Source organism: Microbispora sp. NPDC004025, assembly GCF_053604425.1.
The window spans coordinates 170305-226388 of the sequence record NZ_JBSGHN010000015.1 but is presented as its reverse complement, the minus strand read 5'-3'; the positions used below and the strand labels follow the sequence as shown (position 1 = coordinate 226388).

General features: G+C 72.6%; 52 protein-coding genes (2 of these 52 only partly in view). 30 read left to right on the top strand and 22 right to left on the bottom strand.

The features are described 5' to 3' along the window. The 4 genes from fabF to ACWEQG_RS31465 all read left to right on the top strand — a co-directional run. Window positions 1–253, top strand: partial view of a beta-ketoacyl-ACP synthase II gene (gene fabF, locus ACWEQG_RS31480; RefSeq protein ID WP_452290279.1) — the final stretch only. Its footprint begins 980 nt before the window's first position; only the last 253 of its 1233 coding nucleotides appear in the window; its start codon lies off the left edge, out of view; it ends in the stop codon at window positions 251–253. A gap of 14 nt (window positions 254–267) precedes the next feature. Continuing rightward, window positions 268–1686 (top strand): acyl-CoA carboxylase subunit beta, encoded by a 1419-nt coding sequence (locus ACWEQG_RS31475; protein WP_363469958.1) that lies wholly within the window; start codon window positions 268–270, stop codon window positions 1684–1686. Window positions 1687–1813: 127 nt separating this feature from the next. Continuing rightward, entirely contained in the window at window positions 1814–2311 is a 498-nt protein-coding gene (locus tag ACWEQG_RS31470; RefSeq protein WP_452290277.1) for a hypothetical protein, read from the top strand. Beyond that, window positions 2308–3252 carry an aldo/keto reductase gene (locus ACWEQG_RS31465; RefSeq protein ID WP_452290275.1) on the top strand — a complete coding sequence of 315 codons (945 nt, stop codon included), beginning with the start codon at window positions 2308–2310 and terminating at the stop codon, window positions 3250–3252. Before ACWEQG_RS31470 ends, ACWEQG_RS31465 begins: the two co-directional genes overlap by 4 nt. 75 nt (window positions 3253–3327) lie before the next feature. Here the strand turns inward: ACWEQG_RS31465 and ACWEQG_RS31460 are convergent, their stop codons facing one another. Together ACWEQG_RS31460 and ACWEQG_RS31455 are read right to left on the bottom strand one after the other, a co-directional pair. Beyond that, the gene (locus ACWEQG_RS31460; protein ID WP_452290273.1) at window positions 3328–4083 is read right to left on the bottom strand and encodes a hypothetical protein; all 756 of its coding nucleotides are present in this window, start codon (window positions 4081–4083) and stop codon (window positions 3328–3330) included. A 148-nt stretch (window positions 4084–4231) separates the two neighbouring features. Beyond that, window positions 4232–4729 carry a DUF3145 domain-containing protein gene (locus ACWEQG_RS31455; RefSeq protein ID WP_179155579.1) on the bottom strand — a complete coding sequence of 166 codons (498 nt, stop codon included), beginning with the start codon at window positions 4727–4729 and terminating at the stop codon, window positions 4232–4234. Between the two features lie 192 nt (window positions 4730–4921). Here ACWEQG_RS31455 and ACWEQG_RS31450 point away from each other — a divergent pair, with 192 nt between their 5' ends. The 5 genes from ACWEQG_RS31450 to ACWEQG_RS31430 all read left to right on the top strand — a co-directional run bounded on the left by ACWEQG_RS31450 (window position 4922) and on the right by ACWEQG_RS31430 (window position 10643). Further along, entirely contained in the window at window positions 4922–5941 is a 1020-nt protein-coding gene (locus ACWEQG_RS31450) for a S8 family peptidase (RefSeq protein ID WP_452290271.1), read from the top strand. A 44-nt stretch (window positions 5942–5985) separates the two neighbouring features. Continuing rightward, entirely contained in the window at window positions 5986–6510 is a 525-nt protein-coding gene (locus tag ACWEQG_RS31445; RefSeq protein WP_452290269.1) for an RNA polymerase sigma factor, read from the top strand. Next, window positions 6507–6959 carry a hypothetical protein gene (locus ACWEQG_RS31440; protein WP_452290268.1) on the top strand — a complete coding sequence of 151 codons (453 nt, stop codon included), beginning with the start codon at window positions 6507–6509 and terminating at the stop codon, window positions 6957–6959. Before ACWEQG_RS31445 ends, ACWEQG_RS31440 begins: the two co-directional genes overlap by 4 nt. After that, window positions 6956–9544, top strand: coding sequence for a CHAT domain-containing protein (locus ACWEQG_RS31435; protein ID WP_452290266.1), 2589 nt, complete (start codon window positions 6956–6958; stop codon window positions 9542–9544). Before ACWEQG_RS31440 ends, ACWEQG_RS31435 begins: the two co-directional genes overlap by 4 nt. A gap of 118 nt (window positions 9545–9662) precedes the next feature. Next, window positions 9663–10643: a threonine ammonia-lyase gene (locus ACWEQG_RS31430; RefSeq protein ID WP_452290264.1), complete on the top strand. Its 981-nt coding sequence runs from the start codon at window positions 9663–9665 to the stop codon at window positions 10641–10643. Between the two features lie 33 nt (window positions 10644–10676). On the opposite strand, the gene ACWEQG_RS31425 is transcribed toward ACWEQG_RS31430, so the two are convergent. The 4 genes from ACWEQG_RS31425 to ACWEQG_RS31410 form a co-directional block, all read right to left on the bottom strand. Next, window positions 10677–11489, bottom strand: coding sequence for a sulfurtransferase (locus ACWEQG_RS31425; protein WP_452290262.1), 813 nt, complete (start codon window positions 11487–11489; stop codon window positions 10677–10679). Window positions 11490–11630: 141 nt separating this feature from the next. Continuing rightward, on the bottom strand, window positions 11631–12827 hold the full coding sequence (locus ACWEQG_RS31420; protein WP_452290260.1) for an alkaline phosphatase family protein: 1197 nt from the start codon (window positions 12825–12827) through the stop codon (window positions 11631–11633). A 29-nt stretch (window positions 12828–12856) separates the two neighbouring features. Next, complete coding sequence (locus ACWEQG_RS31415) at window positions 12857–13450, bottom strand: DUF5998 family protein (protein WP_452290258.1); 594 nt, start codon at window positions 13448–13450, stop codon at window positions 12857–12859. An 82-nt stretch (window positions 13451–13532) separates the two neighbouring features. Then, the gene (locus ACWEQG_RS31410; RefSeq protein WP_452290256.1) at window positions 13533–16169 is read right to left on the bottom strand and encodes a bifunctional acetate--CoA ligase family protein/GNAT family N-acetyltransferase; all 2637 of its coding nucleotides are present in this window, start codon (window positions 16167–16169) and stop codon (window positions 13533–13535) included. Window positions 16170–16446: 277 nt separating this feature from the next. Between ACWEQG_RS31410 and ACWEQG_RS31405 the strand changes: the two genes are divergently transcribed. Continuing rightward, window positions 16447–17340, top strand: a complete 894-nt coding sequence (locus ACWEQG_RS31405) for a carbohydrate kinase family protein (RefSeq protein WP_452290254.1) — start codon at window positions 16447–16449, stop codon at window positions 17338–17340. 24 nt (window positions 17341–17364) lie between these two features. Here ACWEQG_RS31405 and ACWEQG_RS31400 read toward each other — a convergent pair whose 3' ends face one another. Next, on the bottom strand, window positions 17365–17943 hold the full coding sequence (locus ACWEQG_RS31400; RefSeq protein WP_452290252.1) for a hypothetical protein: 579 nt from the start codon (window positions 17941–17943) through the stop codon (window positions 17365–17367). Window positions 17944–18111: 168 nt separating this feature from the next. Next, window positions 18112–20223: a RecQ family ATP-dependent DNA helicase gene (locus ACWEQG_RS31395; RefSeq protein ID WP_363465347.1), complete on the bottom strand. Its 2112-nt coding sequence runs from the start codon at window positions 20221–20223 to the stop codon at window positions 18112–18114. 96 nt (window positions 20224–20319) lie between these two features. Here ACWEQG_RS31395 and ACWEQG_RS31390 point away from each other — a divergent pair, with 96 nt between their 5' ends. Beyond that, complete coding sequence (locus tag ACWEQG_RS31390) at window positions 20320–20895, top strand: GNAT family N-acetyltransferase (RefSeq protein WP_363465350.1); 576 nt, start codon at window positions 20320–20322, stop codon at window positions 20893–20895. A gap of 187 nt (window positions 20896–21082) precedes the next feature. After that, window positions 21083–23611 carry a DNA gyrase/topoisomerase IV subunit A gene (locus ACWEQG_RS31385; protein WP_452290250.1) on the top strand — a complete coding sequence of 843 codons (2529 nt, stop codon included), beginning with the start codon at window positions 21083–21085 and terminating at the stop codon, window positions 23609–23611. Between the two features lie 44 nt (window positions 23612–23655). Here the strand turns inward: ACWEQG_RS31385 and ACWEQG_RS31380 are convergent, their stop codons facing one another. Then, window positions 23656–24612 (bottom strand): GlxA family transcriptional regulator, encoded by a 957-nt coding sequence (locus tag ACWEQG_RS31380; protein ID WP_452290248.1) that lies wholly within the window; start codon window positions 24610–24612, stop codon window positions 23656–23658. A gap of 170 nt (window positions 24613–24782) precedes the next feature. On the opposite strand from ACWEQG_RS31380, the gene ACWEQG_RS31375 reads away from it, so the two are divergent. The 3 genes from ACWEQG_RS31375 to ACWEQG_RS31365 are packed head-to-tail and all read left to right on the top strand — an operon-like array spanning window position 24783 to window position 25803. Then, a complete protein-coding gene (locus ACWEQG_RS31375; protein WP_452290246.1) occupies window positions 24783–24968 on the top strand; it encodes a hypothetical protein in 186 nt (61 codons plus the stop codon). Continuing rightward, window positions 24965–25513 carry a hypothetical protein gene (locus tag ACWEQG_RS31370; RefSeq protein WP_452290244.1) on the top strand — a complete coding sequence of 183 codons (549 nt, stop codon included), beginning with the start codon at window positions 24965–24967 and terminating at the stop codon, window positions 25511–25513. Before ACWEQG_RS31375 ends, ACWEQG_RS31370 begins: the two co-directional genes overlap by 4 nt. Window positions 25514–25515: 2 nt before the next feature. Continuing rightward, a complete protein-coding gene (locus ACWEQG_RS31365; RefSeq protein WP_363465364.1) occupies window positions 25516–25803 on the top strand; it encodes a hypothetical protein in 288 nt (95 codons plus the stop codon). Between the two features lie 4 nt (window positions 25804–25807). Here ACWEQG_RS31365 and ACWEQG_RS31360 read toward each other — a convergent pair whose 3' ends face one another. After that, window positions 25808–26182: a VOC family protein gene (locus ACWEQG_RS31360; RefSeq protein ID WP_452290242.1), complete on the bottom strand. Its 375-nt coding sequence runs from the start codon at window positions 26180–26182 to the stop codon at window positions 25808–25810. A gap of 137 nt (window positions 26183–26319) precedes the next feature. Between ACWEQG_RS31360 and ACWEQG_RS31355 the strand changes: the two genes are divergently transcribed. The 7 genes from ACWEQG_RS31355 to ACWEQG_RS31325 all read left to right on the top strand — a co-directional run bounded on the left by ACWEQG_RS31355 (window position 26320) and on the right by ACWEQG_RS31325 (window position 30585). Then, on the top strand, window positions 26320–26820 hold the full coding sequence (locus ACWEQG_RS31355; protein WP_363465369.1) for a beta-class carbonic anhydrase: 501 nt from the start codon (window positions 26320–26322) through the stop codon (window positions 26818–26820). Between the two features lie 195 nt (window positions 26821–27015). Further along, entirely contained in the window at window positions 27016–28023 is a 1008-nt protein-coding gene (locus ACWEQG_RS31350; protein WP_452290240.1) for an SPFH domain-containing protein, read from the top strand. Between the two features lie 15 nt (window positions 28024–28038). Next, window positions 28039–28359 (top strand): hypothetical protein, encoded by a 321-nt coding sequence (locus tag ACWEQG_RS31345; protein ID WP_452290238.1) that lies wholly within the window; start codon window positions 28039–28041, stop codon window positions 28357–28359. A gap of 221 nt (window positions 28360–28580) precedes the next feature. Beyond that, a complete protein-coding gene (locus ACWEQG_RS31340; RefSeq protein ID WP_452290236.1) occupies window positions 28581–28871 on the top strand; it encodes a hypothetical protein in 291 nt (96 codons plus the stop codon). 227 nt (window positions 28872–29098) lie between these two features. Continuing rightward, on the top strand, window positions 29099–29593 hold the full coding sequence (locus ACWEQG_RS31335) for a beta-class carbonic anhydrase (RefSeq protein WP_452290234.1): 495 nt from the start codon (window positions 29099–29101) through the stop codon (window positions 29591–29593). A 62-nt stretch (window positions 29594–29655) separates the two neighbouring features. Further along, window positions 29656–30084, top strand: a complete 429-nt coding sequence (locus ACWEQG_RS31330; RefSeq protein ID WP_452290232.1) for a DUF6210 family protein — start codon at window positions 29656–29658, stop codon at window positions 30082–30084. A gap of 204 nt (window positions 30085–30288) precedes the next feature. Further along, a complete protein-coding gene (locus ACWEQG_RS31325) occupies window positions 30289–30585 on the top strand; it encodes a hypothetical protein (protein WP_452290230.1) in 297 nt (98 codons plus the stop codon). A gap of 37 nt (window positions 30586–30622) precedes the next feature. Here ACWEQG_RS31325 and ACWEQG_RS31320 read toward each other — a convergent pair whose 3' ends face one another. Then, the gene (locus tag ACWEQG_RS31320) at window positions 30623–32695 is read right to left on the bottom strand and encodes a DNA gyrase/topoisomerase IV subunit B (protein ID WP_363465386.1); all 2073 of its coding nucleotides are present in this window, start codon (window positions 32693–32695) and stop codon (window positions 30623–30625) included. 247 nt (window positions 32696–32942) lie between these two features. Here ACWEQG_RS31320 and ACWEQG_RS31315 point away from each other — a divergent pair, with 247 nt between their 5' ends. Then, on the top strand, window positions 32943–33173 hold the full coding sequence (locus ACWEQG_RS31315; protein ID WP_142561501.1) for a DUF7455 domain-containing protein: 231 nt from the start codon (window positions 32943–32945) through the stop codon (window positions 33171–33173). Between the two features lie 221 nt (window positions 33174–33394). Here the strand turns inward: ACWEQG_RS31315 and ACWEQG_RS31310 are convergent, their stop codons facing one another. Continuing rightward, entirely contained in the window at window positions 33395–34126 is a 732-nt protein-coding gene (locus tag ACWEQG_RS31310) for a GNAT family N-acetyltransferase (RefSeq protein ID WP_452290228.1), read from the bottom strand. 127 nt (window positions 34127–34253) lie between these two features. On the opposite strand from ACWEQG_RS31310, the gene ACWEQG_RS31305 reads away from it, so the two are divergent. Beyond that, the gene (locus ACWEQG_RS31305; protein WP_452290226.1) at window positions 34254–35003 is read left to right on the top strand and encodes a YaaA family protein; all 750 of its coding nucleotides are present in this window, start codon (window positions 34254–34256) and stop codon (window positions 35001–35003) included. A 1-nt stretch (window position 35004) separates the two neighbouring features. Here the strand turns inward: ACWEQG_RS31305 and ACWEQG_RS31300 are convergent, their stop codons facing one another. The 4 genes from ACWEQG_RS31300 to ACWEQG_RS31285 all read right to left on the bottom strand — a co-directional run bounded on the left by ACWEQG_RS31300 (window position 35005) and on the right by ACWEQG_RS31285 (window position 40817). Then, on the bottom strand, window positions 35005–35895 hold the full coding sequence (locus tag ACWEQG_RS31300; RefSeq protein ID WP_452290224.1) for a hypothetical protein: 891 nt from the start codon (window positions 35893–35895) through the stop codon (window positions 35005–35007). Between the two features lie 188 nt (window positions 35896–36083). After that, the gene (locus ACWEQG_RS31295; RefSeq protein WP_363465397.1) at window positions 36084–37772 is read right to left on the bottom strand and encodes an RNA polymerase sigma factor; all 1689 of its coding nucleotides are present in this window, start codon (window positions 37770–37772) and stop codon (window positions 36084–36086) included. A 219-nt stretch (window positions 37773–37991) separates the two neighbouring features. Beyond that, on the bottom strand, window positions 37992–40073 hold the full coding sequence (locus ACWEQG_RS31290) for a SpoIIE family protein phosphatase (RefSeq protein ID WP_452290222.1): 2082 nt from the start codon (window positions 40071–40073) through the stop codon (window positions 37992–37994). Between the two features lie 177 nt (window positions 40074–40250). Next, window positions 40251–40817 (bottom strand): HhH-GPD-type base excision DNA repair protein, encoded by a 567-nt coding sequence (locus tag ACWEQG_RS31285; RefSeq protein WP_363465401.1) that lies wholly within the window; start codon window positions 40815–40817, stop codon window positions 40251–40253. A 173-nt stretch (window positions 40818–40990) separates the two neighbouring features. On the opposite strand from ACWEQG_RS31285, the gene ACWEQG_RS31280 reads away from it, so the two are divergent. Both ACWEQG_RS31280 and ACWEQG_RS31275 read left to right on the top strand, forming a co-directional pair. After that, window positions 40991–41173 (top strand): hypothetical protein, encoded by a 183-nt coding sequence (locus ACWEQG_RS31280; RefSeq protein ID WP_452290220.1) that lies wholly within the window; start codon window positions 40991–40993, stop codon window positions 41171–41173. Between the two features lie 225 nt (window positions 41174–41398). Continuing rightward, on the top strand, window positions 41399–42901 hold the full coding sequence (locus ACWEQG_RS31275; protein WP_452290301.1) for a hypothetical protein: 1503 nt from the start codon (window positions 41399–41401) through the stop codon (window positions 42899–42901). A 27-nt stretch (window positions 42902–42928) separates the two neighbouring features. On the opposite strand, the gene ACWEQG_RS31270 is transcribed toward ACWEQG_RS31275, so the two are convergent. Continuing rightward, a complete protein-coding gene (locus ACWEQG_RS31270) occupies window positions 42929–44632 on the bottom strand; it encodes an ABC transporter family substrate-binding protein (RefSeq protein ID WP_452290218.1) in 1704 nt (567 codons plus the stop codon). 102 nt (window positions 44633–44734) lie between these two features. Further along, window positions 44735–47098, bottom strand: coding sequence for an AAA family ATPase (locus ACWEQG_RS31265; RefSeq protein ID WP_452290216.1), 2364 nt, complete (start codon window positions 47096–47098; stop codon window positions 44735–44737). A gap of 236 nt (window positions 47099–47334) precedes the next feature. On the opposite strand from ACWEQG_RS31265, the gene ACWEQG_RS31260 reads away from it, so the two are divergent. Together ACWEQG_RS31260 and ACWEQG_RS31255 are read left to right on the top strand one after the other, a co-directional pair. Next, window positions 47335–48924 carry an MFS transporter gene (locus ACWEQG_RS31260; protein ID WP_452290214.1) on the top strand — a complete coding sequence of 530 codons (1590 nt, stop codon included), beginning with the start codon at window positions 47335–47337 and terminating at the stop codon, window positions 48922–48924. A gap of 78 nt (window positions 48925–49002) precedes the next feature. Beyond that, window positions 49003–49830, top strand: coding sequence for a DoxX family membrane protein (locus tag ACWEQG_RS31255; RefSeq protein ID WP_452290212.1), 828 nt, complete (start codon window positions 49003–49005; stop codon window positions 49828–49830). 31 nt (window positions 49831–49861) lie between these two features. On the opposite strand, the gene ACWEQG_RS31250 is transcribed toward ACWEQG_RS31255, so the two are convergent. Continuing rightward, window positions 49862–50797, bottom strand: coding sequence for a DMT family transporter (locus ACWEQG_RS31250; RefSeq protein WP_363472576.1), 936 nt, complete (start codon window positions 50795–50797; stop codon window positions 49862–49864). An 85-nt stretch (window positions 50798–50882) separates the two neighbouring features. Continuing rightward, window positions 50883–52271 carry a sensor histidine kinase gene (locus tag ACWEQG_RS31245; protein WP_452290210.1) on the bottom strand — a complete coding sequence of 463 codons (1389 nt, stop codon included), beginning with the start codon at window positions 52269–52271 and terminating at the stop codon, window positions 50883–50885. Window positions 52272–52464: 193 nt separating this feature from the next. On the opposite strand from ACWEQG_RS31245, the gene ACWEQG_RS31240 reads away from it, so the two are divergent. Next, the gene (locus ACWEQG_RS31240) at window positions 52465–53466 is read left to right on the top strand and encodes an isopenicillin N synthase family dioxygenase (protein ID WP_452290208.1); all 1002 of its coding nucleotides are present in this window, start codon (window positions 52465–52467) and stop codon (window positions 53464–53466) included. A gap of 44 nt (window positions 53467–53510) precedes the next feature. Then, window positions 53511–54641: a low temperature requirement protein A gene (locus tag ACWEQG_RS31235; RefSeq protein WP_452290207.1), complete on the top strand. Its 1131-nt coding sequence runs from the start codon at window positions 53511–53513 to the stop codon at window positions 54639–54641. A 75-nt stretch (window positions 54642–54716) separates the two neighbouring features. On the opposite strand, the gene ACWEQG_RS31230 is transcribed toward ACWEQG_RS31235, so the two are convergent. Together ACWEQG_RS31230 and ACWEQG_RS31225 are read right to left on the bottom strand one after the other, a co-directional pair. Then, a complete protein-coding gene (locus tag ACWEQG_RS31230; protein WP_452290205.1) occupies window positions 54717–56000 on the bottom strand; it encodes a GH1 family beta-glucosidase in 1284 nt (427 codons plus the stop codon). Continuing rightward, on the bottom strand, window positions 55997–56084 hold the 3' portion of the coding sequence (locus ACWEQG_RS31225) for a LacI family DNA-binding transcriptional regulator (protein WP_363472578.1). 920 nt of this gene lie beyond the right edge of the window; only the last 88 of its 1008 coding nucleotides appear in the window; the start codon falls outside the window, past its right edge; its stop codon occupies window positions 55997–55999. Before ACWEQG_RS31225 ends, ACWEQG_RS31230 begins: the two co-directional genes overlap by 4 nt.

Sequence of the window (56084 nt, the reverse complement as noted above, 5' to 3'; positions counted from 1 at the left end):
CGTCACCGCCACCAAGTCGATGACCGGCCACCTCCTCGGCGGCGCCGGCGGCATCGAGTCGATCTTCACCATTCTCGCCCTGCACGAGCGGATCGTGCCGGCCATCGCGAACCTGGACGACCCGGCCGACGGCATCGAGGTCGACCTCGTACGCGGCGAACCCCGCAAGCTCGAGGGCGACCAGCTCGCCGCGATCAACAACTCCTTCGGGTTCGGCGGACACAACGTCGCCGTGGCCTTCACGACGGTTTGACAAGGGAGTCTCGAATGACTGTGCTCGACAGCAGGACGGTGGCCGACGCCGCCGACGCGGCCGCCGTCGATCCTCGTGACCCCCTGGTGCGCCTCGGCCACCTGCTGGACGAGGGGTCGATCCGGACGATCACCCCCGAGGACAGGAGCGGCGTGCTGGCGGTGACCGGCCGCGTCGAGGGCGTGCCGGTCGTGGCGTTCTGCAGCGACGCCCGGGTCCAGGGCGGCGCGATGGGCGCGGTGGGCTGCGAGCACATCGTCCACGCCTACGACGTCGCGGTGCGCGAGCGTGTGCCGATCATCGGCCTGTGGCACTGCGGCGGCGCCCGGCTCGCCGAGGGCGTGGAGTCCTTGCACGCCGTGGGCCGCGTGTTCGCCGCCATGACCAAGGCGTCCGGCCTGGTTCCCCAGATCTCCGTCGTCGTCGGCCCGGCGGCCGGAGGCGCCGCCTACGGCCCGGCCCTGACCGACATCGTGATCCTGGCCGACCAGGGCCGCATCTTCGTCACCGGTCCCGACGTCGTCCGCAGCGTCACCGGCGAGCAGATCGACATGGCGGCCCTCGGCGGCCCCGAGCCGCACAGCAAGCGCAGCGGCGTCGTCCACGTCGTCACCAAGGACGAGCCCGAGGCGATGCTGCGCGCGCGCCAGCTCGCCAGCCTGCTCGGTCACCAGGGCCGGGTGCGCGAGGTGGACGAGGTCGACTTCAGCGACCTGCTCCCCGACAACCCCCGCCGCGCCTACGACGTGCATCCGCTGGTGAAGGGGCTGCTCGACGAGCCCGGCGTGGAGCTGCACCCCAAGTGGGCGCCCAACATCGTCACCACCCTGGGCCGGCTCGGCGGCCGCACGGTCGGTGTCATCGCCAACAACCCCATGCGGCTCGGTGGCTGCCTCGACTCCGCCTCCGCCGAGAAGGCCGCCCGCTTCGTCCGGATGTGCGATGCCTTCGGAGTGCCGCTGGTGGTGCTCGTGGACGTGCCCGGTTACCTTCCCGGTGTCGGTCAGGAGCACGACGGCGTCGTCCGGCGCGGCGCGAAGCTGCTGCACGCGTTCGCCGAGGCGTCCGTGCCCCGCGTCACATTGATCACCCGTAAGGCGTACGGCGGGGCCTACATCGCGATGAACTCCCGCTCGCTCGGCGCGACCCGGGTGTTCGCCTGGCCCAACATCGAGGTGGCGGTCATGGGCGCGGTCGCGGCGGTGCGCATCCTGAAGCGGCGTGAGCTCGCGGCCGCCCCCGAGGAGGAGCGTTCCGCCCTCGAGGCCCGGCTGGCCGAGGAGCACGAGAAGACCGCGGGCGGCCTCCAGCGCGCCCTCGACCTCGGCGTCATCGACGAGGTGATCGAGCCGGCCAAGACACGCGGCGCGATCGCCCGGGTGCTCGCCCAGGCCACCCCGGCCCGGGGCGCCCACGGCAACATCCCGCTCTGACGACGTACCGGAAGCGCCGGTCCCCGCACCCGGGGGCCGGCGCTTTCGCGTTCTCACGGCGCCGTCGACTACTTGACGTTCAACGACAAGTACTTGATGCTAGTCGTCAAGTATGAGAGGGGCAGGCATGGACGAACGCCGCGAACTGGCCGAGGACCTGCGCCGGATCGTCGGCGGCAGGGTGCTCGGCGCGCTGGAGATCCTGTTCGAGCCGGACGAGCTGTCCGGCGAGGACACGCGGCTGCGCGAGCTTCTGGCGGTGAAGAGCCGGGCCTGGGCCGACGTGCTGTGCGGCGAGGACGACCGCGCGGCCGCCTTCCTCGCCATCCGGCTGGTGAGCGCGCTGTATCCCGGCGACACGCCGTTCGATCCGCCCGCCGCGTGGTGGGGCACCCCACTGGGCCGGGCGGTCGCCCGGCGCGCGGGGCACCCGGCCGCGACCGCGGTGCCGGTCTCGGTCGCCGCGGCGATGCTCGGCATCACCCGCCAGGGCGTGCACGACCTCGTGCGCCGCCACAAGCTCGACCGCGATTCCGAGGGCGCGATCACCACGGCGTCGATCCAGGCCCGCCTCTCCCGTGGCCGCGGCGACCGCGCCGCGGCCGGCACGAGGAGGCTCGAATGATCGTTTCCACCGGATCCACCGGTTCCACCGGTTCCACCGGCGATGTCCTGCGGCTCGCGGACGGCCTGGCCGTCCGGCGGCTGGGGTACGGCGCGATGCAACTGCCGGGCCCGGGTGTGTGGGGCCCGCCGCGCGACCACGCCACCGCGCTCGCCGTGCTGCGCCGGGCCGTGGAGCTGGGCGTCACCCACATCGACACCAGCGACTTCTACGGCCCGCACGTCGCCAACGACCTGATCAGACAGGCCCTGCACCCCTATCCCGACGACCTGGTCATCGCCACCAAGGTCGGCGTGGTCCGCGACGAGTGGCACGGCTTCGAGGCCGCCGCGGAGCCGGAGCGGCTGCGCGAGCAGGTCGAGGAGAACCTGGCCCGGCTCGGCCGGGCTCGGCTCGACCTCGTCTACCTGCGGGTGGGCGGCGACGGACTGCTGTTCCCCGGCGAGGTGCCCTTCGCCGAGTCCTTCCGGGCACTGGCCGAGCTCCGCGAACGCGGGCTGATCCGCGCGCTCGGGCTCAGCGGCGTGACGACGGGACAACTGGCCGAGGCGCGCGCGATCGCGCCCGTGGCGGCGGTGCAGAACCGGTTCCACCTGTTCGACCGGTCGGCCGCGGACGTCCTGGCCGCGTGCGAGGCCGCCGGCATCGCGTTCGCCGCCTACTTCCCGCTCGCCGCCGGCATGCTCCGGCCCGGCCTGGATCTGTCGCAGGCCCCGCCCGGCATGGCCCCCTCGGCCGAGCGGCTGGCCGTGCTCGACGAGGTCGCCGGCCGGTACGGCGCGACCCGCGCCCAGGTGGCGCTCGCCTGGCTGCTCGGCCGTTCCCCGGTGACCCTGGCCATTCCCGGCACCTCGTCGCTCGCCCACCTGGAGGAGAACATGGCCGCGGCCCTGCTGCGCCTGTCCCCCGGGGACATCGCCCTGCTGGACCGGCTCGCCTGATCCGGTCCGCCCGGTCCGTACGACAACACGGTCCGCCCGGTCCGTACGCCACGGGCCGGGCGGACGCGGGCGAGGTCAGGACGTGAGCTCGGGGAGCTCCAGGTAGGACTTGCCGCGGACGAACCACTGGAAGTCGGCGGCGTTCCTGCCGCCGGGCGAGGGCAGCCCGGCCCGCAGGTTCACCGCCGTGTTGACCAGGCCCCAGTCGAGGCCGCAGCCCGACGCCTTCGGCACGGCGAACGTCGTGTCCGTGGCCGTGGCCTTGAAGACCGGCGTGTCGTCGATGGACGTCAGGTCCAGCGAGGTGATCTCGGGGTTCAGCGTGATCGGGGCGGCGTCGCTCCCGATGTAGCACTTCTTGCCGAGCAGTGAATGGATCATGCGGATCTTGATGCCGACGTCGGTCGGGAAGACGGGGCCGGCCTCGACCTTCCCGGTGCCCTGGGTCTCCACGTACACGTCGGTGAGCTTGGGCACCTCGAACGGCTTGCCGATGAGGCCGCCGGGCACCTTCATCCGGCCGCCCACGACACTGCCGAACGCCGCCGCCGTGCTGCCGTCGGCGAGCTTGCCCTGCGCCACGGTGATCCGCAGCGGCCGGCTGATGTCCTGGGTGATCGAGCCCAGCTTGATCGAACCACCCACCGTGATGATGAAGATGCAGCTCCAGGTGTCGGGAGCGGCGCCGGCCGGAAGCCGCGGGCAGTCGGCCCAGTCGGCGTCGCTCGGATGGTAGTCGTAGGCGGCCGTCGCCTGGGCGGGCGCCGCCGTGCCGGCCAGCAGCGCCACCGCCGCCACGCCGATCGCCAGGCGCCGGGCAAGAACGCTCATGGACTCCTCCTCGGGTCCGCGTCGGGGGGTGCGGACGTGGATGAGTCCCGGTATATCTGCGAAAAAGACGGCTTTCTATGTGGTTTTCACAAGGCGCAAGGGTGACTTGTTATCACGATCCGCGAAAAACAGCCGCCGCGAAACAGGATCAGACGGCGGCGTGCAGCCAGCGGACCGGGGCCCCCTCGCCCGCGTAGCGGAACGACTCCAGCTCCTCGTCCCACTGCTTGCCGAGCAGGCGGTCGAGTTCCTCCTCCAGGACCACCCGTCCCTGGGCCGCCATGAGCATGACGTTGCGCAGGCGGTCCTCGGGGATCAGGATGTCGCCGTTCGCGCCGACGACCGCCGTGAAGGCGCCCAGCGTCGGCGTGTAGGCGTGCCGGGAGCCGTCGACGCCCGGCGAGGCGTCCTCGGTTATCTCGAAGCGAATGCGCTGCCAGCCCATGAGTGAGGACGTGATCGCCGCGGCCGTGCCGGGACGCCCCTCCCACTCGGCCTGGGCCCGCAGGGTCCCGGGCGCGGCGGGCTGGGCGGTCCACGTCAGGTCGACGGGCACGCCAAGAACGCCTGCGACGGCCCACTCAATGTGCGGGCACAGCGCAGGCTGAGCCGAGTGGACGTACAGGACGCCACGAGCAGCAGCCACCGGACCTCCCAATTCGCATGAGGTGCGCCTTCCCCAACGGCCTCACACTTGGAATGATCACGGTTGGATGACTGTAGGAGAGACTACCGTCCGTCGCAGTCCGGCACCAGAGGGGGGTCATACCGATTGGCGCTTGGTGACCAACCGAATCGGGAAGGACGCGTTCCGTAACCGTCACGGAAGGTCTCCCCCATGCGCAGCAGCCTCGTCGAACCCCTCCCAGGACGGCCCGTCCTCATCCGGCCGGACGAGCTCCTGACCTCTTCCCCCGCGGCCGTCGCCCGGTGGGCCCTGGCCGCCGAGCCCCTCCCCGGAGCCGGCCGCGTCCACCGCGTACGGCTGCCGCCGGGCACCGACGTGATCGACCTGACGGCCGTGCTCCGCGACCGCGGGCATCCGGCCTCCCCCAACCACCTGCTGACGGGCCAGCCGCTGTTCTTCGGCGGGCCCGGCGGGCTCCCCGCGCCCGCGGCGGCGCCGCCGTACGCGCCGGGCGAGCAGTGCGACGTCACCGTGGCCGTGCTCGACACCGGACTGGCGCCGCATCCGTGGCTCGCGCGGTGGTACAGCGACGACATCGCCGAGACACCCGACGCGGACGGCGACGGGGCGCGCGACCGGCAGGCCGGGCACGGGACGTTCGTGGCCGGGCTGATCCTGCGGCAGGCGCCCGGCGTCCGGCTGCGCGTCCTGCGCCTCCTCGACAGCGACGGCGTGAGCGACGAGGCGGCGCTGCTGCGCGCGCTCGCCACACTGCGCGGCGCGCGCGCCGACGTCGTCAACCTCTCTTTCGGCGGCCACACCTTCGACGACGCGCCGCCTCTCGGGCTGGCCGAGGCGCTCGCGGGTTTTCCCGCCGTGGTCGCGTGCGCGGGCAACACGGCGTCGCCGCGTCCCTTCTGGCCCGCGGCCCTGCCGGGCGTCATCGCGGTCGGCGCGCTCGACGGGGACGCCAGGGCCGAATTCTCCGCGTACGGCCCATGGGTGGACGTCTGGGCGCCGGGTGTCGATCTGACCAGCAGCTTCCTCGAATACGGGGACTTCCGCGGCTACGCGACCTGGAGCGGCACGTCGTTCGCGGCCGCCCTCGTCACCGGCGCGCTCGCCCGCCTGTGCCGGGAGGCGCCGGCGGACCGGGCCGTACGACGCCTGCTCGGCGGCGGGCGGCGCATCGCCGATCTCGGGGTGGTCGTGGCGGACGGGGATCGATAGGGTTCCGTCACGAAAAGCATCTCCCCGAGCGCACAGAGTGACGAATGCCGAAAGACAACTCGTTCGCCATCATCGACCAGGCCGCCTGGGAGGACCTGGTCGCCCGCTTCGACGGCAGGATGTGGGCGGTCGCCCGGGCGTTCGGGCTGAGCGCCGCCGACGCCGCCGACGCCGTGCAGGGCGCCTGGCTCCGGCTCGTGGAGAACGCGGACGCCATCCGCGACCCCGGGCGGATCGGCGCGTGGCTCGTCACCACGACACGGCACGAGGCGGCCCGGCTCAGCCGCAGGGCCCGCGGAGAGGTGGCCTCCGACCTGGACGTGCCGGACACGGCGCTCCCCGATCCGACGGCGGCGGTGGTGGACGCCGACTTCGGCAGGCAGGTGTGGCGCAGACTCGACCTGCTCGGCGAGCCGTGCCGGTCGCTCATCCGCCTCTACGTGCTCCACCCCGAGGCGAGGTACGCCCAGATAGCGGTCCGGCTCGACCTGCCGGTCGGCAGCATCGGCCCCACCCGGGCCCGCTGCATGGCGCGCCTGCGCGCCCTCGTCGAGGAGGAGGCCCGGTGAGGGAGGAATACCTGCTGGCGGCCCTGCGGATGGGAGCGGGCGCCGATCCGGTGCCCGAAGGCGTGTCGGCCGCCGCCCGGGCGGTCTTCGCCCTGCGGGTCCCCGGGGGCGTGCCGGCCGGGGCGGTCGACGTCGCCGCGCCTTCGGGGGCCCGCTCCGCGGACGGGACGGCGCAGGCCGGCGTCCGCAGGTTCAGCGCGGACGGCCTGGTCATCGACGTCGAGACGGCCGTCAGCGGCGGGCGGATGGAGGTGGCAGGTCAGGTGTCCCCCGTCCCCGGCCCGGACGCCAGGATCGAGGTGCGCACCCCGCACATCGCCAAGGTCCGCGTGCCCTCCGCCGGCGGTCACTTCGCGGTGGCCGGCCTGCCGCCGGGATGGGTCAGCGTGGTCTGCCACCGGCCCGGCCACGCGCCCGTCTTCACCCGCTGGATCCACGTACGCCCATGACCCCGTTGGCCAGGGCCGAGGCCGCCGTGCGCCTGTCCGGGACCGACCCCCGGCTGGCACTCGCGGAGGCGAGAGCCGTACTGGACCTGACCGGGCGGCCGGGACCCGCGGGCGCGTACGGCGAGGCGGCCTCGGTGGCGCTGCGCGCGGCGGCGCTCGCGGCCCGCGAACTGGGCGACCTCGAACTCGCCGGGGAGCGGCTGGAGGAGGCGATCGCGGCGGGGCACGGGTTCCCGCGCCGCGTGGCGCAGGCCCGGATGTCGCTCGTCACGGTCCGGGCCCAGCTGGGCGACCCCGAGGGCGGGCTGCGCCTCGCCGACCTCGCCGAGCGGGACCTCGCTGGGACGGATTTGGCCAGGCTCGGCGTGCAGCGGTCGGTCGCCCTGATCCTGCTGGGACGGCACGCGGAGGCCGTGCGGCACTGCGACCGGGCGATCGGCCTGCTGGACGACGATCCCCGCTTCCGGGCGGGCGGGCTGCTGAACCGCGGCCTCGCCCACACCTACCTCGAACGGTACGGCGAGGCCGAGGCCGACCTGGCCGAATGCGCCCGGGTCGCGAGGTCGGCGGGCCTGGACCACGTCGCGATGCTGGCGGAGGGCAACCTGCCGTTCGTGGCCGCGCGGCGCGGCGACGTCGCCGCCGCCTTCGCGCGGTACCGCGCGGCCGAGGCCACGCTGTTCGGCTACCCGGAACGGCTCGCCGCGATGCGCACGGACTTCGCCGAGGCGCTGGTGGCGGCGCGGCTGCCGGGCGAGGCGCGCACGCTGCTCGAACAGGCCGTCCCGGAGCTGGTGGCGGCCGGGGCGCAGGCGGCGGTCCCCGGTGCGCGGCTGCTGCTCGCCCAGGCCGCGCTCCTCGCCCGGGACGCCACGCTGGCCGAGACCACGGCGCGCGAGGCGCTGGCCGAGCTGGACGCGCAGGGCAGGACGGCCTGGCTGCCCCTCGCCAGGGAGGTCGTCCTGCGCGCCCGGCTCGCGTGGACCACGGCGACCGCCCCGCCGGCCGGCCCCGGCGCGCGCGACGGCCTCTCCGGCCTGGTCACCGAACTGGTCGACTGCGCCGACGACCTCGCGGCGTGCGGCTGGCCGGGAGCCTCGGCGGCCCTGCGGCTCACCGCCGCCGCTGCCGCCGTACGGCTGGGTGCGATCACGCGTGCCCGCGCCCAGCTCGACCTCGTCGCGGCCGGCGCCACGCGCCCCCTCGTGCGCTGGCACGCGGCGGCGATGCGGCACCGCCTGGACGGTGACCTCGACCGGGCCCTGGCCGCCGCGGCGCGGGGCATCGAGGCCGTGCACGACGCCGGGACGCGGGAGCACGGCACGGCGCGGGACACAGCACGGGACACAGCACGGGACACAGCACGGGACACGGCGGGAGACACGGCGGGAGACACGGCGGGGGACGCGGCGGGGGACGCGGAACTGCGGGTGCACGCGGCGCGGCCGGCCGAGGACCTCGCCGCGTTCGGCCGGGAGATCGCCCTCGACCGGGCCGGGCGGACGGGAGACGCCCGGCCGGTGCTCGAATGGGCCGAGCGGTGCCGGGCGGTCGTGCGCGGCGCGGCGGCTCCCGCGTTCCGGGCTCCCGGCGCCCCGCCCGCCGGGGCGGGGATCCTGGTGGAGCTGGTGCGGCGCGGCGACGACCTGTTCGCCGTCACGGCCGGCCCGGAAGGGTGTGCGCTGCGCGCGCTCGGCTCCTACCAGGCCGCGGTGGAGGCGACCGTCCGCATCCGGTACGGCCTGCGCCGCCGCAACCTCCGCGATACCCCCGGCGACGCGGACGCCCGCCACGGAGCGGCCGGCGAGGCGGTCGCCCGCGAGCTGTCCGCGCTCGACCGCGTTCTCCTGTCCGGTCCCGGCACGCTCACCTGCGCGGGGAGCCCGCCCGGCGGGCCGGTGACGGTCGTGCCCACCGGAGCGCTGTGCACGCTGCCCTGGCCACTGCTTCCCTCGCTGCGCGGGCGGCCGGTGTCGGTGGCGGCCGACGCCACCGGGTGGCTCGCCCCGCGCCCCGGCCCGGCCGGCGCCCCTGTGGTGCTGTCGGTGGCGGGACCTGGGCTCGACCACGCCGCCGCCGAGGCCGACATGGTCGTCGCCGCGCACGCGCGGGCGCGGCGCGCCGGCGCCACCAGGGCGGAGGTGCTCCGCGCGCTGGAGGTGGCCGACGTGCTCCACGTCGCCGCCCACGGGATGTTCACCCCACGCGGGCCCATGCTGTCGCGGATCACGCTGGACGACGGGCCGCTCATGGCCTACGACCTGCTGACCGCGCGGCGGATCCCCCGCCTCGTCGTGCTGTCGGCCTGCGACGCCGGGATGGCGCACGCCCCGGTGGACGGCGCGGCGCTGGGCCTCGCCGGGGCCTTCCTCGACCGCGCCGCGCACATCGGAGTGGCGGGGTGCGTGGTGGCCGGGGTCGTGCCGGTGCGCGACGACGAGGCTCTGGCGCTCATGACGCTCTTCCACACGCTGCTGGCCGAGGGCCGATCCCCCGCCGAGGCGCTCGCCCGGGCGGCCGAGAAGACGGCCGTGCCGGGCTTCGTGTGCTTCGGCACCGGCGACGCGCCCTTCGGCACCGCCTGACCCGCACGCGTCCCATCCGGTCACCGCACGGCATGCCCCCTCCGCCGGTGGCACGCCTCCCAGTACGGGACCAGTTCGCCCGGACCGGACGGCGCCGACGGGGCTACGCTGCTGTGCCGTGCAGGAGACGCGCCTCGACACCGCTCGGATCCGGGCGGCCCGCCATGTGATCGACCCGCTCTTCCTCGACACTCCGCTCTACCGCTGCGAGGCGCTGGAGCCCGTCCTCGGGTGCGCGGTGAGCGTCAAGCTCGAAACGGCGAACCCGGTGCGCAGCTTCAAGGCCCGGGGCACCGAGGTGATCGCGAGCCTGCTCGCGGGGAACGGCTCGCGGGCCGTGGTGTGCGCCAGCGCGGGCAACCTCGGCCAGGCCCTCGCCTGGTCCGGTCGCGGCCGGGGGCTCGACGTCACCGTCGTGGCATCCCGCTTCGCGCCGGCGGCCAAGCTCGATCGCATCCGTGCCTTGGACGCCAGGCTGGAGCTGGTGGACGGCGACTTCGACACGGCTCGCGAGCGGGCGGCGGCCATCGCGCGCCACGACGGCATCCGCCTGGTCGAGGACAGCCTGGACATCGAGACCTGCGAAGGCGCGGCGACGATCGGCCTGGAGCTGACGGACACCGCGCCCTCGTTCGACACCATCCTGATCGCTCTCGGCGGCGGGGCGCTGGCCACCGGTGTGGGTCACGTGGTGAAGTCCTCGGCGCCCGGAGTCGAGGTGATCTGCGTCCAGCCGCTGGGCGCACCGGCGATGACACACTCGTGGCGCCGACGGCGCGTCGTCACCACCGACTCGGCCGACACCATCGCCGACGGCGTCGCCAGCCGACGTCCCATCCGGGCCGTCCTGGACGACCTCCTCGTGGTCGCCGACGACTGCGTGCTGGTCCGGGAGGCGTCGATCATCGCCGGCATGCGGATGCTCCTCGACCACGCCGGCCTCGTCGTCGAACCGTCGGCCGCGCTCGGCATCGCGGCGATCCTCGAGAATCGCGACCGCTTCGCCGGCCGGCACGTGGTCACCGTGGTGTGCGGCAGTAACGTCGACATGGACGCCTATCGCCGTTGGGTCGGCGCGGCTCCCGCCCACGGGTCCTGACCCCTGCCCGCCGGGACCACCGCGTGAGGCCCGTCAGCCGGTGGCGACGGGCCTGCCGGGATCGGCGACCCAGTTGGACCACGAGCCGACGTACAGGGCCGCCGGCAGCCCGGCGATCTCCAGCGCGAGCACCTGGTGGGCGGCCGTGACCCCGGACCCGCAGTACGCGCCGACGGGCACGCCCTCGACCGCGCCGAGGCTGTTGAAGCGCTCACGCAGGAACTCCCTGGCGTGGAACCGCCCGCCGGGCTCGACGTTCTCACCGGTCGGAGCGCTGACCGCGCCGGGGATGTGCCCGGCGACCGGGTCCATCGGCTCCACCTCGCCCCGGTAGCGCTCGGCCGCCCTGGCGTCGAGCAGCACGCCGTCGGCCGCCAGCGCGGCGGCCCCGCCCGCGTCGAGCACCGGCATCCCTCCCGGCCGCGCCGTGAAGTCACCGGGCCGCACGGGCCCCTCCTCCTTGGTCACCGGCAGCCCGGCCCGCGTCCAGGCCCGCAGCCCGCCGTCGAGGACGCGCACGTCGCCGTGGCCGAAGTAACGCAGCGTCCACCAGGCCCTGGCCGCCGCCGTCGAGTCGGCCTCGTCGTAGACGACCACCGGCCGGTCCTGCGACACCCCGAGGCGGCGCATCGCCTCCTGGAACGCCTCCGGCGCGGGCAGCGGATGCCGTCCGGCCGGTCCGGGCGGGGCGGCGAGATCGGCGTCGAGGGCGCAGAAGACCGCGCCGGGAACGTGGCCCTCGCGGTACGCCTCGATGCCGGGCGGTCCGCCCAGCCGCCACCGGACGTCGAGGATCACGGCGTCGCCGATCGCGGCGAGCTCCTCAGGAGTGATCAGCGGGCTCATGCCATCCCCTCGCCTTCGGCTCGATGTCGGACGGTGCCGCAGCCATTGTGCCGTGCGGCGGGCCGGCGACGGCGCATCCCCGCCGCCGGCGCCCCCGGCGATCTCGCGAACGGGCGTCAGCGGCGGATCTCGCGGAAGGCGTCAGCGGCGGATCTCCACCAGCGGGACGTTCTGCTCGGCGGAGGTCAGCGAGCCGTGGTAGCCGATCATCGACGACTCGACCGGCTCGTCGGCCGAGGCCACGATCACGCACTCGCCGTACGGCACGGCCACCACGTCGCCGACCCGGCCGAGCCACTCGCGGCGGACGCGGCGGCCGAACCAGCCCGCGGCGACGGCCTCCTCGCGGGTGACCACCCAGGCGCGCCCGCGCAGGGCCTCCCGCCAGGTCTCCAGCACCGCACCCGCCGCGCCGGGGGAGGTGTAGACGTGCCGCACGCGGGCCTCACCGCCCAGCATGAGCACGCCCTCCCGCAGGTCGGGGCGGAGATCCACGTCGACCTTGTCAGTGGCGTTGACCATGCCGTGGTCGGCCGTGACGTACAGGACCGCCCCCGGCGGCAGGCCTTCCGCGATACGCTCGGCCATGCGGTCGGCCACGGCGAGCTTCTCGAGCCACTCCCCGCTGCCCCACCCGTGGAAATGCCCCACGCGGTCGACGTCGCCGTAGTAGACGGTGACGAACCCGCTCTCGCGCATCGCCTCCCGCACCGCCTCGACGCGCTCGCCGGGGGTCTCGGCCGCCCGGTGGCGCATCCCCCGGTAGACGGCGCGGGTCAGTCCGGTGCCGTCGAACGAGGCGGGCGCCACATAGACGGGATCGACCCCGGCCGCCGCCATGCGTTCGTAGACGGTCGGCGCGGGCTGCCACACGTCCGGGTCGATCGGCGGGCCGGGTGCCGTCCAGCGCAGGCAGTTGAACAGCCGCCCCTCCCCCGGGACGGCCATCTGGATGCCGATCATGCCGTGCTCCCCGGGATCGGCGCCGGTGCCCAGGGTGGCCAGACTGGTCGGGGTCGAGGAGGGGAAGCCGGCCGTCAGCGTCCCGCGCAGGTGGGCCGACAGGAACGGCGCGGCGCCCGGATGCGCGGCCAGGAGCTCGGCCCCGAGGCCGTCCACGAGGAACAGGCACACCCGGGCGGCCGGCTCCAGCGCCAGCCTCGCGGCGCCCGGCAGCCCGAGGGAGGCGAGCAGCGAGCCCGGTAGATCGGCCAGCGAGGCCGTGCCGTACGCGGGCACGTACGGCACGGGCGTGGCCGGCGGCACCACGGGAGACGCGGTGGACGACGTTCCCGAGGGCGTCACGGCAGACGTCGCGGGGGGCTGGGGGTCGCTCACGTCGCCTCCCGGCGGCTCGAGGAGGGCGGTCAGGAAGTCGCCGTCGTGGCGGTGGCCTCCGACAGGGCCTTCGCGAAGGCCAGCACGTGGGTGACGGCCTCGGGGCCGTCGGCCGCCTCGCTGACCCGGAGGGACAGGTCGTCGGCCGTGATCGCGCCGGTGTAGCCGTGGTCGGCCTCGCAGTTCTCGTCGCCGCAGGTCGCCGGTTCGAGATCGACGTGGGAGATCGCGCCCCAGCCGATCGTCAGCGTGACCTCCGTCGGGGGGACGCCCGGCACGTACGACGCGGGGTCGGGCACGACCCTGGTCACGGCGACCGACTGGATGCGGCTGAGCCGCACCGCCTCGGTGGTGGTGGAGGCGTGCGAGGCGGGCATGCCCTCGGCGGGCGGGTGCTCGTCCGTGTGGCAGACCAGCAGCCGGGTGGGCGAAAGGACCAGGACCGTGACGTGCCTGCGCACCTCCATCGCCGGGTCGAACGTGGCCTCGTGATGCACGACGTACGCCGTGACCTGCTCGCTGCCGAGCGCGGAGTCGACGGCGTCGGCCACCAGATCCGGGTAGTAGCCGCTGCGATCAATGGCCTCGCGCAAGCCCGCGGCGGAGACTCGGGTTTCCCTCATGGGTCCATCCTGCCCTGTAAGGGACACCTGTTTCACACCCCGGCGGTACGGGTTTTCCGCCCGGCTCCCGGCGCCCGGCCGATCAGCTCAGCCGCCGGGGGCCGACGTCGGGGCGCAGCGCCGTGACCGGCCGCAGGACGGCCCGCGCCCCGAGCACGGCCACGCCCGTCGCGCTCACCAGGACCTGGTCGAGGTCCATCCGGGCGACCTCGGGCAGGGCGTCGGCCAGCAGCCCCACGCGCACCAGCAGCTCCTCCAGCGCCTCCACGGCCACCGCCTGGTAGCCGTACTCGCCGAACAGCAGCGGCGCGGCGCGGACCGACCGCACCAGCCCCGCCGCGTCCTCGGCGGTGAGCGGCGCGAGGCGGTAGGCCTGGTCGCCGAGCAGCCGGGCGGTGACCTCGCCGAGGCCGAACGTGACGACCGCGCCGAAGTAACGGTCCTGGGTCACGCCGACGACGGTCGGCACCGAGGGCTGCGGCGCCATGCGCTGCACCGCGAGCGGGGTGTCCGGCCCGAGCAGGGCCGCGAGGTCCGCGTACGCCTGCCGGACTCCGGCGGGCTCGGTGAGGCCGATGCGCACAGTACCGGCGCGACGGGCGTCCTCGGGGTCCGCCGACTTGACCACGACGGGCCAGCCGATCCGCTCGGCGGTGACGACGGCCTCATCGGCGTCGGCCGCGACGTACGCCGGCCACACCTCGATGCCGTGGCAGGCCAGCAGCGCCGTCGCGTCGATCTCCCGCTCCTCGCCGTCCGCCCCCTCGCCGGCGAGCTCGGCGTCGACGATCCGCCGCGCCGCCGCCGTGTCGATCCCCTCGACGTACGGGACCGTGCCCGGGGGCTGCCGGCGCCAGTGGGCGTAACGCACCACGTGGGCCAGCGCGCGGACGGCCTCCTCCGGGGCGGGGTACGACGGGATCGACCCCCGCTGGGGGGACTCGTCGCCCGGGCCGCCCGGCACCCGCAGCTCCGGCGGCATGCCCAGTTGTCCCTGGAAGGTGGCCAGCACCGGCTTTCCCGACTCCCGAGCGGCCTCCAGCAGCGCCTCGGCCACCTCGCGGCAGTCGCCCGGAATCGGCGGCATGTAGATCGCGACGGCGGCGTCCACCTCGGGCAGCACGCTCCGCAGCGCCTCGGCGAACTCGCCCGCCCCCGCCTGGGCGCCGAGGTTGACCGGCGGGCGCGGCTCCAGGCCCGCGCCGGCGCAGGCCTCCTCGGCGAGCAGCGTGAGCGCGTCGGAGTTGCCGACCACGCCCACCCGGGGTCCGGCCGGCAGCGGCTGGTGCGCCAGGAGCTCGGCGACGTCGAACAGCTGCACCAGGTCGTCCACCCGGATGACCCCGGCCTGCGCGAACAGCGAGCTGAGCGCGGTGTCGGGCAGGGCGAGCACCGGCGCGCGGTGCCCGCCGGGGACGCCCCGCGACTTGACCACCACGATCGGCTTGGACCGGGAGATCCGCCGGGCCAGCCGGGTGAACTTGCGCGGGTTCCCGATGGACTCCAGATACAGCAGGATCACGTCGGTCGCGGGGTCCTCCTCCCAGTACTGGAGGAGATCGTTTCCGGAGACGTCGGCCCGGTTGCCGGCCGAGACGAACGTCGAGATGCCCATGCCGCGCTGCGCCACCCGCTGCAGCAGGGCGGTGCCGAGCGCGCCCGACTGGCTGAAGAACCCGACCCTCCCCCGCCCCGGCAGGGTCGCCGCGAGCGTCGCGTTGAGCCGGACGGCGGGATCGGTGTTGGCGATGCCCAGGCAGTTGGGCCCCACCACCCGCATGCCGTATCCCCGGGCGATGTGGACCAGTTCCTCCTGGCGTGCCCGGCCCTCCGGCCCGGTCTCGCCGAACCCGGAGGAGACCACGACCAGGCCCTTCACGCCCTTCCGCGCGCACTCCTCGACCAGTTCGAGCACGCCCTCGGCGGGGACCGCGAGCACGGCGAGATCCACCTCGCCGTCGATCGCGGACACGTTGCGGTAGGCCCGCACGCCGGCCACGGCCCGTACGTGCCGGTGGACGGGGTAGACGGGCCCCGTGAAGTCGGCCGCGAGCAGGTTGCGCAGGACCGTCTGGCCGATTCCGCCCGGTTCGCGGCTCGCGCCGATGACCGCGACCGACTCCGGCGTCAGCAGGCGGGCGATCGAGCGCGCCTCGGCGCGATGCTCGCGGGCGAGCCGGACCTCCAGCGCGGTCTCGGTGCTGGACAGGTCGAGCGTCATACGTACGACGCCGTCCTCGAACTGGCTCTGCGCCGTGTAGCCCGCCTGGCGGAACAGGCCCATCATGCGGTGGTTGCCCGGCAGCACGTCCGCGATGAACGTCTTGATCCCGCGCTCGCGCGCGGCGGCCCGCAGGTGCTCCATCAGCACCGAGGCCACGCCCCTGCCCTGGTGGGCGTCCTCGACGAGGAAGGCCACCTCGGCGTGGTCGCGCGGCTGCACCCGGTCGTACCGTACGACCGCGACCATCTCGGTGCCGATCGTGGCGATGAGGGCGACCCGGTTGTCGTAGTCGACGTTGGTGAACCAGACCACATCCTTGTCGGTCAGCCGCGGCCGTGGCCCGAAGTAGCGGAAGTAGATCGATTCCGCGGACAGGCGTGAGTAGAACGAGCGCAGCATGTCGGCGTCGTCCGGCCTGATCGGGCGGACGTGCGCGGTGCCGCCGTCCGACAGCACGACGTCCGCCTCCCAGTGGGCGGGGTACTGAGGGTCCACGCAATCGAGGCTAGCGGTGCCTGGCTTGGCCTGGATTGAGAGATTCGTTACGACTGACGGGCCCGTCTCGCGAGACCGCTTATAAGGGATCTACCAGCCGTGACGAGACGAATTGGGCAACGCTTGTGCATCGACTGTGCCCGTCTGTCCGCTCCCCACCCCACGACGCCCCTGGAAGCTGTTAGGTTTCTGGACGTCAGCCTCACAGCACGGAGAGAACGCCGCCCCTCCCAGGGCATGGCTCGCCTCCACTAGCAGTTGGCAAGGTGGTGACATCATGACGCGGGTCGTCGTGGTGGGCGATCTCATGACGGACGCGGTCGCCCGCGCGAAGTTCCCTCTTGCCAGGGCGAGCGACACCCCGGCCGTCGTCACGATGCACGGCGGCGGTTCCGGCGCCAACATCGCCTCCTGGCTCGCCGTGGAGGGGTCGGAGGTGGCCTTCATCGGCCGCCGCGGCGCCGACATCACCGGCCGCAACCGCGACATGGAGCTCATGGGGTACGGCGTGGACGCCCGGCTCGTCATGGACCCCGAGCGGCCGACCGGCACCTGCGTCGTGCTCGTCACGCACAAGGGCGAGCGGACCATGCTGTCCGACCCCGGCGCGAACGCCGCGCTGTCGCCCGAGGACCTGCCGCGCGACCTGTTCGCCTCCGGCGGCCACCTGCACATGTCCGGCTACACGCTGATCAACGAGGGGTCGCGCGACGCCGGCCTCGCCGCGCTCGACATGGCCCGGCGCGCCGGCATGTCGATCTCGGTGGACTGCGCCTCCTCCGCCCCGCTGGAGCGGACCGGCGCCGAGCCCTTCCTGGAGTGGACCGACGGCGCGAAGCTGCTGTTCGCCAACGCCGACCAGGCCAAGGTGCTCACCGGCAGGGACGACCCCGCCGCCGCGGCCAAGGTGCTGACCGCCTGGTTCCCCCAGGTCGTGATCAAGCTCAACGCCGACGGCTCGCTCTGGTACTCCAACAACCGTCCCGAGCCGGTCCGGGCGCCCGGCGAGGTCGTCGACCGCGTGGTGGACGGCACCGGCGCCGGTGACGCCTTCACCGCCGGCTTCCTGCCCGTCTGGCTCGACGGCAAGCCGGCCGCCGAGGCGCTGGCGGCGGGCAACACCCTCGCCGCCAGGTGCATCTCCAATCTCGGCGCCCGCCCCCGGCTCTGACCTTCCCGTTCGGAGAGGTCCGATTCAGAACGGGCTGCGCGCGAGCGCGACCGGCCGCGCGGGCCGCACGCGCATCAGCGGCACGAAGGCCAGCAGGAGCAGCGCGGCTCCCAGCGGGATCAGGTCCTTGTTCGCCAGCGGGAGCACGGCCTGCACGAGCACCAGCGCCGGGCTCCACCACGGCACCCGCAGCTGGGACGCCAGCCGGGCCACCAACGTCACCATGCCCACGTAGAACAGCAACGGCACGACGGTGTAGACGGCCGGTTCGACGCCCGGGATCGCCTTGACGGCCTCGAAGTGCGGCCCCATCGCGTCATGGTCGGCGGACAGGAAGCCGACCACGATGTCGATCGTGAACTGCGCGGCCAGCGCCAGCGCACCGGCGAGACCGGCGGCGTAACCCGCCGTGGCGGTCAGCCCGCCGCCGGCCAGCGTCCGGAGCCGCCCGAAGATCCACACGAAGAGGACCAACGCCGCCAGGAAGAACAGGTGCCCCACGGTCCAGGCCGGGCCGGGTCCCCGGCTGCCGTCGAGACCGTCGAGGACGCGGGCGACGCCGTACGCGCCGACCAGGACCGGAGCCGCAACAAGTGATCTCATGGCGACAAGTGTGGTGATCGGGCCCCGCCCCGGGATGGGGCGTTCACCCTGACCTCACCCTGGCCTGTCCCGGAGCCGAATCCCGGCTCGCCGTCCCTGCGTGTCAGGGGCGCGAGGTCCGGCCCCGGGCCGGGCTCGGGAGTCGCTCAGTTCGTGACGGCCAGGGCGTCAGTTCGTGACGGCGAGGGCCAGGGGCAGCACGGCGGGCGCCCCGGCGTGACGGATCTGGGCGGCGGCAAGCGCCATCGTCCATCCGGTGTCGACGCGGTCGTCCACCAGCAGCACCGGCCCGCCCGCCGCCGCGATCCTCGCGGCGACGTCACGCGGCATCGCGAGCGTCCCCCGGATCGCCGCCACCCGCTGGGCGCTGTTGTGCCTGGCCGCGGGCGGCCCGCTGCGGTAGCCGAGCGTCCCGAGATGCTCCAGCCGGCCGACCTGGGCGAGCCGCTCGGCGAGCGATCCGACCAGGAGCGGCCGCGTGCCCGACGGCAACGCGACCACCGCCACCGGGCGCCGCTCCCACTCCCACGACTTCAGCACCTCGATCACGGCCGCGAACACGTCGTCGGGGACCGGGCCGTCCCCCGCCGCGAACAGCTCGCGCAGCCGGGTGCCCCAGCCGATGTCGGTCAGACGGCCGAGCGCGCGCCCCGGCTCCGCCCCCAGCTCCGGCTTGATCCGGCCCTTCAGGTCCGGCAGGCCGGTGGGCCACTGGCGGCGCGGCTCGATCTCGACGCCGGGGCGCGCGAGGCGCTCGTGCGCGGACCGGACCGCCTCGTCCGGCACCTCGGCGGAACGGTGGGCGCCGGTGCAGTTGTCACACCTGCCGCACGGCGTCGCCGACTCGTCGTCGAGGTGACGGCGCAGGTACTGCTCCCGGCACTCGGTGGTCGCGATGTATCCGAGCATCGCCTCCTGCTCCGCCCGGCGCTCGGCGGTCACCCGGGCGTAGCGCTCGGCGTCGTAGCTCCACGGCTCGCCGGTGGCCTCCCAGCCGCCCTTGACCCGGCGTACGGCGCCGTCCACGTCGAGCACCTTGAGCATCATCTCCAGCCGGCTCCGGCTGAGGTCGACCCTCGTCTCCAGCGCGGCGGTGGACAGCACTCCCCCCTCGGCCAGCGCCTCCAGCGTGGCCCTGACCACGCCCTCCGGCGGGAAGGCGAGCGAGGCGAAGTAGGCCCAGATCTCCCGGTCCTCGGGGCCGGGCAGCAGGATGACCTCGGCCCGCTCGACGCCGCGGCCGGCCCGGCCCACCTGCTGGTAGTAGGCCACCGGCGAGGCGGGCGCGCCCACGTGGACCACGAAGCCCAGGTCGGGCTTGTCGAAGCCCATCCCGAGCGCCGAGGTCGCCACCAGCGCCTTGACCCGGTTGCCGAGCAGGTCCTCCTCGGCCGCCAGCCGGTCCGCCGGCTCGGTCTGGCCGGTGTACGCCACGACGGTGTGCCCCTGCTCGCGCAGGTACGCCGCGATCTCCTGGGCCGCCGCGACGGTCAGCGTGTAGACGATGCCGGAGCCCGGCAGCTCGTGCAGCGTCCTGGCCAGCCAGGCGAGCCGCTGGTCCGCGCCGCCCAGCCGTACGACGCTCAGGTGGAGGCTCTCGCGCTCCAGCGGGCCGCGCAGGACGAACACCTCGCCCCCGGGCAGTTCGTCCCACTCCTGGGTGACGGCGAGCTGCTCGGCGACGTCACGGGTGACCCGGGCGTTCGCCGTCGCCGTCGTGGCCAGCACGGGGATGCCCGGCGGCAGCTCGGCCAGCAGCGTGCGGAGCCTGCGGTAGTCGGGCCGGAAGTCGTGGCCCCAGTCGGAGATGCAGTGGGCCTCGTCGATCACCAGCAGCCCCGCGCTGCCGGCCAGCTCGGGCAGCACGTTGTCGCGGAAGTCGGGGTTGTTCAGCCGCTCGGGGCTGACCAGCAGCACGTCGACCGCGCCCTCGGCGACCTGGCCGTAGACCTTCTCCCACTCCTCGGGGTTGGCGGAGTTGATCGTCTCGGCGTGGATGCCGGCCCGCTCGGCCGCGGCGATCTGGTTGCGCATGAGCGCCAGGAGCGGGGAGACGATGACCGTGGGCCCCTCGCCGAGCTCGCGCAGCAGCGCGGTCGCGATGAAGTAGACGGCCGACTTCCCCCAGCCGGTGCGCTGCACCACCAGCGCGCGTCTGCGGTCCATGACCAGGGCCTTGATCGCGGCCCACTGGTCGTCGCGCAGCCGCGCGTGATCGCCGGCGAGCGCCCGCAGCCGGGCCTCGGCCTCTTCCCGCAGCGTCACCTCTTCTTCGCTCACCCGCCCATTGGTACCAGGTCCGGCCGACCGTTTCCGCCGCGACGGCGAAGCGACCGCACCGGCCCGTACGGGCGACGTGGTTGGATGTCTCCCGTTATGGACGTGACCACTTGGTATCTCGAACAGACCAGCCCCGCAGACCTCCGGCCGGGCCGGCCGCCCGCGCTCCCCGCGCAGGTCGTCCGCGCCGAGGTCCCCAGCCCCGAGTTCAGCCGCTTCCTCTACACCGCGGTGGGCGGCGACTGGCAGTGGACCAGCCGGCTGCCGTGGACCTGGAAGCAGTGGAAGGACTGGCTCGACCGGCCGGGCGTCGAGACCTGGGTGGCCTGGGTGCGCGGCACCCCCGCCGGGTACGCCGAACTGGGGGCCCAGGACGACGGCACGGTCGAGATCGTCAACTTCGGGCTGCTGCCGTACGCCATCGGGCAGGGCCTCGGCGGGTGGCTGCTGGGCGAGGCCGCGGCACGCGCCTGGGACCTCGCCGAGCGCTGGCCGGGGCGGGAGGCCACGCGGCGGGTCTGGGTGCACACCTGCTCGCTCGACGGACCGGCGGCGCTGGCGAACTACAAGGCCCGCGGCTTCCGGATCTACGACGAGAAGCTCAACGTCCCGGGTGACGAGGACGAGGGCGAGACGCCCGGCCCCTGGCCCGGCGCCGGCCCCCGCGACTGACCCTCCCGGGGGCCGCAAGGGCTGTGCCGTCGGGGAAGCCGGGACGGCGGGCGCGGGCCCGGCGATATGGTGTGAGTCGCGAACAGGGTGAACTCTCGGCAGAATGTTCGAGACGCACCACCGACGTTGACCTTCCCCGGCTCCGACGGGCCGGGGCCCGGCTCCTCGACACGCAGGAAACCACGACATGGCCCGACGCACGACGACACCCCCGCCGGACGAGGACTTCGAGGAGCGGATCGTCGACATCGACGTCTCCGCGGAGATGCGGACGAGCTTCCTTGAGTACGCCTACTCGGTGATCTACCAGCGCGCGCTGCCCGACGCGCGCGACGGCCTCAAGCCCGTCCAGCGCCGCATCCTCTACTCCATGAGCGAGATGGGCCTGCGGCCCGACCGCGGACACGTCAAGTCCTCCCGCGTTGTCGGCGAGGTGATGGGCAAGCTCCACCCGCACGGCGACTCGGCCATCTACGACGCGCTCGTACGGCTCGCGCAGCCGTTCTCGATGCGCCTGCCGCTGGTGGACGGGCACGGCAACTTCGGATCTCCCGACGACCTGCCGGCCGCGATGCGGTACACCGAGGCCCGCCTCGCCCCGGCCGCCATGCTCATGGTGCAGTCGATCGACGAGGAAACCGTCGACTTCAAGCCCAACTACGACGGCCAGGAGACCGAGCCGTCGGTCATGCCGTCGGCGTTCCCCAACCTGCTGGTCAACGGCGCATCCGGCATCGCGGTCGGCATGGCCACCAACATGGCCCCGCACAACCTCGGCGAGGTCATCGCGGCGGCCCGCTACCTGATCAGGAAGCCGACCGCCACACTCGACGAGCTCATGCGCTTCGTCCCCGGCCCCGACCTGCCGACCGGTGGCACGATCATCGGCCTGGGCGGCGTCCGGGACGCGTACGAGACCGGCCGCGGCACCTTCAAGATGCGGGCCAAGGTCACGATCGAGCAGGTCACCCCGCGCCGCAAGGGCATCGTCGTCACCGAGCTGCCGTTCAACGTGGGCCCCGAGCGGGTGGTCACCAAGATCAAGGAGCTGGTGAACGTCAAGAAGCTCACCGGCATCGCCGACCTCAAGGACCTGACCGACCGGCACAAGGGCCTGCGCCTGGTCGTCGAGGTCAAGAACGGCTTCAACCCCGAGGCCGTGCTGGAGGAGCTCTACCGGCTGACGCCGATGGAGGAGACCTTCGGCATCAACAACGTCGCCCTCGTCGACGGCCAGCCGCGCACGCTCGGCCTGCGCGAGCTGCTGTCGGTCTACGTGGACCACCGGCTCGACGTCGTGCGCAGGCGCTCGGCGTACCGGCTGCGCAAGCGCGAGGAACGGCTTCACCTCGTCGACGGCCTCATCATCGCGCTGCTCAACATCGACCAGGTCATCCGGGTCATCCGGAACTCGGACGACACGGCGCAGGCCCGCGCGCGGCTCATGGAGACCTTCGAGCTGAGCGAGATCCAGGCCAACTACATCCTCGACACCCCGCTGCGCCGCCTGACCCGCTACGACAAGCTGGAGCTCGACCGGGAGAAGGAGCGGCTCCTGGCCGACATCGCCGAGCTGAACGAGATCCTCGGCTCGGAGGACCGGCTGCGCAAGGTCGTGTCGTCCGAGCTGGCCGAGGTGGCCAAGACGTACGGCACGCCGCGGCGCACGGTCCTGCTCGAGTCGTCGGAGGCCGCCAGGAGCGCCGTCGTGCCGCTGGAGGTGCCCGACGACCCCTGCCTGGTACTGCTGTCGTCCACCGGCCTGCTGGCCCGTACGACCGACGCCACGCCGATCTCCGGCGAGGGCGAGCGCACGGCGCACGACGTGCTCGTGTCGGTGGTCCGCTCGACCGTACGCGGCGAGGTGGGCGTGGTGACTTCCAAGGGCCGGTTGATCCGGGTCTCGGTGCTCGACCTGCCCGCGCTGCCGCCCTCGGCCAACCCGCCCACACTGGCGGGCGGGCACCCGGTGTCGGAGTACGTCTCGCTCGAACCGGACGAGAAGGTCGTCGGCCTGGGCTCGCTCGACCCGGACGGCCCGGGCCTCGCGCTCGGCACCAGCCAGGGCGTGGTCAAGCGGGTCGTGCCCGAATATCCCGTCAACCGCGACGAGTTCGAGGTGATCGGCCTGCGCGACGGCGACGTGGTGGTCGGCGCCGCCGAGCTGACCTCCGCCGACCACGACCTGGTCTTCATCACCAGCGACGCGCAGCTGCTGCGCTTCCCCGCCTCGGTCGTCCGGCCGCAGGGACGCCCGGCCGGCGGCATGGCCGGCGTGCGCCTCGACGGCGACGCGAAGGTGGTCTTCTTCGGCGTGGTCGATCCGGCCCGTGAGGCGCGTGTGGTGACGGTCGCCGGCTCCTCGACCGCCCTGCCCGGCACCCAGATGGGCGCGGGCAAGGTCTCCGACTACGCCGACTTCCCGCCGAAGGGCCGGGCGACCGGCGGCGTCCGCGCCCAGCGCTTCCTGAAGGGCGAGGACGTCCTGCTGCTCGCCTACGCCGGCCCGGCTCCGGTGAAGGCCGTCTCCTCGACCGGAAAGCCGGTGCCGCTGCCGGAGGAGCTGGGCCGCCGCGACGGCTCGGGTGTGCGCCTCGTGCACGCCATCGCCGCGATCGGCGGCGCGCTCGGCGCGGACGGCGACGACGAGGCCGCCGTGACCGAGGGCGGCATGGCCACCACCGGCGACACCGGAGGCGAAGAGCCGGTCTCGTAGCCGTCACGGAGTCCGCCCGCCGCGGGCGGCGGGCGGACTCCGGCTCAGGTGACGGCGGGGCCGCTCCGGAAGGACGAGCGGTACGCCTGCGGCGTCGTCCCCACGACCCGCTTGAACCGCTCCCTGAACGCGGTCGGCGACCCGAACCCGGCCTGGGCCGCGATGCGCTCGACGCCGTGGTCGGTGTTCTCCAGCAAGTACTGCGCCCGCCGCACCCGGGCCCGCAGCAACCACTGCAGCGGAGTGGTGCCGGTCTGCTGACGGAAGCGCCGGCTGAAGGTGCGCTCGCTCATCCCGCCCCTGGCCGCCATCTCCGCCAAGGTCAGGTCCCGGCCGAGGTTGTCCTCGATCCACGCCAGCACCGGCTCCAGCAGAGAGCCGCCGGGCACCGGCGGATGCTCGTGGACGATGAACTGTGCCTGGCCGCCCTCCCGTTCGAGCGGCATCACCGACAGGCGGGCGGCGTCGGCCGCGACGGCCGAGCCGTGGTCACGCCTGATCATGTGCAGGCACAGGTCGAGCCCGGCCGCCGCGCCCGCGGAGGTGAGCACCTGCCCGTTGTCGACGTACAGCACGTCCGGCCGCACGTCCACCGACGGGAACCGCCGGGCCAGCTCGGGCGCCGCCGCCCAGTGGGTGGTCGCCCGCAGGCCGTCCAGCAGCCCGGCCGCCGCGAGCGTGAACGCGCCCACACAGATCGAGGCGAGGCGGGTGCCCCGCGCGGCGGCCTCGCGCAGCGCATCCAGCGCCTCGGCGGGGGGCGGCCCGGCCCGCTCCGAGCAGCCGGGCACGATGACCGTGTCGGCCTGCGCCAGCGCGTCCACGCCGTACGGCACGCGCAGGGCGAACACCTCGGTCGCCACTTCGGGGGCCGGCCCGCACACCCGCACACGGTACGGCCTGCGGCCGTCCGGCAGCCGGGTGCGACCGAACACCTCGATGGGGGTCGCCAGGTCGAACGGCACGACATGGTCCAGCGCCAGGATCGCCACGGTGTGCACGATCGCACCATAGACGGAGTCCCGCCAGTGGGAGCACCTGTGCTCTCGTGTGGACGGCCTGATGGCACGTGTTGGCGGGAATCCGTTGGTCTTTGTCGTTCTCGCCACTGGGATCGACGACGGCCGCACTCCTACGGTTGGTGACCGCACACCGACGAGGAGAGATGCCGATGCAAGCACAGTTCGTGCTGTTCGACGGGTTCGACCCCCTGGACGTCCTCGCGCCGTACGAGGTCCTGACGGCGGCCGCGATGTTCGCCCGGGCCCCGCTGACCGCCACGCTCGTCACGGCGGAGGGAGCCCTGGAGGTGGCGAGCGGCACCCCCGGCCCGTCGATCGGAGTGCCCACCCGATGACCGCGTTCTTCCTGGCCGTCCACGTCCTCGCCGCGATCCTCGCGATCGGCCCGGTCGCCGTGGCGGCGAGCATGTTCCCCGCCGCAGCACGGCGTGCGGCGGCGGGGAACACAACTGAGCGGAACACAGCTGACCGGAACACAGCGGATCGGAAGACAGCGGATCGGAAGACAGCGGATCGCACCACACAGGCCGGCGGCCTGGCGGTGCTCAGCGTCCTGCACCGCGTCTGCCGCGTCTACGCCGTCGCGGGTCTGGCCGTGCCGGTCTTCGGGTTCGCAACGGCGAGCGCCCTCGGCGTGCTAGGCGACGCCTGGGTCATCGCGTCCGTCGCGCTCACCGGCGCCGCGGCCGCGATCCTGGCCCTGGCCGTCCTGCCCGGCCAGGACGCCGTCCTCGCCCGGCTCGCCGCCGGGGATCCCCCGGCCGCAGACGCCGGGGCCGGGGTGGCGAGACTCGCGATGCTGACCGGCGTCTTCAACCTGCTGTGGGCGGCCGTCACGGTGCTGATGATCGTCCGTCCCGGCTCGACCACGGGAGTCTGAGCATGTCGCGCCCTCGCACCGCCCTGCGTGCCGCCGCCGCCGTCGAGCTGGGATCCCTGGCCGTCCTCCTGGTCAACCTGGCCACCACGCACCTGCCGGCCGTGTCCTCGCTCGTCGGCCCGCTCCACGGCTGCGCGTACCTGTTCGTCGTCGTGGCCGCCGCCCGGGACGCGGGATGCGACCCGGCAGGCAAGGCGCTGGCCTGGCTGCCGGGGATCGGCGGCCTTCTCGTGCTGCGGCGCCTCACGGGCACGCCCCGGGGGAAGGCCGTCTCCGAGTCCCCGCTGTGAGGCGTCAGCCCGACGAGACGCACAGGCAGAACGGGTGTCCCGCGGGGTCGAGGTAGACGGTCCATCCCTGCCCTTCGCCGGGCTGGTGCTCATGCCTGACCGCGCCCAGGGCCAGCGCCTCCTTCTCCGCCCTGACCGAGTCGTCCACGACAAGGTCCAGGTGGAACTGCTGCGGGTGCCCGGAGTCCGGCCACGCGGGCGGCCTGTGGCCGGGCACCCGCTGGAAGGAGAGACGGCCCTGGTCGTCCCCGCCGAGGGTGACCCAGTCCTCCTCCTCGCTCGTGACCTTCCAGCCCAGCAGCCCGGAGTAGAAGGCGGCCAGGGCTTTGGGGTCCGGGCAGTCGAGCACCACCGAGTACATCCGTGCGACACCGCTCATGGGTGACCTCTCTTCCGATGGAGAAAAACACCAGTGAAAAGCCTATACCGGTGTCGCATCGTTGAGCCAGCCGCCGCGGTGGCGAAATCGCCACCCCGCAGGGAGCGACGAGAGGGGCATCGGGCAACATCTGTGACATGACCGCTGCCTTCGACGATCTGCTTGCCGCCAACGAGAAGTACGCGAGCACGTTCACCCACTCCGGACTCAGCGGCCGCGCCGCGCGCGGGCTCGCCGTAGTGACGTGCATGGACTCCCGCATCGACCCCCTCGGCCTGCTCGGCCTGACCGCCGGCGACGCGAAGATCCTGCGCAACGCCGGCGCCCGGGTGACCGACGACGTCCTGCGTACCCTCGTCCTCGCCGTCTACCTGCTCGGCGTCGACCGCGTGCTGGTGATGCCGCACACCGACTGCCGGATGTCCAAGTCGACCGACGAAGACGTGCACAACCTCATCGCCGCCGAGCACGGCGTCGACACCCGGAGCCTGGAGTTCCAGACGGTCCCCGACCAGCGGGCCGCGCTGCGGCACGACATCACCCGCATCAAGTCCAGCCCCTACCTGCCGCAGGACCTCGTCGTGGGCGGCGCGCTGTACGACGTGCACACGGGACGGCTCCAGCCCGTCGAGCTCTGATCCACGGTCCCGTACGGCGGGCTCCCCCCGGGCCTGCCGTACGGGACCGGGCGGGGACGTCCACGGGACCGGCGGCGCGCTTCGGCGGCGGGACGGAACCCGGCCGGGAGACTGCTACGTTCTTCTGCTGGATCGCGAAAACGCGCACCTCTCCCCCGGTCACACCACCGGTTCCGAGCCCCCACAGGAGCCCGCATGCCCCGCACCCCCTCCGCCGCCTCCGGCGGCACGTCGCGCCGGTCCTTCCGCGGCATCGCCATCCTGGTGATCCTCGCGCTCATCGTCGTCGGCGCGCCGGCCCTGATCGGCGCGTTCGGCGGGTTCGAGCGCACCAGCGGCGGAGAGGTGGCGGTCGTCCGCGACGGCGGGCCGCTCGACGACAACAAGGTCCGCCAGGTCATCGACCCCGGCTCCGGGGTCACCTGGATCGGCTGGTGGTCCCAGATACACCGCTATCCGGCGCAGCAGCGCTTCTACACGATCACCTCGAACTCCGGCGAAGGCGAGAAGTCCGGCGTCGACGTGGTCAACGTGCCGAGCAGCGACGGCGTCAACATGGGCATCGAGGGCACGCTGTACTTCGGGCTCAACCTCGACCACCAGACGCTGAAGTCGTTCGACGACAAGTTCGGCACGCGCAAGTTCCGCAGCACCAACGGCGGGACCTACTACCCCTGGGACGGCGACGAGGGCTGGTCCGCCTTCCTCGACCAGATCATCCGGCCGGTGATCGACAACGACCTGCGCACGCAGATCAACAACTTCCGCTGCGCCGAACTGGTCTCCTCCTGCGCGCTCGTGCAGAACAACAGCGCCGGTCAGCAGTCGGGCGTGCCGCAGCAGGGCAACAACGCGAACATCGCCAAGATTCAGAACGCGGTGAACACGAGCCTGGCCGAGGACCTCAAGTCGACCCTCGGCGCCGACTTCCTCACCGGCATCCACTTCAACCTCTCACGGGTGACCCTGCCCACCGAGGTGCAGGAGGCGGTCAACCAGGCGCAGGCCGCGTTCGCGAAGGTCACGGAGGCGCAGGCCAAGGTCGCCCAGGCACGCGCCGAGGCGGAGGCCAACAAGGCCCGGCAGGACGGCTACAACAAGTGCCCCACCTGTGCGGAGATCGAGAAGCTGAAGGCTCTGCCCCAGGGCATCACGGTGTACGCGCCGGGCAATACTGGAGGCGTCGCTCTGCCCACCAAGTAGGGAGCCGGGACCCCGATGCGCCTGCTCGCCCTTCCCATGACGCTCATCGTCATCGCGATACTCGTATATCTGCTCGTGACGCTCACTCGCGGCGGGAAACCGGCGTCCCGGCGGGAGGCCGCCGGCGCACCCCGCTGGGAGACCGACACGGTCATGGAGAACGGGTGGACCCTGATCGTCGTACGCAAGGTCGCCCTCGGCCCCGCCGGGCCGGTGGAGCTGGCCAGGCAGACGGTCAGGGCCATCAAGGACGACGACCCGAACTGGGACGAGCTCTACCGGGAGGCCATGGTGGAGGCCCGCAACCGGGTCAGCACGCTGGAGATCGAGTCCTGAGCCCAGCCGGAGGGCGGCGAAATCAGCCCTCTCGCTGAACGGCTCCCGCACCCGGGCGACGTCCTCGGCGGGGAGAGGCGGCACGGTCACACTGCTCTTCCGGCCGCGATCACACCCGGGAAACGGCCCGGTTGGCCGCTTCCGGACACCGCCCATCGGATCGGGCAGGGTCGGTTCGGGTAGAGATGCGTGCGTCCGACACCCCCCGGAAGGACGCCTCCATGAACGCTCTGGTCACGCGCGTGTCCGCGATCTGCGCCGCGGTCGCCCTCGCGAGCGCCGTCACCGCCGCACCCGCCGCGGCGCAGGACACCGCCGCCTACACCTGCACGTACGGCACCCGAATCCTCTTCCAGGAATGGCGGGGCTACGACATCCTCGCCCGGGAGTGCACGGGATCGGGCACCGGCGTCGCGGGGACGATCACTCTCGACACCGGGACCTACCACTGCCGCCGGGTGGTCCGCGTCACCGACACGGAACCCCTCTACATCGCCGGGTACGACTGCTGAGCTCACGACGGTGAGCCGGCGCCCGCCGGCACCGCTCAGGCGTCGATGTGATCGCGGCCCCCCTCGGCGGCGCCGCCGACGATGAACGCACGGCGCGGGCCCGCGCCGTCGCCCGCCGATGACCATCGGGCATCCTCGCTTCACCCACAGTCACAATACCTATTGACCTGGTAGGAATAATCGGCAACAGTGGGGCCAGCGATTCCAGCGATCCGAAAGGGCACCACATGAGCGTCACCGACGAGCTCCTCGCCAACGCCGAGCGATACGCCGCGGGTTTCGACAAGGGGCACCTGCCGCTGCCTCCGGCGCGTGGCGTGGCCATCGTCGCCTGCATGGACGCCCGGCTCAACGTGTACGGCCTGCTGGGCCTCACCGAGGGCGACGCGCACGTCATCCGCAACGCCGGCGGCGTGGTGACCGCGGACGAGCGGCGCAGCCTCGCCATCAGCCAGCGCCTGCTCGGCACCCGGGAGATCATCCTCATCCACCACACGGACTGCGGCATGCTGACCTTCACCGACGACGAGTTCCGCCGGGACATCGAGGCGGAGACCGGGATCAAGCCCGACTGGGCCGCCGAGGCCTTCCCCGACCTCGACGCGGACGTGATCCAGTCGCTCAACCGCGTCCAGGCCGACCCGTTCATCCCGCACAAGGACTCGGTGCGGGGCTTCGTCTACGAGGTCGAGACCGGGCGCCTCCGGGAGGTCAAGCCCTGAACCCGCGCACCGGCCGGTCTGAGTCGTTGATCCCGTGAGGGACGGTCCGGGAGACTGCCGCCATGAGGGCGCCACGCTTCGTCTTCCTCGATCCCGACGGCACGAGCGGCGGCCGCTGGCTGTACGTCGTCGTCGAGGCCGCGACCGGGGTCTTCTACCAGCAGCAGTACGGCGGCGCGGCCTGCCGCCAGGGGCACGTGGAAGGCTTCCTCGTCCCGGTGTACGACCTTGCCGCTCTCGACGCGCTTCGCGACCTGTTCGAGAAGGACTTTCGTCGCGCCGGCACCTGGAACCACCCGTGGCCGGACGACGAGCGGAACAGGCTACGCGACATCGTCGGATCCATCCCCTACTGGACGTGCGACGGGAACGCCGACAGGCGGCACGACCTGCGGCTGGACGAGAGCCGGATCCGCGAGGTGGACGAGGCGTGGGTTCCGGTGGCCACACCCGACGGCCCCGGAGTGCTCATGTGGCGCAACTCGGACTGAGGCCGCCGGAGGGCGGCGAACACGGCCCGCTCGGGGCACGACTGCGAACGCGCGGGAGGGGAGGTCGGATCATCGGCTGCCCAGAGACGGCTGAGGTCACCGGAAACTGGCCGCTTCCGGACACCGCCTGCGAGGTCGGGCCAGGGTAGTCCGGGTAGGGAGGCATGCGTCCGCACACCTCCTCCCCCGGGAAGGACGCCCCCAATGAACGCTTTGGTCACGCGCGTGTCCGTGATCTGCGCCGCGATCACCCTGGCGAGCGCCGTCACCGCCGCACCCGTCGCGGCCCAGGGCGCCGCCACCTACACCTGCACGAGCGGCAACCGGTACTTCTTATCCGACATCGTCGGTTACTTCATCATCGCCAACGGCTGCACGGGGCCGAGCACCACCGGCACCGTCGGCGGGGGGACGGTCGCCATCCCGTTCGGGATCTACGGCTGCCGGACGGTGAACTTCCATCCGGAGATCATGGACCTTCTCACCGCCCAGGGATGCTGAGCTCACGCCGGTGAGCCGGTGCCCGGCGGGGAACCGGTCAGGCGTCGATGTGGTCGCGGTCCACCTCGGCGGCGCTGCCGATGATGAACTCGCGGCGCGGGCCGACGTCGCTGCCCATGAGGAGGCTGAAAATGTGCTCGGCATCCTCCACGTCCTCGATCTTGACGCGGCGCAGGACGCGGTGGCGGGGGTCCATGGTCGTCTCGGCGAGCTGGTCGGCGTCCATCTCGCCGAGGCCCTTGTAGCGCTGCACGGGGTCCTTCCAGCGCTTGCCGCGCCGCTCCAGGTCGCGCAGGACCTTGTGCAGCTCGGCGTCGCTGTAGGTGTAGATGTACTTGTCCTGGCCGCGCCCGGGGTTGGTGACCTCGATACGGTGCAGCGGCGGCACCGCGGCGAACACCCGCCCGGCCTCGACCATCGGCTTCATGTAGCGGTGGAAGAGCGTGAGCAACAGGCAGCGGATGTGCGCGCCGTCCACATCCGCGTCGGCCATTAAGATGATCTTGCCGTAGCGGGCCGACTCGATGTCGAACGAACGGCCGGACCCCGCGCCCACCACCTGGATGATCGCCGCGCACTCGGCGTTCTTGAGCATGTCGGCGACCGACGCCTTCTGCACGTTCAGGATCTTGCCCCGGATCGGCAGCAGCGCCTGGAACTCCGAGTCGCGGGCGAGCTTGGCCGTGCCCAGCGCGGAGTCGCCCTCGACGATGAACAGCTCACTGCGGTCGACGTCGTCGCTGCGGCAGTCGACCAACTTGGCGGGCAGCGCCGAGTTCTCCAGGGCGGACTTGCGCCGCTGGTTGTCGCGGTGCACGCGGGCGGCGATACGCGCCTTGGCGGCGGCGACGATCTTCTCGAGCACGGCGCGCAGCTGCTGCTTCTGCCCCCGCTTGGGGCTGGCGAACAGCGCCTTGAGCTCCCGAGTGACCACGTGGGCGACGATGCGGCTGGCCGCGGAGGTGCCGAGCACCTCCTTGGTCTGGCCCTCGAACTGCGGCTCGGGCACCCGCACGGTGACCACCGCGGTCAGCCCTTCGAGGATGTCCTCCTTGGTCACCGGCTCGTCGCCGTTCTTCAGCAGCCGGGTCTCCCTCAGCTGCTCGTTGATCGTGCGGACCAGCGCCCGCTCGAACCCGGCGACGTGCGTGCCGCCCTTCGGCGTGGCGATCACGTTCACGAAGGAGCGTACGGTCGTCTCGTAGCCCTTCCCCCAACGGACCGCGACGTCGACGGTGAGCTCCCGCTCGATCTCCGTCGGCGTCATGTGGCCCTGCTCGTCGAGCACGGGGACCGTCTCGTGGAAGTGGCCCTCGCCCTGCAGCCGCAGCACGTCACACACGGCCTCGTCACGGGACAGGAACTCGGTGAACTCGCCGATGCCGCCGTCGAAGCGGAACGACTCCTCGACCGGCTCCTCGCCGCGGGCGTCGCGCACCACGAGCGTGAGCCCCGGCACCAGGAAGGCCGTCTGGCGCAGCCGCACGTGGATCTCGTCGAGCGAGACCTCCGCCTCGGGCAGGAAGATCTGCCGGTCGGCCCAGAAACGCACGCGGGTGCCGGTGACGTTGCGCGGGGCCGGGCCGCCGTCGCGCAGGCCGGACTTCTTGCGGAACTTGGCGGACGGGCCGTCGCCGTCGAACACGCCGGGCACGCCCCGGCGGAAGCTGATCTGGTGGACCTTGCCGTCGCGGTCGACCTCCACGTCCACCCGGGAGGACAGCGCGTTGACCACCGAGGCGCCGACGCCGTGCAGGCCGCCCGAGGCGCCGTAGGAGCCGCCGCCGAACTTGCCGCCCGCGTGGAGCTTGGTGTAGACGAGCTCCACGCCGGCCAGGCCGGTCTTGGGCTCGACGTCGACGGGGATGCCGCGCCCGTTGTCGTGGACCTCGACCGAGCCGTCCGGATGCAGCTCGACCTCGATGCGGGTGCAGTAGCCGCCCAGCGCCTCGTCGACCGCGTTGTCCACGATCTCCCAGAGGCAGTGCATGAGGCCGCGCGTGTCCGTGGAGCCGATGTACATCCCCGGGCGCTTGCGGACGGCCTCCAGGCCTTCCAGCACAGAGAGATGACGGGCGGTGTACCCCGTCTCCGCGCGAACCGCAGTCACACCCAACTCCCACTTATCAATCGAACACGCGTACGCAGCTTAACGCCACTCATGTTTGTACGCGTACAAGCTTGCCAGGCGCAGCACGATGACCGGCACTTTCACTGTGATCCCGGTCACTTTCCGGATCATTCTGCTCTGGGCGTAGTCGGAGCATGATTGGGAAGCCCCTCATCCGGTTAGATGTTGTCCCAAGTGACTGACGCCAACGTCCCCACGAAATGTGGGGCGACCCGAAAGGCGATACGTGACTGGAGCTCTCGCCCCCATCAAGCCGCTGACGGCCCTGGACCGGTGCGACCGGTGCGGTGCTCAGGCCTACATCCGCGCGACCCTGCCCGTGGGTGGGGAGTTGCTGTTCTGCGCCCACCACGGGCGTCAGCACGTGACTGTGCTGCGCGACAAAGGTGCTGAGATCCAGGACGAGTCGGCCCGACTCAGTGAATCCCCCGCGACCGCCCCTGACGGCGAGCGCTGACCCATAGACGGCGTGCCGGAGCGTCACGACGATGTCCGCTCCGCACGCCGTCGCCATATGACCACCGGCCCGGGCCGGACACCCGCCGTTCCCCGCTTCCCCCGGGGCCCCGGCGGATGCCGTCCCGGGCGTGACCCGCGGCCGTCGGCGTACCGGCGGCCGCCGTACGGGTGCCGTGTCCGGCCCGAGCCGGCGCATGGCGTCCCCTGCCGCGGCGCCCGTCAAGGCCGCACGCGGTAGTGATAGCGGCCGGCGACGGCGAAGCCCTCCCGCTCGTAGAGCGCGCGGGCCGCCGCGTTGGCCTCCGTCACCACCAGGTAGGCGCCGTCCGCACCGTGCTCCGCGCCCCAGGCGAGCAGGGTGCGCAGCACCGCCGCGCCCAGCCCACGCCGCCTGACGCGCGGCTCGACGGCCATGCAGTAGACACCGAGCCACCGGCCCTGCGGCACGCCCCTTCCCACGGCGCCCTCGCCGAGGAGGACGTATCCGGCGGGCACTCCGCCGAGGATGCGCGCACCCCACGCCCGCGCGGGGATTCCCCCGTCGTCGCGATGCCGCCCGCCGTCCACGCTCCACCACGTGCGCAGCCACCGTTCCGACGGCACGTCCTCCACCACCGCCCCCGGGGCACGGTCACCGGGGGTCAGCGGCCTGGTCATCACCAAAGTGGGGTCCACGAGCCGATAGCCCCGGCGGCTCAGTTCTTCGTCGAGCCCCGGCGTCGCGCCCATGCCGACCGAGAACACGCAGGGCTGCCCGAGGCCCTCATAGAACAGCTCGGCCCGGTCGACCGCCTCCGGCAGGTCCGCGCGCTCCCCCAGCGCGAGCACCGAGTTGGCCCGCTTCGTCACGCCGCCGGCGTGCCGGTAGACCCAGCCGCCGTCCTCGGCCCGCCCCGGCGCCGGCCAGGCCTCGTCCACCAGCAGGTCGAACTGTGCGCTCTCCTCATTCACCCGCCGCAGCCTAACCGGCCGTCACTGCCCGGATCTCCACCCCCGGCACCCGCGCCGCCGCCGGGTCACGTCGTCACCGATCCGGCGGACGCCTGACCGGCCCGAGGGCCGGATAAGCTGCGGAACCGTGCTCATCCTGCTTCCGCCCTCGGAGGGGAAGGCCGAGCGGGGGACCTCCACCGTCCGGCGGCTCAGCTTCCCCGAACTCGCCTCCCCGCGCGAGAAGGTCCTCGACGCCCTCGTCTCGCTCTGCCACACCCCCGAGGCGCGCGACGTGCTCGGTCTGTCCGAGGGGCAGGCCGGCGAGATCGAGCGCAACCTGGCGTTGCCCACGGCGCGCACGCTGCCCGTCGCCGCCCTCTACACGGGTGTGCTGTACGACAACCTCGCCCTGGCCACCCTCGCCCCCGAGGCCCGGCGGCGGGCGGACCGGAGGATCGTGGTGTTCTCGGCGCTGTGGGGCCTGCTGCGCCCGTCCGACCGCGTGCCGCCCTACCGGCTGTCCATGGGCGTACGGCTGCCGCCGATGGGCGGCCTGGCCGCGTTCTGGCGGCCGTCGATCAGCGCCGTGCTCGACGCGACGAAGGGGCTCGTGGTGGACATGCGCTCCGCGACGTACGCCGCCGCCTGGCAGCCCGGCGAACGCGGCGTGGCCGTACGGGTGTTGAGGGAGGCGGCGGGGAAGCGGACCGTCGTCAGCCACATGGCCAAGGCCACCAGGGGCGTGGTGGCCCGATCGCTCGTCGAGACCCCCGACCGGCCCCGCACGGCCGGCGACCTCGCCGACCTGCTGACCGGCCTGGGGCACCGGGTGGAACTGGCCGCGTCCGCCGGCCGGGGACGGCCGCGGACCCTCGACGTGATCGTGAACGAGTGAGTCAAATGTTGAGCCGGGCGCAGGCCCGGCGGTACTGCTGCCCGGGGTCGCCGAGATGTGACCAGGGCAGCCGGCTGAACCGGCCGCCCGTTCTGGCGAGGTGGCCACGCGCCGGACGCCGCAGCTCCGACAGGTAGAACGCGGCGCCGAAGACGTTGTGCGCCTCGACCGCCCGCGGATGCGCGCCGCCGAGACGCCGCTCCGACCAGTGGGCGGAGGCCGAGACGATCTCGCGCTGCGCCTCGAAGGAGAACCAGCCGCCCCGCGACATGGGGGTGCGCCCGGCGGCGACGATCTCGAAGTGGGCCAGCGGCACGAGCGCGGGCAGCGGGCTGCCCTCCGGGGCGTGCGCGGCGGCCGAGCGGGCGAAAGCGAGCATCTCCTGGGCGGCTCCGCCCCAGCCGGGGGACAGTGTGATCAATCGGGCGACCGCCCCCGAGTACAGCGTCGGCCAGCGGCGGGAGCATTCGTACCAGACCGCGTCCTTGTCGCCGCGTGGCCGGTCCAGTCCGACGGCCAGCCACATCAGGCCCTCCCACGGCACCGGGTCGCCCGGCGCGAGCGCCGCCGCCGTCAGCAGCGGCTGCCTGGCCTGTTCCATCGCCGACTGATAGGCGTGCAGCCGGTCCGCCTGCACCGCTCTGGCCCGTACGTCGGGCCGCAGTTCCCAGGCCTCCTCCAGCCGGGCTCGGCCGAGCCACAGCCAGAGGTCCGGATTGCCCTGGTTATAGGCGAGCAGCGCCTCTATCGACCGGCTCGCCCCGATGACGGTCCGCGACAGCGCCTCCACCCGAAGCGACCGCGTCTCCGGGTCGCCCCTGCTGTCCGCCAGGACGGCCGCGGCCGGTGCGAGGTCGCCCCGGCAGGCGGCCTCGACCGCCTCGTCGAGCATTGCATCCGCCCACGGGCGGTCCGGGATCACTCGTGGCCCCCGAGCACGCGCCCGATCCACTTCGATCACTCCCATGAGGCGCGAGCCTAGGAGCGTCGACGTGCCCGGGGCGCTACCACGAGGTTACGGGGCTGTAAACGTCATCGCCCCTCGGCCGTACACGGCCGGGGGGACGATGGACTCGTGCGTCAGTCCAGGTAGTCGCGCAGCACCTGGGAACGGGAAGGGTGGCGCAGCTTCGACATGGTCTTGGACTCGATCTGGCGGATCCGCTCACGGGTCACGCCGTAGACCTTCCCGATCTCGTCGAGGGTCTTCGGCTGCCCGTCGGTGAGACCGAACCGCATCGACACCACGCCCGCCTCCCGCTCCGACAGCGTGTCGAGAACGGAGTGCAGCTGCTCCTGCAGCAGCGTGAAGCTGACGGCGTCGGCCGGGACGATGGCCTCGGAGTCCTCGATGAGGTCGCCGAACTCGCTGTCGCCCTCCTCGCCCAGCGGAGTGTGCAGGGAGATCGGCTCGCGGCCGTACTTCTGCACCTCGATGACCTTCTCGGGCGTCATGTCGAGCTCGCGGGCCAGCTCCTCCGGCGTGGGCTCGCGGCCGAGGTCCTGCAGCATCTGCCGCTGGACCCGGGCCAGCTTGTTGATCACCTCGACCATGTGGACCGGGATGCGGATGGTCCGCGCCTGGTCGGCCATGGCCCGGGTGATCGCCTGCCGGATCCACCACGTGGCGTACGTGGAGAACTTGTAGCCCTTGGTGTAGTCGAACTTCTCGACGGCGCGGATCAGGCCCAGGTTGCCCTCCTGGATCAGGTCCAGGAACAGCATGCCGCGGCCGGTGTAGCGCTTGGCCAGCGAGACCACGAGGCGGAGGTTGGCCTCCAGCAGGTGGTTCTTGGCACGGTGGCCGTCCTCGGCGATCCACTCCAGCTCGGCGCGGACGTCGACGGGCAGGTTGTCGGCCTCCTGGGCGAGCTGCTCCTCGGCGAACAGGCCGGCCTCGATCCGCTTGGCGAGCTCGACCTCCTGCTCGGCGTTGAGGAGCGGCACCTTGCCGATCTGCTTGAGGTAGTCCTTCACCGGGTCGGCGGTGGCGCCGGCCGCCGCGACCTGGGCGACGGGCGCGTCGTCATCGTCGTCGGTGAGGATCAGCACCTCGTCCTCGGACTGGACGAGCGCCTCGGCCTTGGGCTCCTCGCCCTCGGCCTCCCCCTCGGGTTCGGCGTCGGACTCCTCGGTCTCCGCCTCGGCGTCGATCTCGACGTCCTCGACCTCGATGTCGAAGTCCTCGATGTCGACGTCACCTTCGAGGTCGATGTCCTCGTCGTCCTCGGCGATGTCGGCCGACTTCGGCTTGGGGTCGGCCTTCGGCGCCTTGCCCTCGGGCCCCGTGGCGGGGGCCTCCGGCTTGGCGGGCGCGGCCTTCTTCGGCGGAGCGGGCTTCGCCGGAGCCTTGGCGGCAGCCGGCTTGGCGGCGGGCGCGGGCTTGGCCGGGGCGGGCCTCTTCGCCGCCGGCTTGGCGGCCGGCGCGGAGTCGGTGACCACGGCGGTCACGGTCTCCGGCTGCGATTCCTTGGCCGCGGCGGATTTGGTGGTCTTCTTGACGGGCGCGGTGGTGCGGCGCTTGGCTTGACCTCGAGAACGCTTGGGAGCCGCGGAGTCGGCGGCCGTCACCACGACGGTCACACCCTCCTTGCTGAGGCTGCGCAGGAATCCAGCGGCTTGCGACATCGGGATGTCCGCTTCCTCGAAGGCCTTGCGGACATCCTCGGACTCGAGGAAACCCTGCGAGCGCCCACGCTCGAGGAGCTGCTGAATCACTGGCTCGTTCAGCTCCGACGGCTTCGAGCGAGTCGAACTTGCAGGCGACACGAACACCTCTCGAACGAACGCATGGCGAGAATGGACCCAGGTGCTTCTTCTTTTCCGGTGGTGAGGTCGCGCAGACCGCGACATGCCATTGTGGCACGCCACGGAACGTGATACGGCCGCGTCCCGCCGGGTTGCTCCTCCACCCTAGGCCGACCGAGACACTAGTGCGTACGGAAGGAGGTCACTGATACCCGAAAGCAACCGTTATGACTGTTTCATTCAGTCACTCTTCGTGGCCGGTGGGACGTGGACCGCGAGTACCGTTACGTCATCGTCTTGTTCATACCCGGACAGCATGTGGTCCACCAGGAAATCGAGCAGCATATTCGGGCTGCTCAGGACCTCCGGGGGCGCTTCGGCCACTACGGACGAAAGCTCCCTGAGTCCGGCGTCCAGCCCGCGCTTGCGGTTCTCCACCAAACCATCCGAGTACAGGACGGCGGTGTGACCCGGCGGCACGCAGAACCTGAACTGCTTGCGGCTCGTGGCCCAGCCGAGCGGAGTGCCCGGCTCGGTCTCGTGCAGCAGCCCGACGCCCTGCGGCGAGACCAGCAGCGGCGGCGGATGACCGGCCAGGGCCAGCGTGCCCTCGCCGGTCCCCGGCTCGACGACCATGTACGCCAGGGTGGTGACCTGCTCCTCCTCCTCGGTCGCCTCGAAGACGCGGTCGAGCCCGGTCAGCACCGCCGCCGGGGGCGGGTTCGTCAGCGCGAGCGCCCGCATGGCGTTGCGGATCCGGCCCATGCCCGCGGCGGCCTTGACGCCCTTGCCCATGACGTCGCCGACCACCGCCGCCACCCGGCCGTCCTGCAGGACGAACGCGTCGTACCAGTCGCCGCCCACCTGCACGTGGCGTGAGCCGGAGCGGAAGCGGTAGGCGAGCGTCATCCCCCGCACCACCGGCAGGCGCTCGGGCAGCAGGCTGCGCTGCAGGGTCTCGGCCGTCTTGTGCTCGCGCTCGAACAGCGTGGCCCGCTCGACCGCCAGGGCGCACTGCCCGGCCAGCGCCTCCAGGAAGACGCCGTCCTCCTGCGAGATCTTCTGGGTCCGGGTGAACGAGAACCGCAGCGCGCCGAGCGCCCGCCCGGCCGCGAGCAGCGGCAGGCCCACCCAGGCCCGCTCGTCCGTCTGCGCCAGGAAGCCGGAGATCCGCCCCTCGTCGGCGCCGGCGTCGACGAGCTGGGCGCGCAGGCTGTCGGGCGACTCGGCGAAGACCGGGCGGCGGCTGTTGACCGCCATCGTCATCACATTGGGCTGCGCGAGGTCGATGTCCTCGCCCGGGGCGTCCGGGGTGCCGCCGCTGTTGATCACCTTCAGCGTGGCCCGGTCCGGGTCGAGCAGGGCGACCGACGAGTGGTCGGCGGCGAGGGCCGTACGGCCGACGTCGATGATCACCTGCACCACCTGCTCGACGGTGAGCGCCTCGGCGAGCTGGGCGGTCGCGCCCTGGAGCCGGGCGGTGCGCAGCGCGGCGGCGCCGAGCTGGTCGGTGAGGCGGCCGCGCATCTCCTCGGCCTCGCGCTGCGGGGTGACGTCGGTGTTGGCCCCGACCCACTCCACCACGCGGCCGTGCCTGACGATCGGCACGGCCCGGACCTCGAAGTGCCGGTAGCCGCTGGCCCGGGTGCGCACCCGGTAGCTCCACTCGAACATCGTGCGGCCGCGCAGCGCCTCGCGCCACGCCTCCTCGGTGCCGGGACGGTCGTCGGGGTGCACCGCGTCCAGCCAGCCGTGCGCGAGGTACTCCTCCAGGCCCTGGCCGGTGATGGCCCGCCACTGGGGCGCGTCCTCGGCCACGGAGCCGCTGGGCGAGCTGATCCACACCAGCTGCTGCTGCGACTCCACCAGCGAGCGGTAGCGCTCCTCGCTGCGCTCCAGCACCTCCTCGTTCGACTGCCGCTCGGTCACGTCGACCCCGAAGAGCGCGGTCCCGATGACGCCGTCGTCGCCGTGCAGCGGGAAGAACGACACCGTCCAGTGGCGGCTGTCGCCGTTCTCCGCGCGGGTCCTGATCCGCTGGTCGGTGATCGGCAGCGCCTCGTCGGCGATCCGGCGCAGCGCCGCCTCGATCAGGGTGGTCAGGTCGGCCGGCAGCAGCTCGGCCGGTTGGCGGTCAAGATGCAGCTCGACAGGATGGCCGGTCAGCTCGGTAAAGGTGGAGTTGACCCGGACAAAACGCCCATCCGGATCGAAAAACGCGAAGGCAAACGGCGCCTCCGACATCAGGCCTCTGAAGAGGTCGGAGTCTGATATGTCCAAACCGGGCTCCCGGGGCCGGGGCACGGAGGTTTCGGCGCTCATGGTCGGCACCTCCGTCGCGTGCCAGCGTCTCCCACGAGGCACATCTCCATAACTGTGATTGGTAGCGCAGATCTGCCCTACATCATGGGCGATCCGCATACGCGGACGGAAGCCCCGCCCGCCATGCGGTCAACGCATCCTGTCAAAAGACCGGCGCCTCGCGCAGGAAGATCGGGCCTACTTCTTGGCCGCCCGCTTGGCTTCCTGCTTGGTCGCGCGGACCAGTTGCAGGCTCTCGGCGTCCACGACGTCGGCCACCGACCGGTGCACCCCCTCCTCGCCGTACGGCCCGGCCGCCTCACGCCAGCCGTCCGGGCGCACGCCGCACTGTTTGCCCAGCAGGGCCAGGAAGATCTGGGCCTTCTGCCGGCCGAATCCGGGGAGGGCCAGCAGCCGGCGCAGCAGTTCGGCACCGTCGCGGACATCCTCCCATACCTTCTCGGCCGAGCCATCGTAGTGCTCGACGAGATATGTCGCGAGCGCCTGGACGCGGGCCGCCATCGCCTTCGGATACCGATGGACGGCGGGCGCCGCCGCGAACAGTGCCGCGAACTGGTCAGGATCATAGGAGGCGATTTCACGCGCGTCCAGGTCGCGGCCGAGCCGGTCGGCGATCGCCCGTGGCCCCGCGAAGGCCCGCTCCAGCGGCACCTGTTGGTCGAGCAGCATGCCGACGAGCAGTGCGAGGGGGCTGCGGCCGAGCAGCTCGTCGGCCTCGGGATCCTGGGCGAGCCGGATGCGCATGGGTCAAGCTTCCCACGCGGTGGCCCGCCAAGGCTTGACACCGCTCGGGAAAGAGGTGGAATAAGGGGCGGCAGGTCCCCATTCAGCGAGGAATGCAGTCCATGCCCGTACTCGCAACACGAATCAGTGGCGGCCCAACACCGGAGCCGGGTCTCCGTGAACCGGCGGAGCTGGTGACCGATCGTCTGGCCGCGGAATTCCTGACCATCCCCCTGTCCGCCGTCGCCCGCTGCGTCGCCGACGCCTGGGCGTGCGGGAAACACCTGGGGCTCGACGTCACACCGGAGATCGTCGAGCGGGTCGCCCGGGAACGCCTCCTGGGTCTCGTGAACTCGGCGCCGCCTTCCCGGAGGTGAGGCGGCGCACGACGCTCACGCGGCCGTCGCCCCGCCCTGCCGGCGTAGCCTGGGAAAGGCTGGAGCGGCAGATAACGGGGAAGTCACCGGGCCGTGTTCCTGATGCCCTTCGCGGCGGGAATGCGAGAAGGTGGTGACCGTGAGCGAGCGGAGCGAGATCTCGTGAGTCGCCGGCGCCGACGTGACCCCCGGGAGACCCGGCCGCCGGACGACGTCTTCGCGGAGATGCTGCTGGCGGCCAGGGAGCTGCTCGCCGTGCGCAGCCCGCTCGACGCGGAGCTCATGGTCTCCGACATGCTCGGCGCCTGGTGGGGCAGGCGGCTGCGCGGCGGCGACGTCGAGCAGATTCTCGGCGAGGGCCTGGTGGACTACGCCGCCAAGGCCGGCACTCCGGCCGCGCTCACCCTGCTCGTCTCCGTCGCCTACCTCGGCACCGCCCGCCAGGCGGCCAAGGCGGAGGGCGCGGCGCTCGCGCTGATGGAGTCCGACGTCGCCCGGCCCCGCTGGGCGGACCGCGTCGGCGCCGTCAAGCCCACCGGCTGCTACGTCTCCAGGGACGTGTACGGCGACCAGGACACCGTGGTGTGCACGTTCGCCTACAACGGCGAGGACCGGCACGCGCTGGTCGTGGTCGTCGACTACAACATGGGCGGGATGGCCCGCGACGCGTGGGTGTCGTCCCAGGTCGACAAGCTGCTGGAGCAGGCCAGGCTGGAGGCGGCGGGCAACGCGCTGCTGCGGTTCGAGGAGCTGGAGCCGCAGCAGGCGCGGGCGCTGCTGGAGTTCGCCATGAAGGCCACCGGCGCCGCCGCGCACGGCCGTGGCGGCCCGAAGCTCGTGAGCGACAGCTACAGCGCCTACCACGCCTTCGCGCGGGCGCGGATCAAGGCGCTGCCGCCCGGGCGGATGCGGCCCGCCCCCGCCCACACGGAGGCGCCCTACAGCCGCGACCGCCGCGCGATGCTGGCGGCCGAGTTCCTCGCCTCGGACGCGGCGGAGAACCTGTCGGACCCCTCGGCCGCCTCCCGGTGCGCCGACCACATCATCGACTACGGCTGCGACCAGGATTTCGGCCGGCCGATGCGGGTGAGCCCGACCAAGTGCGAGACGTTCCTGCTCGACTGGCTGCCGCGCAAGGTCCTGCTCACCCCGGCGGAGCAGGACGCTATGCCGCACGTGCTGTCGGCGTGGGTGCGTTTCGCCGGCCCCCGGATCGGGCTGCCCGAGGAGGGCGTGCGGGCCACGCTGGACGCGGTCTGGGAGGCGACCGCCCGGTTCACCGAGGCCTACCGCGACCCGGCCACCTTCGGACTGGACCGCTCTCTCGTGGAACGGCTGCTGCCGGACGGCGACCTGTCCGCGCTGGCCCGGCGCGCCTTCGCGTTCCCCTTATTGCAGGGCATGCGCGGGTCGACCAACCTCGACCTGCTGAACCCGGCGGACGAGGCCGACCGGCGCATCCTGCTGGAGATCGACCACGCCGGCGAGCTGGGCCGTACGGACCTGGAGGAGCACCTCGCCTGGCACGAGGAGATCGCGGGGCGGCTGTGGGTCGGCGACCCGCCGCAGCTGTGGGAGGCCGCCCAGCGCCTGATCGACCTGGGGCACGACCGGCACGACGTGCTACACGTCCTCATCGAGATCGCCGAGCGGATCGGCGACCACCCGGACGAGCTGGCCGCCGCCCTGGACGACATCGCCGACATCCCCGACGAACCTCCCGCCTGACGCGCCTGCGGCCCGGGCGGCCGCCGCTCAGGAGGCGTAGCCGATGTCCTCGTACCTCAGGTCGTGGAACCCGTTTGCCCCGATGTTGGCGAGCGCGGACCGCACGGCCACGCCCTGCGGGCACTGGTAGAGCGGCAGCACGTTGACCTTCTTCCAGACCAGCCGGTCGGCCTCGTTGAGCAGGCCGGGCACCTTGGCGGCGTCGAGCGTGCTGCCGGCGCGGTACATGGCCTCGTCGATCTGCTTGCTACCGCTGCGCCCGATGTTGGCGTACCACTCGGTGTCGTCGCCCCGCCCGCCGCTCTCGCCGTCGGCGTAGATGTCGAAGGCGTCCGAGACGGGGTAGGGCGTGCTCGGGTAGGCGAAGGCGGTGATGTCGAAGTCGCCGGGGATGAGGTGCTTGCCGAAGAAGTCGTCGAAGGACACCTTGCGCACCTCGACCCGGATGCCGACGCGCTGCAGCATCTGCCGGGCGGAGTCGGCCTCGACACCGCTCATGACGATGCCGTCGGGGACGACGAAGCGCAGCGTCAGCGGTTTGCCGTTCTTCACGCGCGTCTTGCCCGACAGCGTCCAGCCCGCCTGGTCGAGCAGCCGCCCGGCCCGCCTCGGGTCGTACGCGCCGATCTCGCCGGCGTTGGCACGGTAGCCGTACTGGCTGTTCATGAGGAAGTGGTTGTCCAGCGTCACGGCCGGCCAGCCGAGGCCCTTCAGGTCCGCCTGCATGAGAGCGCGGCGGTCGAGCGCCGCCGCGACGGCCTCGCGCACCCGCGCGTCGGCCAGGACCGGGCTCTCCCCGTTGAGGGTGAGCTGCCGATACTGGGTGCCGGCGGCCTGCCGGATCACGGCGTCCCACGCCTCCCTGACCCGCGCGTAGTCGCCGGGGGACGGGCCCACCTCGAAGACGTCCACGTCCCCCTTGGTGAACGCGTGGACCATCTGGTCGGGGCGCACGGCGCGGAACACGATGCCGTCCAGCTTCGCCCGGTTGCCCCACCAGGCGGGGTTGCGGGTGAGCGCGACCGTCCTGCCCTTGACGTCGAGGCGCTCCACCTTGAACGGCCCCGCGGTCACCGGGATGCGGTTGATCCAGTCGGCGTTGAACGCCGCCGCGGTCGCGTTGGTGGTGCCGGGATACAGCGGCGTGAACAGGGACTGCCACTCGTTGAACGGCTGGGCGAGGGTGACCACCACCTCGCGGTCGCTCGCCCCCCGGCCCACGCTCTGGATGTTCTCGTACGCGATGGTCGAGTCGACCCGGTAGTCCCGGTCGCGGCCGCTCATGGCCTTCCACTGCGCGGCGAAGTCCGTCCAGGTGATCGGCCTGCCGTCCGACCACTTCGCCTTGGGGTTGATCGAGTAGGTGACGACCTGGCGGGGGGAGGTCGCGGTGATCCTCGCGTTGGTCACGTAGTCGGTGTCGAGGGTCAGCCGTCCCCGCGCGTCCGACCGGAACGTGTGCGGCAGCAACGCGTCCGTCACCACCTTGACGGCGGTGGTGTCGCCGTCGACGTGGTTGCGGTTCCACTGGGACGGAAAGTCGGTGAGCCCCCACCGGAGCGTGCCGCCGTCCTTGACCTTGTCACGCGCCAGCGGGTTGATGTCGTACGCCTTGACCGGGGAGGGGGCGAGCTCGTTGCCGGGTTCACCCGGCCCCCGCTGCACGCCGCAGGCGCCGGCGGCCCACAGAGCGGCCAGTGCGGCCAGGGCAACCGGCCATCGTGCTCTCACGCGCTTCTCCGATCCTCCTGGCTACCCTACGTCGTCGATTAGTAGCAGGAAGTGACGGCACTCGGCCATCGGGACACGCGCCCTGTGGATTTCCCTACGACATCAGGACAACTCGTCCACCGCGCTGCGGACGTCATCGCTGGTGATCGTCGTCAGCTCGGCGGCGTTCGCCGACCCCTGCTCGGCGAGGCGGACGTCGCGCCGCAGCGCGGCCCGCTCGTACAGGGACCGGGCGAAGCGGCCGTTGCCCAGCCCGTCGATGAGCCCCTCACGGCAGACCCAGTCGAAGACGTCCGCGAGGTCGCGCGCGGCGGAGGCGTCGAACCTGTCGCCGCTCCGCGCGGCGAGCAGCTCCGCGATCTCGGTCAGCTCGGACGGCGAGTAGGAGGGGAACGACACGCGCTGGTTGAACCGGGAGGCAAGACCGGGATTGGTCGCCAGGAAGGCGTCCATCTCGCGCTCGTAGCCGGCCAGGATGACGACCAGACGGTCACGGTCGTCCTCGGCCCGCTTCAGCAGCGTCTGCACCGCCTCGGCCCCGAAGGCGTCGCCCCCCGAGTAGCCGGTGTTGACCAGGCTGTACGCCTCGTCGATGAACAGCACGCCGCCGAGCGCGCGGTCGACCAGCTCGTTGGTCTTGATCGCGGTCGCGCCCAGATGCTGGCCGACCAGGTCGGCCCGCGACGCCTCGACCACGTCGGGCCGGGCCAGCAGGCCCAGGGCGGAGAAGATCCGGCCGACGATCCGCGCGACGGTCGTCTTGCCGGTGCCCGGAGGGCCGACGAACACGATGTGCCGCATCTGCGACTGGACCGGCAGGCCCTGCTCCTGCCGCATCCTGGCCACCTTGAGCTGCGCGGTGATCGCGTGGACCTGCCGTTTGACCGGGTCGAGGCCGGCCATCCTGTCGAGGTCCGCGAGCGCCTCGTCCAGGGTCGGGGTGACCTGGTAGCCGCGGTATCGCGCGGTGATCTCGTTGAATGCCTTGGTCACGTCGTCGGCGGCGACGGTGACCAGGTCCTCGCCGCGCGGCGCCCCGCCCGCGCTCACCACGCGGACGTCGCGGGCCTGCGCGGCGGCTTCGGCGAGGCTGCGGGCGAACCGCGCGTTGCCGAGGTCGTCGACGAGCGCCCGGCGGTGCACGTCCTCGAACAGCCGGCGCAGCACGGGACGCGCCTCAGGGGCGAGCAGGTCTCCCCGCCGCTGCTGCAGCGCCTCGGTGATCTCGAGCAGTTCCGCGGGGCTGTAGCTGGGGAAGCGCACCCGGGTGGCGAAGCGGCTCGACAGCCCCGGATTGGACGCCAGGAAGTCGTTCATCTCCCGCTCGTAGCCGGCCAGGATGACGATGAGCCGCTCGCGGTCGTCCTCGGCCCGCTTCAGCAGCGTCTGCACGGCCTCCGCGCCGAACCGGTCGGGCTGGCCGTCGCCCGAGTTGATGAGGCCGTACGCCTCGTCCACGAACAGGACCCCGCCGAGCGCGCGGTCGATGAGCTCGTTGGTCTTGATGGCCGTGGCCCCCAGGTACTCCCCCACGAGGTCGGCCCGCTGCGCCTCGACCACGAACGGCGTCTCCAGCAGCCCGAACGCGTAGAAGATCTTGGCGAGCGACCGGGCGACGCTGGTCTTGCCGGTGCCGGGAGGGCCGACGAACACGAAGTGGCGCATCGGCCGTTCGTTGGTGTAGCCCGCCTCCCTGCGCAGCCGGGCCGCCTCGATCGACGCGGCTATGGCGCGCACCTGCTCCTTGACCGGTTCGAGGCCGATCATGGACTCCAGCTCGGCGAGCGCCTGCTCGACCGTGATGGGCGGTGGAGCGGCCGGTTCTGCCGGCCCGGGCTGGTGGCCGCCGGGCCGTCCCGGCCTGTCGTACGCGCGCACCTGCACCTGGCTCTCGGCCCCCGCCGCCTCCCGCTCCGCCTCGCCGCGCACCCTGCGGGCCAGCACCAGGCGGTAGAGGAGCACCCCGGCGGCCGCGCCGTAGGCGCCCCACAGGGCGGCGGACGGCGACAGCGGCGACAGCGACAGCGCGACGACCCCGGCGGGCACGAGGGACATCAGCGTCGTCAGCCACGGCGGGACCCACCGGATCAGGTGAGCCGCGCCGCCGGTCAGCGCGCCCAGCAGCATCAGCAGACCGGGCACGATCGACTGCCCGCCGAAAACGCCCATGAACAGCGGCAGCAGCAGGGCCCATCCGGCGAGCACGAGCACGGTCGCGGCGGCACGCGGATAGCTGAGGGCCAGCGCGAGGAAGCACAGCGCAAGGAACGTGTAGATGAAGGTGGGCATCAGCGACCAGTTCAGCGCCGCGGCCACGCCCATGGTCGCGACCAGCAGCACCGCGAACAGCGCCCGTCGTGCGAACGGCGGAAGCCTGAAATAGCGGAAACGCACCTGTTCGAACAGATCACGTGCCGCAGTTCGGTTTAAGAGGCTCGCCGCCCGTGCCCTGTCGGAGTCCCGCATCGACGCCTCCCCGCTTCGACCCCGGTTATACCGCACGTGCGGACGGAATGGGTGGACCCTTGCGGCGCGGTGGACGACGCACGCCGCCGGCCCCCGTTCGATCACCTGGAGCGATACGGATCCGGCGATATGTTCCCGACATCCCCGGAAGGGCTGAGAGATCCGCTTCCCATGGCCTAAGCTGCCACGCATGTTCCAGCGGGCCGGAATTTTCGGGCAGGAGCACTGAGCGGTCGATGATCATGGTTTCGGTCGAGTCCGCCGCCGTCCGCGCCGCGGGCGCCCTGCGCGAGCATCGGGCGAGCCGGTGGTCGGTGCTCGTGCTCCTGTGTTTCAGCCTGCTCCTGATCGCGGTCGACGCGACCGTGCTGCACATCGCCGTCCCGGCGCTCACCGCGGCTCTGGAGCCGTCGTCCGTGCAGTTGCTGTGGATCATCGACATCTACTCGCTGGTCGTCGCGCCGCTGCTCGTCACGTTCGGCACCCTCGGCGACCGCTACGGCAGGCGGCCCTTCGTGCTCGGCGGCTACGTGGTGTTCGGCCTGGCCTCGCTGTCGGCCGCGTTCGCCGCGACCCCGCTCGCGCTCATCGCCTCGCGGGCGTTCCTCGGCGTCGGCGGAGCGATGATCATGCCGGCGACGCTTTCGATCATCCGGCAGGTGTTCACCGACCGGCGCGAGCGGGCGATCGCCCTCGGCGTGTGGAGCGCGGTCGCCGCCGCGGGTGCGGCCGTCGGGCCGCTGATCGGCGGGGTCCTCGTCGAGCATCTGTGGTGGGGTGCGGTCTTCCTCATCAACGTCCCGCTGCTGCTGGTCGCGCTGCCGCTCGCCGTACGGATCCTGCCGGCCTCGCCACGGCGGGCCGAGCATCCCTGGGACGCGCTGAGCGCGGCGCTGTCCACCGCCGGCATCCTGGCCGTCGCGTTCGGGCTGAAGGAGGCGGGGTCGGGGCACCTGCTGGGCCGCGGCCCCTCGCTCGCCGTCCTCCTGGCCGGCGTCGCGCTGCTCGTCTGGTTCGTACGGCGGCAGCGGCGGCTCGACTTCCCCCTGCTCGACATCGGGCTGTTCACCCAGCGCGGCTTCGCGACCGGCGTGGGCTGCGTGCTGCTGGCGATCTTCGCGCTGGTCGGGCTGGAGCTGATGCTGGCGCAGTATCTCCAGCTCGTGCTGGGGCTGTCGCCTTCGCAAGCCGCCGTGCGGATGCTGCCGCTCATGGTCGCGGCCATCGCGGGCGGCCTGGCCGCCGCGCACGTGCTGGGGCGGATCGGGCTGCGCGCCACGGTCGGCGGCGGTCTCGCCCTCACCGCGCTGTCGCTCACCCCGGTGCTGACCTGGGGCACCGAGCAGCATCCGGTGATGCTGACCGTCTGCTTCGTCGGCATCGGGTTCGGCGTCGAGGTCGCCCTGCTGGCGGCGTCCGACACGATCATGGCGTCGGTGCCGGAGGCGCGCGCGGGCGGCGCCGCCGCGATCGAGGAGACGGCCTACGAACTCGGGGCGGGCCTCGGCATCGCCGTCCTCGGCACGATCACCACGATCGTGTACGCCCCCTCGCTCGGGACCGTCCCCGGGATCCCGTCCGGCCTCATGGCGCAGGCCCGGGAGTCGCTGGCCGCGGCCGCGCACGTGGCCGGCGAGGCCGGCGCGACCGGAGCCGCGCTGCTGGGCGCCGCCCGCGTGGCCTTCGTCACCGCCCTGCACTCCACCATCGCCGTCAGCGTGGCGCTGCTCGGGCTCACCGCGCTGGCCGTGGCCCTGCTGCTGCCCCGCCATGTTCCCGCCCCTTCGGACGCCGGCGCCGAGGAGTCCGGCGGCGTACGGGACTGAGCCGGCCGTGCGCATGACGGCGGCGCAGGCGGGGAAGTGTCCGGGCAAGTCATCCCCCACCCCCCAGGATGAGAAGCAGTGAAGAGAACCCTGCACGACCTAGCCTCGCTGGCCGCCCGCATGGGCGTCGGCGGGATCTTCTTCGCCAACGGCTGGCAGAAGCTCGAAGCCGGCCTCAACGCCACCGCCGACCAGTTCACCACGCTGCAGGCCCCGCTGCCCCACGTGTGGGCGCCGGTGACCATGCTGACCGAGCTGGTCGGCGGCACGCTGCTGATCGCGGGCCTCGCCGTGCCGATCGTCGGACTGCTGCTGTTCGCCGAGGCCCTCGCGGTGTTCGTGCTCACGGCCGGGGACGCCGGCCTGCCGCTCACCGGAGGCGATATCGAACTGATCGTGGCTCTCGGGGCCGCCTCCGTGCTGCTGGCGGTCACCGGCGCGGGCCGCATCTCGGCCGACCACATGGTGGTGATCAAACGACGCGAGGCCGAGGCGGCCGGCGAGTTCGCCGCCGCCTTCGCCGGCCCCGACGCCGGCCGAACGGCCAGGGCCGACGCCAGGGCCGACGCAGAGGCCGACGCGGTCATCGCGGCGCTGCGCCCGCCGCGGCCCGGCGAGCCGGGCGCGGACGGACCGCAGGGACGGCCCACCGCCCCGGCGGGACCCGTTCCCTCCTCCGGGGAGCGGCGGCCCTCGCCCCAATCGCCGGAGCCCCGGTCGCCGGAGCCGCCGCCGTCGACCGGTGCGGACACGGGCTCCACCACCGCGGGGACGGCCGTGGACCCGTCCGGCGAGGAGGCTCCGGCCACGACGACGGTGCGCAAGGCCACGCCGAGGCAGCGGCGTACGAAGCGGGACGACGACACCACCACGGAGAGCCGGGCCGAGGCGCCCCCGGCCCGCTGACCGAGCCGGAGAGCGCGCCGCGCCGGTCGGATCAGGCCCCGGCGTCGGTCTCGGCGGGGACGGCGCGTGCCGGCGCGGCGGTAGGCCCGCCGCGCCGGGGGACGATCCCCTGGATCACGGCGATGCCCAGCAGCACCACCAGGGCTCCGGCGGGCTGGTTCCAGGTCAGATGCTCGCCGAGGAAGACCACACCGGAGGCGGCGGCGAACACCGGGATCAGGTAGGTCACGGCCGAGGCGGCCGTCACTCCCACCTTCCGCTGGATCCCGTACAGCAGCAGGTAGGCGATGCCGGTGCCGAAAGCGCCAAGCGCGAGGAGGCTGCCCCAGACCGCCAGAGGGACGTCGATCTCGACCAGGCTCAGCCCGGCGAGCGGCGTGATCACCGCGAGTTCGGCCGTTCCCGCGACCAGCTGCGCGGCCGCCAGCACCATCGGCTCCTCTCCGCGCGGGGTGATGAACCTGCCCATGTACGCCCCGCCCACGCCGTAGCAGGCGGCCGCGCCGAAGCAGGCCAGGCTGCCGACGGCCGCGCCGCCGGAGATCGGCTGCCACACGCCCAGCACCACCATGACGCCGGCGAAGCCGAGGCCGAGCCCGCTCACCCTGGCGGCCGTCGCCTTCTCGCTGCGCAGGAGCAGCGCGAACAGCAGCGTGCACAGCGGCGTCGTCGCGTTCCAGATCGCCGCGACGACGGAGGAGACGTGCTGCTCGCCATACCCGAAGAGAGTGAACGGCACCGTGGTCAGCACGACGGAGGCGACCGCGAAGTGCCCCCACAGCCGGAGGTCGCGGGGCAGCCGGCGGCCGGTCGCGAACACCGCGACCAGCAGGGTCGACGCCCCGACGGCCATCCGGAGGAAGGAGATCTGGAGCGGATGGAGGCTCCCGAGCGCCACCTTGATGAAGAAGAAGCTGTTCCCCCAGACGAGCGCCAACAGGATGAAAGACGGAAGCCACCGTCGCATATGTGTAATTCCCTCCGCTTACGTGCCGGTAAGGAGCGTAATGCGGCATGACACATTAGCGGCAGTGGTTTTCGGACCTGAGGAATCAGGACTCCCGGGAGAGCGGCAGGCGCAGGAGGAAACACGCGCCACGCGGGCTGTCGATGATCGTCAGGGTGCCGCCGTGGCTCTCGGCGATCTGCCGGGCGATGGGCAGGCCCAGGCCCGCGCCCCCGGCGTTCCTGCTGCGTGCCGTATCGAGCCGGGTGAACCGCTGGAAGACGAGCTCCCGCTGGTCCCGCGCGATGCCCGCGCCGTCGTCGAGCACCTCCAGGACGGCCGCGCCGGAGCGGAAGCGGGGGTCGCCGTCGGGCGCCTCCCGCCGCACCTCCAGCCGTACGGTGGTCGCGGCGTGCCGCTCGGCGTTGTCGAGCAGGTTGGTCACCAGGCGGCCGAGCCGGATGCGGTCCCCCCGGACGATCACGCCGGAGGCCAGATTCGGGACGACCCTCCTGACCGGGCGGCGGGTGTCCAGCTCGGCGGCCACGAGCCGGCCGAGGTCCAGCGGCTCGCGTTCGCAGGGCGCGCCCACGTCCAGGCGGGCCAGCGTCAGCAGGTCGGCGGCGATCGCCTGGAGCCTGTCGAGGCTCTTCAGCACGGCCTGCCCGATCTCGCTCACGTCGGACTCCTGCGGCGCGAGGAGCGCGCCCTCCACCTGCGCGCGGATCGCGGTGATCGGGCTGCGCAGCTCGTGGGACGCGTCGGAGGTGAAGCGCCGTTGCTGTTCGAGCGTCTCCTCCAGCCGGTCCAGCGTGTAGTTGACGCTCTGCGCGAGGTCGCGGATCTCCCCTCTGGCCTCCGGGACCGGCACCCGCCGCCCGAGGTCCGAGGCGTTGATCTCGTCGAGCTCGCCCCGGATCGCCCGCACCGGCATGAGCGCCCGCTTGACGCTTCGCCGGGTGCCGTACGCGACGGCGGCCGTGACGAGCGCCGACCCCACGGCCAGGCCGGCCACCAGGCCCGGCGGGACCTCGATGGCCTGGGTCGGAGCCGCGCTGTAGACGGTCCAGTCTCCGTCCTCGCGATAGACCTGCTGCGCGACCACGATGTGACATCCGTCCGGGCCGAACACACCGCCGCAGACCTCCCGCGAGGCCTTGCGGAGCGGCGGCCGGGGGTGGAAGGTCGCCATGGCCGGTTTGCCGGCCATGTCCGGCGTCGCCGCGCGCACCTTGCCCTGCGGGTCAACCACCTGGCCGGGCCGGTCGCGCGTGGAGGGGGGATCGTAGGGCAGGACGCTCCCGGCCTGTCCGCGGTCCACGAGGTAGGCGACCCGCCCGCCGGCCGCCGTCACCTCCTTCATGAGGTTCGCGCCGGCCGTCATGTACAGCGCCCACACCAGGACGACCGAGAACCCGACGCACAGCAGGGCGACCACCGTGCCGGTGAACAGCGCGATGCGGCTCCTGACCGACCATCGATCCCCGAAACCCACGTGATCGCCCACTTACGATGCGGCCCGATTGACCGTGCGTAAGAAATCTACTCTTCCGGGCGTTATACGTCGGTAACGGGACAAACCGAACGAGTTGGTCCTGTGCGCTCGAAATCCCCGCACGCGCAACACGTCCGGCAAGCAGGTAAAGGAGCCTTCCGGACGACGCCCCCGGATGGTGGTATATGGAGGTATGAACACCGCCGGACCACTGCCGGTGATCGACGTGGCCGCGCTCACCGGTTCCGGGAGCGGCCGCGAGCGCGCCGAGGTCGCGCGCCGTATTGAGGCCGCCTGCCTGGACAGCGGCTTCTTCTACATCAGCGGCCACGGGGTGCCCGGCGACCTGGTCGCACGACTCAGGGAGGCCGCGGCGCGGTTCTTCCGGCTGCCGCCGGAGCACAAGTCGCGCATCTCCATGGACCGGGGCGGACGGGCCTGGCGCGGGTACTTCCCCGTGGGCGGCGAGCTCACCTCCGGCCGGCCCGACCTCAAGGAGGGCGTCTACTTCGGCGCCGAGCACGACCACGACGATCCCCGGCCGCTGCACGGGCGCAACCTCTTCCCCGACGAGGTGCCCGAGATGCGCCCGGCCGTGCTGGCGTACATGGACGCCCTCACCCACGTCGGGCAGGCGGTCATGCGGGGCGTGGCGCTGAGCCTGGGGCTCGACGAGGACTACTTCGCCGCCGGATACACGGCCACACCCACGATCCTCTTCCGGATCTTCCACTATCCGCCCCCGCCGTACGCCGATCCGGACGAGTGGGGGGTCGGCGAGCACACCGACTACGGCCTGCTGACGCTGCTGCTCCAGGACGACAATCCCGGGCTCCAGGTGCACACCGCACGCGGCTGGATCGAGGCGCCGCCCATCCCCGGCACGCTGGTCTGCAACATCGGCGACATGCTCGACAAGCTCACCGGCGGGCTGTATCGGTCGACCCCGCACCGCGTGCGCAACGAAACGGGCCGCGACAGGCTGTCCTTCCCCTTCTTCTTCGACCCGGGCTGGGACTGCGAGGTGCCGCCGCTGCCCACCCTGCCCGGCCGCGCGGGGGGCCGCGCCCGCTGGGACGGCCTGGACCTGCGGGCCTTCACCGGCACGTACGGCGACTACCTGACGGCGAAGGTCGCCAAGGTCTTCCCGCATCTGGGCGACCGCGTGCTTCCGCCCACACCGGGCGAGAGCTGAAAAGGTGTAATCAAGAAATCAGCGCGACAGGCATAATGACCGCCATGCGCCTCCCCCGCTGGTTCGCCGAGCGCGTCGAGCCGACCGCCCCGGACGCCGAACTGCGCGTCTCCACGATCGAGCTCTTCTTCGACCTCGTCTTCGTCTTCACGATCACGCAACTCACCTCGCTGCTGGTGGGCGACTTCACGCGGCACGGCGGAGAGGGGTTCGCCGGCCAGGGCACCGTGCAGGCGATCCTCATCTTCGGCCTGCTGTGGTGGATGTACTCCGGCTACGCCTGGCTCACCAACACGGTGCCGCCGGAGCGCACGGCCCGGCGGGTGCTGATCCTGTGCGGCATGGCCGGGTTCCTGATCATGGCCCTGGCCGTCCCGCACGCCTTCTCCGGCAGCGGCGTGGCGTTCGCCCTCGGCTACCTCGTCATCGTGCTCGTCCACGGCGGGCTCTATCTGCAGGCGACCGCCGCGATCGCGCGGGTCGTGCCTTTCAACCTGGCCGCGACCGCGCTCGTCCTGGCCGCCGCCTTCGCGGACGCGCCGTGGAACTACGCGCTGTGGACCGCGGCCCTCGTGCTGACCTGGACGAGCCCGGTCTTCATCGGGCAGAAGGGCTTTCCCCTGCACCCCGCGCACATCGTCGAGCGGCACGGCCTGCTGGTCATCATCGTGCTGGGCGAGTCGATCGTGGCGATCGGCATCGGGGCGACCGACGGCCACCCGGGGGCGGCCCTGATCGTCACCTCGCTGCTCGGCCTCGCCCTCACCGCCGCCATGTGGTGGGTGTACTTCGGGCGTGGCGAGAGCGGACCCGAGCACGCGCTGGCACGGGCCGACGTCGTCCGCCGGACCAGGCTCATCCTGGGGGCGTACTTCTACGCGCACATCCCGATGCTGCTCGGGATCGTCGCGACGGCGGCCGGGATCAAGAAGGCGGTCGGCCACGACCACCTCGGCCTCGGCCCCGCCGTCGCGCTGGCCGGGGGAACCGCGCTGTTCCTGCTCGGCGACCTGTGGTTCCGCCGGGTGCTCGGGCTGGGACGGCCCTCCGTGCGGATCGCCGCCGCGCTGCTGGCCGTGGCGACCGTCCCGATCGGCCTGTGGTCGTCGGCCGCCCACCTCGGCGCGCTGGTCGTGCTGGTGGTCGCGATGATCGGCCTGGAGAGCGTCCGGTAGGCCCCGGCCACCCCGGTCTCCCCGGTCGCCGGCGGGGACCGGGGCGGTCCCCGCCGGGACGCGGGTGGGGCGGCCTCAGCCGGCGAGGCCGTTCCGGGCGATCACCTCGCGGTACCACCTGGCGCTGTCACGGGGCGTGCGCTCCAGCGTCTCGTAGTCGACGCGGACGAGCCCGAACCGCTTGTCGTAGCCCCGGGCCCACTCGAAGTTGTCCAGCAGCGACCACACGAAGTAGCCACGCAGGTCGGCGCCGCGGTCCATCGCCGACCGGGCGGCGCGGAAGTGGGCGTCGAGGTAGGAGATCCGGCCGGGGTCGGCCACCCCGTCGGGCAGGGCGGCCCCGTTCTCCGTGATCATCAAAGGCGTGCCGGGGTAGTCCCGCGACAGCCGTAGGAGCAGCTCCTCCAGCCCGGCCGGGTTGATCTCCCAGTCCATCTCGGTGACCGGGCCGTGCGGGTCCTCCCAGGCGATGCCCTCGCTGCCGGGATACTCCGCGTGCCCCTCCGACGAGGGGTCGGCGACGACGCGGTTGACCGTGTAGTAGTTGACGCCGAGCACGTCGATCGGCTGCGCGATGGTGGGCAGGTCGTCCAGGTCGACCTCGGTGAAACGTTCCAGGTGGGCGAGGACGTCGGCGGGATACTCGCCGCGCAGCACGGGGTCGAGGAAGAGCCGGTTCGCCAGCCCGTCGATCAGGCGGGCCGGCTCGGCGTCGCCGAGGATCGGCGTCAGGTTCAGCGTCAGCGAGACCGACTCCGCGCCTCCCGCCCGCAGCGCCTGCACGCCGAGGCCGTGCGCGAGCATCAGGTGGTGGGCGGCGGCGAACGCGGCGGCCGGGTCGGTCACGCCGGGCGCGTGCCGGCCCGAGGCGTACCCCACGAACGCCGACACCCAGGGCTCGTTGAGCGTCGTCCAGGTGGCGACGCGGTCCCCGAGGCGCTTGTGCACGGCTGCGGCGTAGTCGGCGAACCGGTAGGCGGTGTCGCGGTTGGCCCAGCCGCCCTCGTCCTGCAGCGTCTGCGGCAGGTCCCAGTGGTAGAGCGTCGCGACGGGCGCGATCCCCCTGTCGAGCAGGGCGTCGACCAGCCGGTCGTAGAAGCTCAGGTCGGCGAGGCGCGGCCAGGCCACCGAGAACCGGTACGCCTTCAGCCCCAGCCACGCCATGATCTCGACGTCCTCGAGATAGCGGTTGTAGTGGTCGCAGGCCACGTCGCCGGTGTGCCCGTCCACGACCATGCCGGGAGTGTGGGAGAAGGTGTCCCAGATCGAGGGGACGCGGCCGTCGGCGCGCACCGCGCCCTCGATCTGGTACGACGCGGTCGCGGCGCCCCAGAGGAAGCCGTCGGGAAATGAGGTCATCGTGAACTTTCGCGAATCGTCAGCCGAGGTTCGAGGAGCGTCGACTCCGGTACGGCCTGGCCCTCCAGCTTTGCCATGAGCAGC

What these genes read in the sequence shown, in the direction of transcription:
- ACWEQG_RS31475 (WP_363469958.1), top strand. Translation starts at nt 268, where the DNA reads ATGACTGTGCTCGACAGCAGGACGGTGGCCGACGCCGCCGACGCGGCC.
- ACWEQG_RS31470 (WP_452290277.1), top strand. Translation starts at nt 1,814, where the DNA reads ATGGACGAACGCCGCGAACTGGCCGAGGACCTGCGCCGGATCGTCGGC.
- ACWEQG_RS31465 (WP_452290275.1), top strand. Translation starts at nt 2,308, where the DNA reads ATGATCGTTTCCACCGGATCCACCGGTTCCACCGGTTCCACCGGCGAT.
- ACWEQG_RS31460 (WP_452290273.1), bottom strand. Translation starts at nt 4,083, where the DNA reads ATGAGCGTTCTTGCCCGGCGCCTGGCGATCGGCGTGGCGGCGGTGGCG.
- ACWEQG_RS31450 (WP_452290271.1), top strand. Translation starts at nt 4,922, where the DNA reads ATGCGCAGCAGCCTCGTCGAACCCCTCCCAGGACGGCCCGTCCTCATC.
- ACWEQG_RS31445 (WP_452290269.1), top strand. Translation starts at nt 5,986, where the DNA reads ATGCCGAAAGACAACTCGTTCGCCATCATCGACCAGGCCGCCTGGGAG.
- ACWEQG_RS31435 (WP_452290266.1), top strand. Translation starts at nt 6,956, where the DNA reads ATGACCCCGTTGGCCAGGGCCGAGGCCGCCGTGCGCCTGTCCGGGACC.
- ACWEQG_RS31425 (WP_452290262.1), bottom strand. Translation starts at nt 11,489, where the DNA reads ATGAGCCCGCTGATCACTCCTGAGGAGCTCGCCGCGATCGGCGACGCC.
- ACWEQG_RS31415 (WP_452290258.1), bottom strand. Translation starts at nt 13,450, where the DNA reads ATGAGGGAAACCCGAGTCTCCGCCGCGGGCTTGCGCGAGGCCATTGAT.
- ACWEQG_RS31405 (WP_452290254.1), top strand. Translation starts at nt 16,447, where the DNA reads ATGACGCGGGTCGTCGTGGTGGGCGATCTCATGACGGACGCGGTCGCC.
- ACWEQG_RS31400 (WP_452290252.1), bottom strand. Translation starts at nt 17,943, where the DNA reads ATGAGATCACTTGTTGCGGCTCCGGTCCTGGTCGGCGCGTACGGCGTC.
- ACWEQG_RS31390 (WP_363465350.1), top strand. Translation starts at nt 20,320, where the DNA reads ATGGACGTGACCACTTGGTATCTCGAACAGACCAGCCCCGCAGACCTC.
- ACWEQG_RS31385 (WP_452290250.1), top strand. Translation starts at nt 21,083, where the DNA reads ATGGCCCGACGCACGACGACACCCCCGCCGGACGAGGACTTCGAGGAG.
- ACWEQG_RS31375 (WP_452290246.1), top strand. Translation starts at nt 24,783, where the DNA reads ATGCAAGCACAGTTCGTGCTGTTCGACGGGTTCGACCCCCTGGACGTC.
- ACWEQG_RS31370 (WP_452290244.1), top strand. Translation starts at nt 24,965, where the DNA reads ATGACCGCGTTCTTCCTGGCCGTCCACGTCCTCGCCGCGATCCTCGCG.
- ACWEQG_RS31365 (WP_363465364.1), top strand. Translation starts at nt 25,516, where the DNA reads ATGTCGCGCCCTCGCACCGCCCTGCGTGCCGCCGCCGCCGTCGAGCTG.
- ACWEQG_RS31360 (WP_452290242.1), bottom strand. Translation starts at nt 26,182, where the DNA reads ATGAGCGGTGTCGCACGGATGTACTCGGTGGTGCTCGACTGCCCGGAC.
- ACWEQG_RS31355 (WP_363465369.1), top strand. Translation starts at nt 26,320, where the DNA reads ATGACCGCTGCCTTCGACGATCTGCTTGCCGCCAACGAGAAGTACGCG.
- ACWEQG_RS31350 (WP_452290240.1), top strand. Translation starts at nt 27,016, where the DNA reads ATGCCCCGCACCCCCTCCGCCGCCTCCGGCGGCACGTCGCGCCGGTCC.
- ACWEQG_RS31345 (WP_452290238.1), top strand. Translation starts at nt 28,039, where the DNA reads ATGCGCCTGCTCGCCCTTCCCATGACGCTCATCGTCATCGCGATACTC.
- ACWEQG_RS31340 (WP_452290236.1), top strand. Translation starts at nt 28,581, where the DNA reads ATGAACGCTCTGGTCACGCGCGTGTCCGCGATCTGCGCCGCGGTCGCC.
- ACWEQG_RS31335 (WP_452290234.1), top strand. Translation starts at nt 29,099, where the DNA reads ATGAGCGTCACCGACGAGCTCCTCGCCAACGCCGAGCGATACGCCGCG.
- ACWEQG_RS31330 (WP_452290232.1), top strand. Translation starts at nt 29,656, where the DNA reads ATGAGGGCGCCACGCTTCGTCTTCCTCGATCCCGACGGCACGAGCGGC.
- ACWEQG_RS31325 (WP_452290230.1), top strand. Translation starts at nt 30,289, where the DNA reads ATGAACGCTTTGGTCACGCGCGTGTCCGTGATCTGCGCCGCGATCACC.
- ACWEQG_RS31300 (WP_452290224.1), bottom strand. Translation starts at nt 35,895, where the DNA reads ATGCTCGACGAGGCGGTCGAGGCCGCCTGCCGGGGCGACCTCGCACCG.
- ACWEQG_RS31290 (WP_452290222.1), bottom strand. Translation starts at nt 40,073, where the DNA reads ATGAGCGCCGAAACCTCCGTGCCCCGGCCCCGGGAGCCCGGTTTGGAC.
- ACWEQG_RS31285 (WP_363465401.1), bottom strand. Translation starts at nt 40,817, where the DNA reads ATGCGCATCCGGCTCGCCCAGGATCCCGAGGCCGACGAGCTGCTCGGC.
- ACWEQG_RS31275 (WP_452290301.1), top strand. Translation starts at nt 41,399, where the DNA reads ATGCTGCTGGCGGCCAGGGAGCTGCTCGCCGTGCGCAGCCCGCTCGAC.
- ACWEQG_RS31265 (WP_452290216.1), bottom strand. Translation starts at nt 47,098, where the DNA reads ATGCGGGACTCCGACAGGGCACGGGCGGCGAGCCTCTTAAACCGAACT.
- ACWEQG_RS31260 (WP_452290214.1), top strand. Translation starts at nt 47,335, where the DNA reads ATGATCATGGTTTCGGTCGAGTCCGCCGCCGTCCGCGCCGCGGGCGCC.
- ACWEQG_RS31250 (WP_363472576.1), bottom strand. Translation starts at nt 50,797, where the DNA reads ATGCGACGGTGGCTTCCGTCTTTCATCCTGTTGGCGCTCGTCTGGGGG.
- ACWEQG_RS31240 (WP_452290208.1), top strand. Translation starts at nt 52,465, where the DNA reads ATGAACACCGCCGGACCACTGCCGGTGATCGACGTGGCCGCGCTCACC.
- ACWEQG_RS31235 (WP_452290207.1), top strand. Translation starts at nt 53,511, where the DNA reads ATGCGCCTCCCCCGCTGGTTCGCCGAGCGCGTCGAGCCGACCGCCCCG.
- ACWEQG_RS31230 (WP_452290205.1), bottom strand. Translation starts at nt 56,000, where the DNA reads ATGACCTCATTTCCCGACGGCTTCCTCTGGGGCGCCGCGACCGCGTCG.